This is a genomic window from Herbaspirillum sp. Sphag64, assembly GCF_014192645.1.
In the GTDB taxonomy this organism is placed as follows: domain Bacteria; phylum Pseudomonadota; class Gammaproteobacteria; order Burkholderiales; family Burkholderiaceae_D; genus Herbaspirillum.
This window is the reverse complement of sequence record NZ_JACHYE010000006.1, coordinates 172,438-230,108: the sequence shown is the minus strand read 5'-3', so window position 1 is coordinate 230,108 and position 57,671 is coordinate 172,438. Positions and strand designations below refer to the sequence as shown.

Annotated in this window: 48 protein-coding genes and 1 pseudogene (2 of these 49 only partly in view); 40 read left to right on the top strand and 9 right to left on the bottom strand. The window is 54.6% G+C overall.

Annotation, left to right across the window (positions count from 1 at the left end):
* From FHW66_RS12355 to FHW66_RS12330, 6 genes are all read left to right on the top strand, one after another.
* A protein-coding gene (locus FHW66_RS12355; RefSeq protein WP_183380097.1) for an OsmC domain/YcaO domain-containing protein crosses the window boundary here: on the top strand, window positions 1–447 show its final stretch. The gene continues 1,764 nt to the left of window position 1, outside the view; only the last 447 of its 2,211 coding nucleotides appear in the window; its start codon lies beyond the left edge, outside the window; the stop codon is at window positions 445–447.
* A 276-nt stretch (window positions 448–723) separates the two neighbouring features.
* Entirely contained in the window at window positions 724–1,542 is an 819-nt protein-coding gene (locus FHW66_RS12350; RefSeq protein WP_183380096.1) for a putative hydro-lyase, read from the top strand.
* Window positions 1,543–1,675: 133 nt separating this feature from the next.
* Complete coding sequence (locus tag FHW66_RS12345; protein WP_183380095.1) at window positions 1,676–2,923, top strand: MFS transporter; 1,248 nt, start codon at window positions 1,676–1,678, stop codon at window positions 2,921–2,923.
* Between the two features lie 27 nt (window positions 2,924–2,950).
* Window positions 2,951–6,682, top strand: a complete 3,732-nt coding sequence (locus tag FHW66_RS12340) for a hydantoinase B/oxoprolinase family protein (RefSeq protein ID WP_183380094.1) — start codon at window positions 2,951–2,953, stop codon at window positions 6,680–6,682.
* An 88-nt stretch (window positions 6,683–6,770) separates the two neighbouring features.
* Window positions 6,771–7,709: a LysR family transcriptional regulator gene (locus FHW66_RS12335; RefSeq protein WP_183380093.1), complete on the top strand. Its 939-nt coding sequence runs from the start codon at window positions 6,771–6,773 to the stop codon at window positions 7,707–7,709.
* 50 nt (window positions 7,710–7,759) lie between these two features.
* On the top strand, window positions 7,760–9,316 hold the full coding sequence (locus tag FHW66_RS12330) for a methyl-accepting chemotaxis protein (protein WP_370543456.1): 1,557 nt from the start codon (window positions 7,760–7,762) through the stop codon (window positions 9,314–9,316).
* A gap of 126 nt (window positions 9,317–9,442) precedes the next feature.
* On the opposite strand, the gene FHW66_RS12325 is transcribed toward FHW66_RS12330, so the two are convergent.
* The 3 genes from FHW66_RS12325 to FHW66_RS12315 form a co-directional block, all read right to left on the bottom strand.
* The gene (locus tag FHW66_RS12325) at window positions 9,443–10,564 is read right to left on the bottom strand and encodes an alpha/beta hydrolase (protein WP_183380092.1); all 1,122 of its coding nucleotides are present in this window, start codon (window positions 10,562–10,564) and stop codon (window positions 9,443–9,445) included.
* Between the two features lie 181 nt (window positions 10,565–10,745).
* Entirely contained in the window at window positions 10,746–11,948 is a 1,203-nt protein-coding gene (argE, locus tag FHW66_RS12320; RefSeq protein ID WP_183380091.1) for an acetylornithine deacetylase, read from the bottom strand.
* 100 nt (window positions 11,949–12,048) lie between these two features.
* The gene (locus FHW66_RS12315; protein WP_255458943.1) at window positions 12,049–13,401 is read right to left on the bottom strand and encodes an MFS transporter; all 1,353 of its coding nucleotides are present in this window, start codon (window positions 13,399–13,401) and stop codon (window positions 12,049–12,051) included.
* 157 nt (window positions 13,402–13,558) lie between these two features.
* On the opposite strand from FHW66_RS12315, the gene FHW66_RS12310 reads away from it, so the two are divergent.
* The 4 genes and pseudogenes from FHW66_RS12310 (at window position 13,559) to FHW66_RS12300 (ending at window position 18,150) form a co-directional block, all read left to right on the top strand.
* Complete coding sequence (locus FHW66_RS12310; RefSeq protein WP_183380090.1) at window positions 13,559–14,461, top strand: LysR family transcriptional regulator; 903 nt, start codon at window positions 13,559–13,561, stop codon at window positions 14,459–14,461.
* Between the two features lie 273 nt (window positions 14,462–14,734).
* Window positions 14,735–16,288, top strand: a complete 1,554-nt coding sequence (locus tag FHW66_RS12305) for a methyl-accepting chemotaxis protein (RefSeq protein ID WP_183380089.1) — start codon at window positions 14,735–14,737, stop codon at window positions 16,286–16,288.
* Between the two features lie 98 nt (window positions 16,289–16,386).
* A pseudogene (locus FHW66_RS20945) lies at window positions 16,387–16,548 on the top strand (IS3 family transposase); the annotation flags it as partial.
* A gap of 804 nt (window positions 16,549–17,352) precedes the next feature.
* Window positions 17,353–18,150, top strand: a complete 798-nt coding sequence (locus FHW66_RS12300) for a reverse transcriptase domain-containing protein (RefSeq protein WP_183380088.1) — start codon at window positions 17,353–17,355, stop codon at window positions 18,148–18,150.
* A 240-nt stretch (window positions 18,151–18,390) separates the two neighbouring features.
* Here FHW66_RS12300 and FHW66_RS12295 read toward each other — a convergent pair whose 3' ends face one another.
* Window positions 18,391–19,716: an MFS transporter gene (locus FHW66_RS12295; protein WP_221196990.1), complete on the bottom strand. Its 1,326-nt coding sequence runs from the start codon at window positions 19,714–19,716 to the stop codon at window positions 18,391–18,393.
* Between the two features lie 281 nt (window positions 19,717–19,997).
* Here FHW66_RS12295 and FHW66_RS12290 point away from each other — a divergent pair, with 281 nt between their 5' ends.
* The 4 genes from FHW66_RS12290 to FHW66_RS12275 all read left to right on the top strand — a co-directional run bounded on the left by FHW66_RS12290 (window position 19,998) and on the right by FHW66_RS12275 (window position 22,642).
* On the top strand, window positions 19,998–20,441 hold the full coding sequence (locus tag FHW66_RS12290; RefSeq protein ID WP_183380086.1) for a MarR family winged helix-turn-helix transcriptional regulator: 444 nt from the start codon (window positions 19,998–20,000) through the stop codon (window positions 20,439–20,441).
* A gap of 84 nt (window positions 20,442–20,525) precedes the next feature.
* A complete protein-coding gene (locus FHW66_RS12285; RefSeq protein WP_183380085.1) occupies window positions 20,526–21,086 on the top strand; it encodes a cysteine hydrolase family protein in 561 nt (186 codons plus the stop codon).
* Window positions 21,087–21,088: 2 nt separating this feature from the next.
* Window positions 21,089–21,415, top strand: a complete 327-nt coding sequence (locus FHW66_RS12280; RefSeq protein WP_183380084.1) for a hypothetical protein — start codon at window positions 21,089–21,091, stop codon at window positions 21,413–21,415.
* A gap of 3 nt (window positions 21,416–21,418) precedes the next feature.
* The gene (locus tag FHW66_RS12275; RefSeq protein ID WP_183380083.1) at window positions 21,419–22,642 is read left to right on the top strand and encodes an MFS transporter; all 1,224 of its coding nucleotides are present in this window, start codon (window positions 21,419–21,421) and stop codon (window positions 22,640–22,642) included.
* 50 nt (window positions 22,643–22,692) lie between these two features.
* Here FHW66_RS12275 and FHW66_RS12270 read toward each other — a convergent pair whose 3' ends face one another.
* Window positions 22,693–23,589: a LysR family transcriptional regulator gene (locus FHW66_RS12270; RefSeq protein WP_183380082.1), complete on the bottom strand. Its 897-nt coding sequence runs from the start codon at window positions 23,587–23,589 to the stop codon at window positions 22,693–22,695.
* 101 nt (window positions 23,590–23,690) lie between these two features.
* Here FHW66_RS12270 and FHW66_RS12265 point away from each other — a divergent pair, with 101 nt between their 5' ends.
* The 6 genes from FHW66_RS12265 to FHW66_RS12240 all read left to right on the top strand — a co-directional run bounded on the left by FHW66_RS12265 (window position 23,691) and on the right by FHW66_RS12240 (window position 31,850).
* The gene (locus FHW66_RS12265) at window positions 23,691–24,557 is read left to right on the top strand and encodes an aldo/keto reductase family oxidoreductase (RefSeq protein WP_183380081.1); all 867 of its coding nucleotides are present in this window, start codon (window positions 23,691–23,693) and stop codon (window positions 24,555–24,557) included.
* Between the two features lie 221 nt (window positions 24,558–24,778).
* On the top strand, window positions 24,779–25,519 hold the full coding sequence (locus tag FHW66_RS12260; RefSeq protein WP_183380080.1) for an SDR family oxidoreductase: 741 nt from the start codon (window positions 24,779–24,781) through the stop codon (window positions 25,517–25,519).
* Window positions 25,520–25,764: 245 nt separating this feature from the next.
* Window positions 25,765–26,595 carry an SDR family oxidoreductase gene (locus tag FHW66_RS12255; RefSeq protein WP_183380079.1) on the top strand — a complete coding sequence of 277 codons (831 nt, stop codon included), beginning with the start codon at window positions 25,765–25,767 and terminating at the stop codon, window positions 26,593–26,595.
* Window positions 26,596–26,714: 119 nt separating this feature from the next.
* Window positions 26,715–27,965 carry a multidrug effflux MFS transporter gene (locus FHW66_RS12250; RefSeq protein ID WP_183380078.1) on the top strand — a complete coding sequence of 417 codons (1,251 nt, stop codon included), beginning with the start codon at window positions 26,715–26,717 and terminating at the stop codon, window positions 27,963–27,965.
* Between the two features lie 171 nt (window positions 27,966–28,136).
* Window positions 28,137–30,743, top strand: a complete 2,607-nt coding sequence (locus tag FHW66_RS12245; RefSeq protein ID WP_183380077.1) for an EAL domain-containing protein — start codon at window positions 28,137–28,139, stop codon at window positions 30,741–30,743.
* Window positions 30,744–31,070: 327 nt separating this feature from the next.
* On the top strand, window positions 31,071–31,850 hold the full coding sequence (locus FHW66_RS12240) for an N-acetylmuramoyl-L-alanine amidase (protein ID WP_255458942.1): 780 nt from the start codon (window positions 31,071–31,073) through the stop codon (window positions 31,848–31,850).
* Window positions 31,851–32,022: 172 nt separating this feature from the next.
* Here the strand turns inward: FHW66_RS12240 and FHW66_RS12235 are convergent, their stop codons facing one another.
* Window positions 32,023–33,111, bottom strand: a complete 1,089-nt coding sequence (locus FHW66_RS12235; RefSeq protein WP_183380075.1) for a flagellin — start codon at window positions 33,109–33,111, stop codon at window positions 32,023–32,025.
* A 453-nt stretch (window positions 33,112–33,564) separates the two neighbouring features.
* Here FHW66_RS12235 and FHW66_RS12230 point away from each other — a divergent pair, with 453 nt between their 5' ends.
* The gene (locus tag FHW66_RS12230; RefSeq protein ID WP_183380074.1) at window positions 33,565–35,274 is read left to right on the top strand and encodes a sensor domain-containing diguanylate cyclase; all 1,710 of its coding nucleotides are present in this window, start codon (window positions 33,565–33,567) and stop codon (window positions 35,272–35,274) included.
* A 70-nt stretch (window positions 35,275–35,344) separates the two neighbouring features.
* On the opposite strand, the gene FHW66_RS12225 is transcribed toward FHW66_RS12230, so the two are convergent.
* A complete protein-coding gene (locus FHW66_RS12225) occupies window positions 35,345–35,503 on the bottom strand; it encodes a hypothetical protein (protein WP_183380073.1) in 159 nt (52 codons plus the stop codon).
* A gap of 51 nt (window positions 35,504–35,554) precedes the next feature.
* Window positions 35,555–37,036, bottom strand: coding sequence for a putative sulfate exporter family transporter (locus tag FHW66_RS12220; RefSeq protein WP_183380072.1), 1,482 nt, complete (start codon window positions 37,034–37,036; stop codon window positions 35,555–35,557).
* Window positions 37,037–37,386: 350 nt separating this feature from the next.
* Here FHW66_RS12220 and FHW66_RS12215 point away from each other — a divergent pair, with 350 nt between their 5' ends.
* The 11 genes from FHW66_RS12215 (at window position 37,387) to FHW66_RS12165 (ending at window position 49,778) form a co-directional block, all read left to right on the top strand.
* Window positions 37,387–37,884 (top strand): rhodanese-like domain-containing protein, encoded by a 498-nt coding sequence (locus FHW66_RS12215; protein WP_183380071.1) that lies wholly within the window; start codon window positions 37,387–37,389, stop codon window positions 37,882–37,884.
* 63 nt (window positions 37,885–37,947) lie between these two features.
* Entirely contained in the window at window positions 37,948–38,886 is a 939-nt protein-coding gene (gene epsC, locus FHW66_RS12210) for a serine O-acetyltransferase EpsC (RefSeq protein WP_183380070.1), read from the top strand.
* 97 nt (window positions 38,887–38,983) lie between these two features.
* Window positions 38,984–39,256 carry a helix-turn-helix domain-containing protein gene (locus tag FHW66_RS12205; protein WP_183380126.1) on the top strand — a complete coding sequence of 91 codons (273 nt, stop codon included), beginning with the start codon at window positions 38,984–38,986 and terminating at the stop codon, window positions 39,254–39,256.
* 81 nt (window positions 39,257–39,337) lie between these two features.
* Window positions 39,338–40,270, top strand: coding sequence for a family 2A encapsulin nanocompartment shell protein (locus FHW66_RS12200; protein WP_183380069.1), 933 nt, complete (start codon window positions 39,338–39,340; stop codon window positions 40,268–40,270).
* 6 nt (window positions 40,271–40,276) lie between these two features.
* A complete protein-coding gene (locus tag FHW66_RS12195) occupies window positions 40,277–42,238 on the top strand; it encodes a family 2A encapsulin nanocompartment cargo protein cysteine desulfurase (protein ID WP_370543457.1) in 1,962 nt (653 codons plus the stop codon).
* Between the two features lie 248 nt (window positions 42,239–42,486).
* Window positions 42,487–44,823 carry a type VI secretion system Vgr family protein gene (locus tag FHW66_RS12190; protein ID WP_370543455.1) on the top strand — a complete coding sequence of 779 codons (2,337 nt, stop codon included), beginning with the start codon at window positions 42,487–42,489 and terminating at the stop codon, window positions 44,821–44,823.
* Between the two features lie 26 nt (window positions 44,824–44,849).
* Entirely contained in the window at window positions 44,850–45,764 is a 915-nt protein-coding gene (locus FHW66_RS12185) for a DUF4123 domain-containing protein (protein ID WP_183380067.1), read from the top strand.
* Window positions 45,765–45,803: 39 nt separating this feature from the next.
* Entirely contained in the window at window positions 45,804–46,292 is a 489-nt protein-coding gene (locus tag FHW66_RS12180; protein ID WP_183380066.1) for a DUF3304 domain-containing protein, read from the top strand.
* The gene (locus tag FHW66_RS12175) at window positions 46,292–46,786 is read left to right on the top strand and encodes a DUF3304 domain-containing protein (RefSeq protein WP_183380065.1); all 495 of its coding nucleotides are present in this window, start codon (window positions 46,292–46,294) and stop codon (window positions 46,784–46,786) included. The genes FHW66_RS12180 and FHW66_RS12175 overlap by 1 nt, the downstream gene beginning before the upstream one ends.
* The gene (locus tag FHW66_RS12170) at window positions 46,786–48,846 is read left to right on the top strand and encodes a DUF2235 domain-containing protein (RefSeq protein ID WP_255458941.1); all 2,061 of its coding nucleotides are present in this window, start codon (window positions 46,786–46,788) and stop codon (window positions 48,844–48,846) included. Before FHW66_RS12175 ends, FHW66_RS12170 begins: the two co-directional genes overlap by 1 nt.
* Window positions 48,847–49,442: 596 nt before the next feature.
* Window positions 49,443–49,778 (top strand): hypothetical protein, encoded by a 336-nt coding sequence (locus FHW66_RS12165; protein ID WP_183380064.1) that lies wholly within the window; start codon window positions 49,443–49,445, stop codon window positions 49,776–49,778.
* Between the two features lie 6 nt (window positions 49,779–49,784).
* Here the strand turns inward: FHW66_RS12165 and FHW66_RS12160 are convergent, their stop codons facing one another.
* On the bottom strand, window positions 49,785–50,381 hold the full coding sequence (locus FHW66_RS12160; RefSeq protein ID WP_183380063.1) for an OsmC family protein: 597 nt from the start codon (window positions 50,379–50,381) through the stop codon (window positions 49,785–49,787).
* A gap of 286 nt (window positions 50,382–50,667) precedes the next feature.
* On the opposite strand from FHW66_RS12160, the gene FHW66_RS12155 reads away from it, so the two are divergent.
* The 8 genes from FHW66_RS12155 to FHW66_RS12120 all read left to right on the top strand — a co-directional run.
* Window positions 50,668–51,720 carry an ABC transporter substrate-binding protein gene (locus FHW66_RS12155; RefSeq protein WP_183380062.1) on the top strand — a complete coding sequence of 351 codons (1,053 nt, stop codon included), beginning with the start codon at window positions 50,668–50,670 and terminating at the stop codon, window positions 51,718–51,720.
* 37 nt (window positions 51,721–51,757) lie between these two features.
* Entirely contained in the window at window positions 51,758–52,798 is a 1,041-nt protein-coding gene (locus FHW66_RS12150) for an ABC transporter permease (protein ID WP_183380061.1), read from the top strand.
* Window positions 52,792–53,601 carry an ABC transporter ATP-binding protein gene (locus FHW66_RS12145; RefSeq protein WP_183380060.1) on the top strand — a complete coding sequence of 270 codons (810 nt, stop codon included), beginning with the start codon at window positions 52,792–52,794 and terminating at the stop codon, window positions 53,599–53,601. The genes FHW66_RS12150 and FHW66_RS12145 overlap by 7 nt, the downstream gene beginning before the upstream one ends.
* The gene (locus FHW66_RS12140) at window positions 53,598–54,800 is read left to right on the top strand and encodes a cytochrome c (protein ID WP_370543454.1); all 1,203 of its coding nucleotides are present in this window, start codon (window positions 53,598–53,600) and stop codon (window positions 54,798–54,800) included. Before FHW66_RS12145 ends, FHW66_RS12140 begins: the two co-directional genes overlap by 4 nt.
* A gap of 170 nt (window positions 54,801–54,970) precedes the next feature.
* Complete coding sequence (locus tag FHW66_RS12135) at window positions 54,971–55,795, top strand: ABC transporter substrate-binding protein (protein ID WP_183380059.1); 825 nt, start codon at window positions 54,971–54,973, stop codon at window positions 55,793–55,795.
* A 66-nt stretch (window positions 55,796–55,861) separates the two neighbouring features.
* Window positions 55,862–56,617 carry an amino acid ABC transporter permease gene (locus FHW66_RS12130; RefSeq protein WP_183380058.1) on the top strand — a complete coding sequence of 252 codons (756 nt, stop codon included), beginning with the start codon at window positions 55,862–55,864 and terminating at the stop codon, window positions 56,615–56,617.
* Window positions 56,617–57,414: an amino acid ABC transporter permease gene (locus tag FHW66_RS12125; RefSeq protein ID WP_183380057.1), complete on the top strand. Its 798-nt coding sequence runs from the start codon at window positions 56,617–56,619 to the stop codon at window positions 57,412–57,414. Before FHW66_RS12130 ends, FHW66_RS12125 begins: the two co-directional genes overlap by 1 nt.
* Window positions 57,415–57,546: 132 nt before the next feature.
* A protein-coding gene (locus FHW66_RS12120; RefSeq protein ID WP_183380056.1) for a transporter substrate-binding domain-containing protein crosses the window boundary here: on the top strand, window positions 57,547–57,671 show its beginning. The gene runs 733 nt beyond the window's last position; the window shows 125 of its 858 coding nt (coding positions 1–125); the start codon lies at window positions 57,547–57,549; the stop codon falls past the right edge of the window.

The window sequence follows — 57,671 nt, the reverse complement described above, 5'->3', positions numbered from 1 at the left end:
GAATACTCCGACATTGCCACCTTGATCGGCATCGAATTTGACGAAAATACGGTCTGGGGCCAGTTGACCGTGCTTGAATTGAAGCTGATGATCCGGCTCGCCTTGCAGCAGTTCGACGAAGCCCATGAACTGGTGGGTGCCTTCCTGCAGTACAACGACAACACGGTTGATCGCGGGCTGTTTTATCAAGCCTTGAATGCGGTGCTGGAAGTGCAGCTCGATGACGAACTGGAACTGGATGATTACGTCGTCAATTTCCGCCGGATGTTCGGTCATCAGCGCATGGATGCGGTGCTGGGTTCCGTCGACGGCAGCATGCGCTTCTACGGCCTGACGCCAACCAGCATGAAACTGGAAGGGCTGGATCGACATCAACGTCTGATTGATAGCTACAACAAGTTGCATGCGGCACGCGGCAAGGCAGCAGCCAGCCTGCAGCAGGTGTAGCTCCCGCACCAGGCACACCAGTGTGGTGCAGCACAGGCACTGTTCTCAACGTGAAAACAAGACCTTACTGCACCATGCTGGTGCCAAGCGCTACCAAAAGCAGGCCATTTCGTTGATATCACTGGCACGAAAATCGCTATATAAGCAGGTTCACTGGTCTCATCGATTTAATCGATGATGAAAGAGTTAAATTTCCTGTTGGACGACGACGAATACGACTTTTACCATCTGTCCTATTCCAATTGACCAAGCCGCAAAGTCCGGTAGGAGACCAAGATGAACGACGCCAATATTGCTGAAGTACCATTCACACTGAGTGCCAGCTCCAGTGCCCTTGAGGTCCGACTGGCAGCGCGCCAGGGCGGTTTTACAGGTCACACCAGTGGTGTGGCAAGTGCCCACGTTCAGGTTAATCTGGCAATCTTGCCGGCAGCACTGGCCGAAGATTTCAAGCGTTTTTGCGCACTCAACCCAACTCCCTGTCCCTTGCTGGCGGTTTCTGAGCCAGGTTCATCTGCATTGCCCACTCTCGGGCTGGATCTCGATATTCGCACCGACGTGCCGCGCTATCACGTCTGGCAGAACGGTCAATGCGTGGCCGAAGTCACCGATCTGCACGACTGGTGGCAGGATGATCTGGTGACCTTCGCGCTCGGTTGCTCCTTCTCGTTCGAACATGCTTTGCTGGAGGCCGGCATTCCCTTGCGCCATGTGACTGAGGGGCGCAATGTGGCAATGTACCGTACCAATATCCCGACACGCCCGGTTGGCGTATTCAAAGGCCCGACCGTGGTATCGATGCGTCCGTTGAAGGCTGCCGACGCAATCCGCGCTGTACAGATTACCTCCAGGACGCCGCAGGTACACGGTGCGCCGATTCATATTGGCAACCCCAAACTCATTGGTATCCACGATATCAACCAGCCCGATTACGGCGATGCAGTTGCGGTGAACGATGATGAATTACCCGTCTTCTGGGCCTGCGGTGTTACCCCACAGGCGGCCATTGCCGCCGCCCGTCCCGCGTTCTGTATCACCCACGCACCGGGTCACATGCTAGTGACAGACCAACTCAACAGCGCACTGCTGAGCTAGTACCCGAGGGCGTAAGCCCGATTTGCACAAGGCGCTGAGGCCGCCATCATTTCTCGGTGACGACGTCACCGGGCGGGGTGAACGCATGCCGGCGATCTATCAACCACCGTTTCAATTTCCTCCTGAGGCAACTATGTGGCTGAACCAAACAACGACATCCGAGCGGCGTACGCTCGCAGCAACCTTCACTGGCTACGCGGTGGATGGTTTTGATTACATGATTTACACCTTCCTGATCCCGACGTTGCTGGCGGCGTGGAGCATGAGCAAGGCGCAGGCCGGTTACATTGCAACCGGCGCTTTGCTGACTTCCGCCGTGGGTGGCTGGCTGGCCGGCATTCTGGCAGACCGCTTCGGCCGGGTACGGGTGTTGCAATGGACGGTATTGTGGTTTGCCTTCTTTACCTTCCTGAGCGGCTTTACCGGGTCCTTCGTCGAGCTGTTTTTTACCCGTGCCATGCAGGGCTTTGGCATGGGTGGCGAATGGGCGGTTGGCTCGGTATTGATCGCCGAGACTATTTCGGCACGTCATCGGGGCAAGGCAGCCGGGTTGGTGCAAAGTAGCTGGGCCATCGGTTGGGCGGCTTCGGCGTTGGCATTCTGGGGCGTGTATGCGGTGCTGCCGCCCGAGATGGCCTGGAAGGTCTTGTTCTGGATCGGTATCCTGCCGGCGCTGTTGACGCTCTATATCCGCCGCAGCCTGCGTGAACCCGAGGTCTTTCTGGCTGAACAGGCGCGTTTGCGAGCACTTGGTGCGAGCGGCAATTTCCTGCGTATTTTTGATCGCAGCCTGTTGCGTACCACCGTGCTAGCCAGTTTGCTAGCCACCGGGATGCAAGGTGCCTACTACTCGGTGACAACCTGGCTGCCAACCTTCCTCAAGACGGAGCGTCACCTCTCGGTACTCGGTACTAGCGCCTATCTGCTGGTACTGATTGCGGGCTCTTTTGCCGGCTATCTCACCAGTGCCTGGTTATCGGACACAATCGGCCGACGTCGCTGCTTCATGCTATTTGCCTTCATGGGCATCGTTCTGGTGCTGAGCTATACGCAGATTCCGATCAATGATGGTTTGATGCTGGTTCTTGGTTTTCCGCTGGGCTTTTTCCTCTCGGGCATTTTTTCGGGCATGGGAGCTTATCTGTCGGAGTTATATCCGAGCGATGTGCGTGGCTCCGGTCAGGGTTTTTGCTACAACTTCGGCCGCGCTGTCGGTGCTGTCTGTCCGGCCCTGATCGGCTACCTGAGCAACAGTATTCCATTGGGCCAGACCATCGGCTGGATTGCCGCCATCTGTTACGGCATCGTCATTCTCGCTTGCCTGATCCTGCCAGAAACCTGCGGCAAGGAGCTGAGCCCAGCAGTAGCGACCACGGTGTAAAGAACTCTTACTTTTTCTATTCTGATCATGCAAACGACAAACATTCAAAGTACGACAAACAACGCGGCCACCGCGCTTCCCAATGATCGCAGCCGCTGGCAGTTCTGGATTGATCGCGGCGGTACCTTTACCGATCTGGTAGGGCGCGCACCGGACGGTCAATTTCATACCCTCAAGATGCTGTCGGAGAATCCCGAGCAATACAAGGATGCCGCTGTCGAAGGTATCCGTCGTCTGCTAGGTCTGCAAGCCGGAGAAGAGATCACTCCGGCGCTGGTGGAATGCGTCAAGATGGGCACCACTGTCGCCACCAATGCACTGCTCGAACGCAAGGGTGATCGCACACTGCTGGTGACCACGCACGGCTTTCGTGATGCTCTGCGCATTGCGACGCAGGCACGTCCACATCTGTTTGATCGCCACATCGTCTTGCCAGAGCTGCTTTACGAGCAAGTGATTGAAGCGCAAGAGCGCACTGGTGCCCAGGGCGATGAAGTACAAGCACTCGATATCGCTGCGCTGCGCCCGCAACTGCAGGACGCCTTCGATAAAGGTTTGCGTGCCTGTGCGATCGTGTTCCTGCATGGCTACCGATTTCCGGCACATGAACTGCAAGCTGAGTCCATCGCCAAAGAGATCGGCTTCACGCAGATATCGGTGTCGCACAAGGTCAGTCCACTGATCAAGTTCGTACCGCGTGGCGATACCACCGTTGTTGATGCCTATCTATCGCCGATCCTGCGCCGCTACGTCGATCAGGTGTCGCGTCAGATGCCCGGAGTGCGGCTGTTCTTCATGCAAAGCTCGGGTGGATTGACACAAGCCCAGCGTTTCCAGGGCAAGGATGCAATCCTCTCCGGCCCGGCCGGTGGCATTGTTGGCATGGTGCGCACCGCCGTTGCAGCAGGTCATACCAAGGTCATCGGCTTTGATATGGGCGGCACATCCACCGATGTAAGCCATTTTGCAGGGGAGTTCGAGCGCACCTTTGATACCGAGGTCGCTGGCGTACGCATGCGCGCACCCATGATGAGCATTCACACCGTCGCTGCGGGCGGCGGTTCCATCATCCAGTTTGATGGTGCCCGCTTGCGCGTTGGCCCCGAGTCTGCCGGTGCCAATCCAGGGCCGGCCAGCTATCGGCGAGGTGGTCCATTGGCGACGACCGACGCCAATGTGATGCTGGGACGTATCCAGCCGGACTGGTTCCCGCGTGTCTTTGGCCCGCAAGCTGACCAAGCGCTGGATCGTAACGCCGTCGTGCAACGCTTCCACGACATCGCGCAAGCCATGAGCGCTGCAGGCGGACATGCCGTCACCGCCGAAGAAGCCGCAGCAGGCGCCTTGCAGATTGCCGTCAACAGCATGGCCAATGCAGTCAAGCGCATTTCCGTGGCACGCGGCTATGACGTGACTGATTACACCCTCCAATGCTTCGGTGGTGCCGGTGGCCAGCATGCTTGTCTGGTGGCGGATGCGCTGGGCATGACGCGGGTCTTGGCGCATCCATTTGCTGGCGTGCTGTCAGCTTACGGCATGGGTCTGGCAGACCAGATCGCACTACGTGAAGCCTCGGTCGAACGCCTGATGGATGCCGACGGTCTGGCCGCCGCCAGCAATCAGGCACGTCAACTGCAACGCGAAGCCGAGCAAGAGCTGCAACAGCAGGGCGTAGCAGCAACCGATCTGCAGAGTTACTTCCAGCTGCAGGTGCGCTATCAAGGGACCGATACGGCACTACCTTGCCCGTTTGATCCTGTCGCGCCAGTGGCGCAGACCATGGAGGCGGTGCGCCGTCATTTCGAAAGCGCCTATCGTCAACGCTTTGCTTTCCTGATGCCAGACCGTCCACTAGTGCTCGAAGCCATCAATGTCGAGTCCGTACTACCCGGTGAAGGCGTACCGGAAACCACACATAACCATTCTGAAACACCGCGCCATCAGGCGCCAGCGCGTTCGCAGGTACAGATGTACTGTCAGCTCGACGGCCAGCCAGCGGCATGGCACAGCGTCGGCTTGTATATCCGGGAAGAGCTGAGTGCAGGCGCGACCATCGACGGCCCCGCCGTGATCGCCGAGCGCAATGCAACAACCGTTGTGGAGCCGGGCTGGCAAGCCGTGATGAGCGCCTCTGCTTGTCTGGAGATGAATCGCATCGAAGCACGGGTCAATGCGCATGCAATCGGCACCAGGGTTGACCCGGTGATGCTGGAGGTGTTCAACAATTTGTTCATGAACATCGCCGAACAAATGGGTTTACGACTACAAAATACGGCTTATTCGGTCAACATCAAGGAACGACTCGACTTCAGCTGCGCATTGTTTGACGCCGCAGGCAATCTGATCGCCAATGCGCCACACATTCCAGTCCACCTCGGTTCCATGAGCGAATCGATCAAAACCGTGATGCAACGCAATCCTGACATGCAGCCCGGTAATGTCTATGTACTCAACGACCCGTATCACGGCGGCACGCATTTGCCGGATATCACTGTCGTCACACCGGTCTACCTTGATGATCGTGATGCACGTCCCGGCTTTTACGTCGCCTCGCGCGGTCATCACGCCGACATTGGTGGCATTACGCCGGGCTCGGTGCCGCCATTCTCGACGCGAATCGACGAAGAGGGCGTGTTGATCGATAACTTCCTGCTGGTCGAGCGTGGTCACCTGCGCGAAAAGGAAATGGTTGCACTCCTGCAGAGCGGCCCTTATCCCTCCCGCAACCCAAGCCAGAATCTGGCCGACTTGCGGGCGCAGATTGCTGCCAACGAAAAGGGGGGGCAAGAGCTCAAGGCGATGGTCACACGCTACGGTCGTGAAACCGTCAGCGCGTATATGCAACACGTGCAGGACAATGCTGAAGAGTCGGTACGACGCGTCATTACTGCGCTCAAGGATGGCGAATTTACTCTGCCACTGGACAACGGTGCGCAGATCAAGGTCGCAGTCCGTCTCAACATCGCCGAGCGCACTGCAGTGCTGGACTTTACCGGTACCAGCACCCAGTTGCCCAATAACTTCAACGCTCCCAAATCCATCACCATGGCAGCGGTGCTGTACGTCTTCCGAACCTTGGTGGACGACGCCATTCCACTCAACGCAGGGTGTCTCAAGCCGATCACGGTGATTGTCCCGGAGGGATGCATGCTGAACCCGCGCTATCCTGCGGCAGTGGTGGCCGGCAATGTGGAAACCTCCAGTTGTGTTACCAATGCGCTGTACGGTGCACTCGGTGTCATGGCTGCAGCGCAATGCACGATGAACAACTTTACCTTCGGCGACGCCAGTCACCAGTATTACGAGACTATCTCGGGTGGCTCCGGCGCCGGTCCAGGGTTTCACGGGACCAGCGTCGTCCAGACGCATATGACCAATTCACGTCTGACCGATCCTGAAATCCTTGAGCTGCGCTACCCGGTAAGACTGGATGCTTATGAAATCCGTCGCGGTTCAGGTGGGACAGGTCAATGGCAGGGAGGTGATGGCAGCACACGCCGTCTGCGCTTCCTGCAACCAATGACCGCATCAATTCTCAGCAACGGTCGCCAACATGGTGCATTCGGCGCCGCTGGCGGGAATCCCGGCGAGGTCGGCAAGAACGAGGTAACGCGAGCCAATGGTCGTCATGAAGTACTGGAGCACATCGGCCAGGTCGACATGGAAGCCGGAGATGTATTCATTATTCATACCCCTGGCGGTGGCGGTTACGGGCAGCAGGAAGCAGGGGAGGGAGCAACCGGCAAGACGTTAATCTGATGAACGCTGTTGAGGGATAAGCTACACTACGCCGGAGAGCATCAATGACGCACACCGCAGATCACGAAAAACTGACCTTCTCCCAAGCATGAACCTGCGCTTCGTAGAGGCCTTCCATTGGGCCTCATCCCTCAAAAGCATCACGCGTGCGGCGGAGAAACTGCACATTACCCAATCGGCAATGTCGAGCCGTATTGCGTCGCTCGAAGAAGAACTTGGGGTCGTGTTGCTGGACCGTCGTGAGAAGCAATTCAGACTAACGGTTGCGGGGCAGCGTTTTCAGCTGCTGGCCGTCAAATTGCTCGACGTCCAGCGCCAGATCAAACAGGAGTTAGGCGTCACTACCGCTGGTCCGATGGCGCTGCGTATCGGCGCCATCGAATCGGTGGTGCACAGCTGGCTGCCGGGCTGGTTGCAGGAAATGCGTTCCCAGTATCCTGATTTTGAGCTCGAGTTGACGGTAGAAACCTCTCCGGTACTGATGGAGCAAATTCGCCGAGGCGCCCAGGACCTGGTATTCACCGCAACGACAGGAAGCGATACGGCAGTGCGATCACGCCTGATGTCGCCGATGGAAATGGTTTTTGTCGGTCATCGCAGCAAGCATGACCAACGCACCTACAGTCTTCAAGAATTGGCCAGTTTTGACCTGATCACGTTCCAGCGCGGCTCCCAACCGCATCAGGTATTGTTGCAGTTGTTCCAGGAATCGGGTCTGCCAATACCTCGGGTGCATGCGATTTCCTCGATCTCTGCGATGGTGCAACTCGTGGAAGGTGGATTTGGTGTTGCCACCTTGCCCAAGGCGGCGGCAACGAATCTTTCACGGCGACTTCCCATACGGATCCTGCGTTGCGAAGCGACATTGTTACCGCTACAAATTCATGCAAGCTATCGCGAAGACCCCGGCTCCAGTCTGGCACAGCTTGTGCTTGACTCGGCGCAGGCCTACGTCGGGCGAACCAGATCAACCCAGCGCACCAACAGCAAACGTCGTACCGTCAAAGAGAGCCATGAGCCGTCATAGCACGACATCCCGGCATGGCGGAAATGTCATAAAAACAAAAGGACTATTCTGTGAAAAATTTATCTCTGAAACAGAAATTATGGATGCCTCTGGTGTTTTCGTGGATCGTTCTGCTCGCCTTATCCTTATGGAACATCATTGAAACGCGCAATCTCCAGATCAGGGATCGTCAGCACACGCTTATCGACGTTACCGAGATGTCCTATTCGCTCATCGCAGCGCTGGAGCATCAGGCCTCGGAAGGGAAAATTACGGTCGAGGAAGCCCAAAAAATGGCCATTGCCCGTGTTGCCGATCAACGCTACACCGGTAGTGGCTACGTGACACTGATCCATACAAATTCAGTCATCATCATGCATCCGATGAGCCCCAAGCTCAACGACAAGAACATGATTGATTTCAAGGATGCCAAAGGTAATTATCTCTACCGCATGATTGCCGCGGCAGGATCCTCACCATCCGGAGAAGGCTTTCTGGAATACTGGTGGCCACGTCCAAACGAAGACAAACCGAGCCCCAAGATGGGATTCGTGAAACGATTCAAGCCTTGGAACTGGGACATGATCGCCAGCGTGTACGAGGATGATATTCAGGCTGAATTCTACAGCTCACTGATCAAGGGGGCCTGTGTGTTGCTAGTGCTGGGTGCAATCATGTCAGCACTGGCCGTCATGATCGCCCGCAATATCTTCCGTTCTATCGGCGGCGAACCGCTTGAAGCATCGCACATTGCGCGCAAAATTGCCGAGGGCGATCTCAGCGGTGTCATCAGCGTCAATAAAGGTGACCAGTCCAGTCTGGTCGCATCGATTGCTTATACCCGTGACCGCATGGTAGATACGGTTAACACCATCCGAACCGCCACTGCTTCGATTAAACAATCGGTTGATGAAATCGCCAGTGGCAATATGGATCTGTCGGACCGCACCGAGCAACAGGCAAGCTCATTGGAAGAAACCGCATCCGCCATGGAAGAGCTGACCGCGACCGTTAAACAAAACGCTGCCAATGCCAAAAGCGCCAGTGAACTCGCGGTAACAGCTGCCACGGTAGCGGAAGATGGTGGCGAAGTCGTCAGGCAAGTAGTCCAGACCATGAATTCGATCACCACGTCTTCGAGCAAAATCTCTGAAATTATCAGTGTCATTGATGGCATTGCATTCCAGACGAATATTCTGGCCTTGAATGCCGCAGTAGAGGCCGCACGCGCCGGTGAGCAAGGTCGTGGCTTCGCCGTCGTTGCCTCCGAGGTACGCAGCCTGGCGCAACGCTCAGCGACCGCCGCCAAAGATATCAAATCACTGATCGATGGCTCAGTGCAGGAAGTGCAAACCGGTTCTAATCTGGTCAGCCAGGCCGGCAAAACCATGGGTGAAGTCGTGTCGAGCATACAAAAGGTCAGCACCATGTTAAAAGAGATCGCCGTTGCCAGTCATGAGCAAAGCGATGGCATTGAACAGGTCAATTTAGCAATTACGCAAATGGACGAAGTTACCCAGCAAAATGCTGCGCTGGTTGAAGAGGCTGCCGCCGCTTCTAAATCAATGCAATTGCAGGGAAAGAATCTGGTTGATGCGGTTGGGGTATTCAAGTTGCCTGAAGGTTGAAGGTTGTTCCTGATCAACCTGGTCTCCTATCGCTATTACTCAAGCAGGTCAGAACCTGGGTTCATTCAAAAAACCAAGCCGCTTGCCTGTTTGTTGCGCGACAGTCTTTCGAATTCTCTTCCGCTTTTAATGCCGCGCGTCCTCGCAACCGGATTTGTCGAACACTGCCGCCAATCCACATGCTGAGTGATACATGGAAAATGTACGATGCGCCACCCCAGGCACTTCATACAAACGGTGTAGTTGTGGTAGGTGAGCGGCTTCGGCGGCGACAGCCACGTAGCGGAAGTATACGTGCCCGCGTTCTAGCCGTGTTGCGCCTTGAGTTTTATACGTGCAGGATTGACCGATAGCGTCTGCGTTGGGATCATTGTCAGCGGTGCCAAGCAAGTAGACGACGTCACGCTGCAAATATTCTTTTTCAAGCATGGCAGGCTCCACTGGTTGCTTTACGTAAGCAGGCAATTTGGCGGAGAGGCCATTGTTCCATGTTCCCGCAGTGGGGCAATGCGCGCTAACGTCAGCAAAGCTGCCGTCCGCTTGCGGTCGCTTGTTGTCGAAGTATAAATAGGCCGCTGGATTGGCTACAACGTAACGGACATGTATAGGAGAAGCGACGATCTCCTGCGCGGCATGCCCTACGGCAGCATAGCGCTGCACGAACTGCCCCCCCGCAGAATGGCCCGCCAACACAATATCTCTGAGGTGAGGAAAGCGTCTTCGGTCGGCAAGCCGGGTAAAAATCTGGTCTATCACTGAAAATGCACTGATTGGGGCAGGCGATCTGGCGTCATAGCCCTGCAGCCAGTCGCGTTCTCCCCAGCGCAATGTCATCGGAGACAGATGATGTGCCTCGACATCGATCTCCGTAAGGAATTGGGGGGTGACGAAGAGCGTGCCTGAGGCCAAGGAGCCGGCCCGCTGTTGCAGATCTTCGTCTGCGTCAATGTCGCGACGTGGCCAGCCATGAATGATGATAACGGCTCTCGTAATATCGGGTTGCTCAAAATTCCAATTACGCGAAACGCGTATTGGTACGTCACCTACGCCGCTTGCCGTTTTAACGGTCAGGCGGTCTTGCAGCACCACCGGCACTGGGCTGTTAACAATGTCGATTTCGGCCGCACCAGCAGGGTGGGGTAAAGATACGAAGAAGAAAAATCCAAGCATAGTGGTGTGAACGAATCGCATGCCTTTTCCTCTTTTTGATAAAGTAGGCCTACCAATTTTCACATTGAGAATCCTCATTGATGAACGCTCCTCGCCGAGTCTCTGTTAAAACGCCTTCCGCCAATCGAAGTAAGCGATCCGAAGCGAATCCTGTCTCTGTGGCAGCTCAAGCAAATAGTCGGGACAAACTTGAATCGACATTCAAACGCAGTGCTTGGTGGATTGTCTGCGGCATGGTCCGTCCCTCGAAGGGTTAATGTCAGTCTTGGTTAGCAGCCTTGCGCGACCACATCTCCCATATCAGGCCATCGATGAAATCTTCGCACAGGATCAGTTGCTGGGCACTGACAAATTCGTCAGGACGGTGCGCTTGATTGATATCACCAGGTCCGCATACTACCGAGGGAATGCCGAAATTGGTAAAAATGCCGGCCTCGGTGCCGAAACCGACCTTGCTCTGCTCGCCGGGAATGGCCCAGTTTTCGACGATTTGCTGAATCTCTGCTCCGGACGGCGTCTCCAGCGCCGGATAATCGATGCAGGTGGATAGTTCGATGGCGGCTTCTTGTGCCTTCTCCTGCATCTGAGGCAGCAACACCTCGGCGATGAAATGCTGGATCCTGTGATCGATCTGGGTCGGATCCTGCGCCGGCAGATAGCGATATTCGAAGACGAATTCGCAACTCGCTGGAATCGTGTTAGTGGCAATGCCACCGTTGAACATGGTAGTGGTCAAGGTCGTGTAGGGCACATCGAACAGATGGTCGCGCAAGCTATTTTCCAGTTCCTTTGATTGGGTGCGTAAAAAAGAAATCAGTTCGGTACTGTATTCGATGGCATTGACGGCAGCGTCCGGTGTCGAGGAATGCGAACTGCGACCGGTTACCACGCAGCGAAAGGCGCGTTTGCCTTTGTGGCCGGTTTTCATCTGCATATTGGTTGGTTCGCCGACGATACAACCCAAGGCTGGGACGTTTTGTTCACGCAGGTCGTCGAGCATCTTGTGCACTCCGATACAACCGACTTCTTCATCGTAGGAAAATGCCAGATGAAACGGCGCATCTAGATCCGCCTCTAGCATGGCATCAACCTTGGCTAGCGCAATGGCGATGAAGCCTTTCATGTCGCAGGCGCCACGGCCATAGTAGCGACCGTCCTGATCCCGCAACACAAACGGATCGGATGCCCACTCCTGGCCATCGATGGGTACCACGTCGGTATGTCCTGACAGCACAATACCTGGCTTCTTGCCACTGCCTATGGTGGCAAACAAATTGGCTTTGCGCCGCTCGCGATCATAGGTGATGCGCGAATTGATTTGTCGCTTGGCGAGATAGTCCTGGATAAATTCGATCATGGGTAGATTCGAATTGCGGCTGACCGTATCGAAGGAAACCAGTTGGCGAAGCAGGTTGATGGAATGTTGGTCGGGTAGGCTCCGACGGCTTTGGTTGAGCAGCATTTTAGTTCGTAATATGGTTTGCAACAGAGTGGTGGTAGGCGGACCGTAAGTTCGTTCGAACACGGACTGCAGGAAATTGCCGAAGCGCGAGCCCATGATTTCAGCCGCGCTGATCGCGTTCGCGGACCAGCAATACTGGAATACAGCTGATGACGGCTGCACCGATCAGGTAGTAAGCGATGGCCAGCTTGTCGCCGGTGAGGGCGATGAGCCAAGTGACGATGGCCGGCGTGAAGCCTCCAAACACCATGACGCCGATCGAGTAAGAAATTGCCACACCGGTGACACGGATACTGGTTGGAAACAGTTCGCCTAATACACCTGATGCACAGCTGGCATAACAGGCCAATAGCGCACCAATAGTGACCTGAACCACGATCAGTGAGGCCAGCGTCGGTACCTGAGTGAGCAGATCGAACAGGGGGTAGGCCAGTACCGCCGTGAGCAACGTACCGAACAGCATCGGCACCTTTTTGCCGATACGGTCGCTGAGCAGACCGACCATCGGACAGCAAGCCAGCATGGTGACACCATAGGCAATTTGACCAAGATAGCTTTCGCGCAGCGACAGATGCAGTTCGCGCACCGCGTAGGTGGAAAAGTAATTGGAGATGTAGGTGGCAATGGTCCAGAACAGCATCACCAGCACGCCCATCCCGATGGTCTTGTAGTGTCGCAACAGAGTGTAGCGCAGCACCGATTTTTGTGTCGACGGCTGTGCAGCATTGGCGAGGAACTCAGGAGTCTCATCGACTGTTCGTCGGATGTAGATGCCCACAGGCGCGATCAGCAAGCCGAATACAAAGGCCAGGCGCCAGGCGCCGCCAAAGATTTCTTCCTGGGTAAAGATGCTCGACAGCAGCAGGCCGATGAAGCCCGCAATTAATACCCCGCAGCCTTGCGACATTTGCTGGAATGCCGCGTAGAGCCCGCGTTTGCCAGGTGGTGCATTCTCATGCAGCATGGCCACCGCGCCACCGACTTCACCTCCGGCCGAGAATCCCTGTATCAACCGCCCGGCGACGACGATCAGCGGCGCTGTTAGACCAATACTGGCATAACCCGGACAGAAGGCGATCACGGCGGTCCCAAGTGCCATCAGCAGGATGGTCAGGCTCATGCCTTTCTTTCTGCCGACACGATCAGCATAGGTGCCGATCACCAGTGCGCCGATCGGACGCGCGATGAAACCAACCCCGAAGGTGGCGAAGGTCAGCATCAGTGCGATCGTGTCGGACGTGACGGCGAAAAAGGTCTTGGAAATTGGCACGGCAAAAATGCCATAGGCGATAAAGTCGTAAATTTCCAGTAGATTTCCCATGGTGGCACCAATGGCGGCGCGCCGGGCTTGGGACCGGCTGTCGGTAGCAGTGACTGTTTTACCTATCGTGTCGGTATTGGCGTTGATTGCTGCCTGATCCATGTCGGTGCTGCTGGAACTGGTGTTGATCATCTTTTTCTCCCTCCGTGAATTGCAGTTGAGTCGTAGTTGATTGGCAGCCACCGGAACGCATGGCAGACGATTGGGTGAGGGGAGTATATGAAATTCACATATACTTAACAAATATCTTATTAATATTTTTCTATACCCATAAAATATAGGTGATCACATGGAGATTCGGCATTTGCGTTACTTTTTTTCCGTCGCTACACACGGTAGCGTGGCTGAAGCATCGCGCCGGCTGAACATCGCGCAACCGGCGCTGAGCCGGCAGATTCAGGATCTGGAAGAGGAGTTGCGTGCCGCCCTGTTTATCCGTGGAGCCCGCGGTGTGACGCTGACGGCGGCGGGGCAGCAATTTTATAAAGACACCGAACGGTTATTGCAGGATCTTGACGCCGCCAAAGAGCGGGTATCGCGCGTAGTTACCGGTCAACTCGGTTCCTTACGTATCGGCATGACGCCTAACTACACCTGGCATCCGGCGTTACTCAAGCCGTTGCAAAAATATCGCCAGTCCCACCCCAGCGTGGCGTTGTTGCTGGAACCGGTGATGTCGGCCAGACAGTTGGACGACATTCGTGCAGGCACCCTCGACGGGGGTTTTCTTGCCTGGCGCAATCATGACTATGAACAGCTGCATGGCGTCCCCATGTTTAGCAACCGATTGTTATTAGCGGTACCGGCCAGCAGCAAAATGGCGCGCAAGCCACCAACACGACTCAAGGATCTACGCGACGAGCCCTGCATCTGGTTCCCACGTACACGTTCTCCCAGCTACTACGACTTCCTGATTCACCAATGTTTGGCGGCGGGTTTTTCACCAAAGCTAGTACAGATCGGCACCGATGTGTCGACGATCCTCGGTCTGGTGGCTGCGGGCATGGGCTATTCAATCGTTTCTGAAGCATCACGCTTCAACTGCCCGCGTGATGTTGTACTGCTCGAGCATGCCGATTTGTCGTCTGCGTACGACGTCGAATTTGTCTGGAGCGAGCAGTTTTTATCGCCTACGTTAGAACATTTCATCGCATTTATGCGTCAGCAAGTCAGTATATCCACCCCCGCGTAGTCAGGGTCGGCGCAGCATGCGGAGCAGCAGGGGACTCAGTATAGCTATGCCTTGCGAGTATTGATGTCACGCACAATAGTATTTTTCAGATTGGGGGTGGCATTGCTATATTCGATCTGCAAGAGACCTTCATCCAAGGACTCTTGGTACCGGGGCGGTCGTACAACGCAGCTGGTGCTGGCGGGATAGCCAGCAGCGCTGATGATCCATTGTGTGATGCAGACTCCGGTAATTGATGGTTCACCCGCTGGAATCACTATTGACGAGTCCCCTATGTTCACCCTGCGCAATATCCGTCTCAAGACCAAACTTCAATTCGCTCTGCTGGCTACGTGGTGCGGCATCATGATGATCGGCGCCGCGAGTGCCTATATCACCAAAGATTCATTGCTGGCTGAACGCAAGGCTGGTCTTGCGAATCTGGTAGACGCCGCCTCGACCGTGCTGAAACAGTTTCATGCACGCGCCGTGGCGGGCGAGTTAAGCGATGCGCAGGCGCGCAGTCAGGCCTTGCAGGCGATGTCCACGATGAAATACGGTGCTAACGGTTATATCACCGTCATCGACGACAAGCCCGTTGTACTGACTCATCCAGTGTTGCCAAAGTTGATCGGCCAGAACATGCATGACTACCATGATTCGGCCGGTCGCACGCTGTATCTGGACATGCTTGCTGCGGGAAATCCGGGCGGTGGTGGCTTTGTTGAATACATGGTGCGCGTGCCGAATGAGGATCAGCCACAGCCGAAAATCACCTATGTTGAAAGTTTTGCACCGTGGCATTGGTACGTGTCGTCCGGCACCTTGCTAAGCGACATTAACGAGGTGGTGTGGTCGCGTCTGCGTTTGTTATTGCTTGCACTGTTGATCATCGGTGGAGTATTGACGCTGTTATTTAACAAAATATTTGGTCGCGTGTTGCGCAGTATGGGTGGCGAGCCAGATTATGCGGCGTTGATTTCACGTGAGATTTCCACCGGCAATCTGACGGTAGAAGTGCGCGCCGACCATCAAGGCAGTATGCTGGCTGCGATGGAGCAGATGCGCCATTCCATCGTCAAGATGATTGCCGCATCACAGGAATGTGCGCGCAAAGTCACGATGCTCTCGGGTGAGATCGCCTGTGGCAACATGGATTTGTCAGTTCGTACGGAAAGGCAGGCTGCTTCTCTGCAGCAGACTTCTGCTGCGATGCAGGCGCTTACGCAGACCGTGCGCGAGACCTCCGAAAATGCCGCACACGCATCTCGTTACTCGGCCGAAGTCTCCAGCGTTGCACAGGACGGTGGGGCCATTGTGGAGGCGGTTGTCACCAATATGGACGGCATCGCCGAGAGCGCCGAAAAGATCAATGCTTTCGTTGACCTGATTCAGGACATTGCCGTGCAGACCAATATCCTTGCCATCAATGCCGCAATTGAAGCAGCTCGTGCTGGCACGCAAGGACGAGGCTTCGCTGTCGTGGCCCAAGAAGTACGTGCGCTCGCAGATCGCTCGGCGGATGCCGCCAAACAGATTCGGCAGTTGATTGATTCTTCCAAGGAAAAGGTTGCCTCAGGTGTGGAACTCGTAGACAACGCAGGCAAGATCATGAGTTCCGTCGTGGAGTCTGTGGGCCGAGTATCGGAGTTAATTTCTTCGATTGAAATGACCTCGGAAGGCCAATCGCGAAGTATTGAAGAGATCACCTTGGCGGTGGCCGAAATCAACGACATGGCGCAACACAACGCCGCACTGGTCGAGGAAGCAGCAGCCAGCTCGGCGTCGCTGGACAGCGAGTCCAAAATGCTAATCTCAACTATTGCCCATTTCAGGATTGCCGCCTGAGGTGGTGGGAGCATGACTTAAAACTGAATCTACCAAATTTTCGTACGATCGACTTGCTGCCATCATCAAGGCACGGCACAAGTGCCGTCGCACCGGCCCAACTCGGTGTGGCATGCCGCATGAGTCGCTGTGAGATCTACTGGGACAACGCCGCAATGGAAAGTTTCTTCTCTACGCTCAAGACTGTGCGTTTGAGCAAAAAGCATTACCGTACAAGAGATGACTTACGTGCCGACGTGTTCGACTACATGAAAAGGTTTTGCAAGCATGATCCATTTTCGAACTTCCAAAGCTCGCCGAAATGGCTGAGCCGCAGAGAGGGAGGCGGCTCAAGAAAGCAGTGGCGACAGGAAAACGCGTTTGGAGGACCGAGCAATGGCGACATGAAGAATTGCTGGGGCAATTACATGCGCTAGCTCCAATTCCAAGAAAATTAGAGAATTTCGTTCGGCCGGCATCTCGAAAATGGACAGTTGACCTAATTTTTTTTATCAGACGAAGTCAAACGCGCATATGACCGGCTGATACCCCATTTTCAACTGCAAGACGTCCTTGATGCTTTCATCTATATCGTAGTTTTTGATGATAATCCTCCTCCTTTTGTACGCCGACTTAATGACGCTGTAGAGAAGATTCGTAGGAGACATGTCCGGTGCCATTGCGAATGGGGGTTAGGGAGGGTTCAAATGGCATCTGTAAGCAATTGACTATTATGAAAAATATCTAATACCAAGTCAATTTTGGTTCATGGTGATTGTTCATGGACATAGTGCTAAAATCTTTCATCCCGGCGATAGGCACTTTCGTATCTTGGCGTCTATCCCTCATCGTGTCACCTTGTGACTTTGTGGATACCTAGAAGTATCAATATGTTTCCTCATGGTATCTGTTGGTTGGGTAATCATGCGCTCTGCGCTAGGCAAGCCGGGATTTGATGAGGAGGATGGTTATGAACAATAAACATCGCCTGGTCCTGGCAAGCATCGTGCTCGCAACCGAGATTTTTCGGTTTGCGACTAAGCTCGTTGTTCTGCTGGGCATGATTTACAACTATTGTTGGCCACATGCTTCCAACTTGGGAATCAAAATTCGAGCTTAAACCTGGTGTTTGGGTTTTTGTCCCGACAAGGGAATCCGTAGAGGAAGGAAATATAGTCAAGGGAGCGCTAAGCGATCGCTGGAAGCCACCCAAGAATTATTTTCACCTGCGTTCTGGAGGGCACGTCAAGGCATTGGAGCTGCATAGAAACAACACTGTCTTTGTCCATTTAGATATCCAAGATTTTTTCGGAAGCATAGGCAAGTCGCGCGTTACTAGGAACCTTAAGGGTTTTTTTAGCTACGAAGAGGCGCGAGCTATTGCCACGAAATCTACTGTCACGCACCCCGACAGCGGGTCTTTAATTCTTCCCTTTGGATTTGTCCAGTCGCCCATTCTGGCGTCTCTTTGCCTGGCAAAAAGCGCGCTGGGCCTCCATCTTCAAGCACTACCGCAAAAATATGCCGGCTTAGCTGTCAGTGTCTATGTGGATGACATTATTTTGTCCAGTCATTATGAAGCCGACCTGGTATCGGCCACGGCCGAATTGAAAGAAATTTCAGCGCGCTCTAGATTCATTTTGAATCCGAACAAAGAGCAAGGGCCAGCACACCGAATCACTGCATTTAATGTAGTTCTCTCCAATCTCCAGCTGGAGATTGAGCAGAATCGTTACGATAGATTTGTCGCGGCATTCAACAATTCAGAAAATGGCTCCCAGCGCGAAGGCATTTTCAGCTACGTGGCATCAATCAACATGGCTCAAGCAGTTCAGCTCGAACAAGCATACAAGGGAGAAAAGACGAAAGGGCCGACGATATGAACAAGAGACACTTAGAATGTTATCTATCAATCTTTTTTGGAGGCGGGATCTAAAGCTGTCAGCGCGACAAATATGAACAGTGATAACTTAGGTCGCCGTTTTACATAATGTAAATTATGCGAACTTACAGTGTAGGAGCAAGCTTGTAATGTCCGGCTCAAGCTATTGCATCTAATAAAGACTCAGCAAGACCGACGTGTCTCCATCGATCTTGCTTCGTTACCGATTACCAATGATTGATCAACTTTTATTGCTGCGTGAACCACGTACGGTAGCCAGCAGTAAGAATCCCGACACCAGATACAAGACCATCACGACATACAGGCCGTTGGCCTGCGAACCGGTGCGGCTCGTGATCCATGCCATCAGAATGGGAATCACCGAAGGTCCGAGAGCACCGACGCTGCTGACCATCGCAATCCCTCCGGCGGCGGTCTTTTTGGGTAGATATTCGCTGACGGCAGTAAAGAACAATGGCGTCTGCGACAATTTTCCGATCGACATCACGCAAAGGCCAGCCAATGACCACGCCAGATTTCCTAAAGAAAAAATGGTCATCAGGATGCCTGCCGCACCAAGGCCAGACGAGATAAAAAAGTGCCAGCGCCGCTCCACTCTTCGGTCCGAGCTGCGGCCAAGCAAGATCATGCCGACGATGCCGAAGGCCGAGGGAATCGTGGTCAGCAGGCCAATGGTGAGTACATCCGGGACGCCCCAGCTCTTGATGAGCATCGGCGTCCAGAAATTCATGCCATAGGTCGCACCAAGGAACATAAAATAAATGAGGGCCAGCAGATATATCTTGGGATCGCGCAACAGTGACTTGTATGACTTATCGTGGCGGGCTGCGGCGATGCCGTGCTGATCGTTGTCGAGGTGCTGCCGCAAGGTGCTTTTTTCAGCGGCAGAGAGCCAGGGAGCATCTTCAGGCTTGTCTTTCAACACCACGTAGACGATCACACCCAGCACAGTGGCCGGCAATCCCTGACTGACAAACAACCATTGCCAGCCTTGATGCTGCAAGAAGCCGTCCATGTACTTGAGCGTTGCGCCCGAGAGCGGGCCTGCCACCAGTTGCGCAATCGCTGTACCGGTCATGAAGATCGAGATCATCCGTGCACGCTTGGCAGCCGGAAACCAGTAGGTCAGATAGAGGATGATACCAGGGAAGAAACCCGCCTCGAAAACGCCTAGCAAGAAACGCAGCGTGTAAAACTGCCAGGGACTTTTTACATAGATCATGGCCGAAGCCAGTAGGCCCCAGCAAAACATGATGCGTAACAGAGTCTTCCGCGCACCGATTTTTTCCAGCAACAAATTGCTCGGCACTTCAAACATGAAATAGCCGACGAAAAACACACCGGCACCGAAAGCAAAGGCTTCATTGCTGAACGCCAGTGCTTTCTGCATCTGCAGTTGTGCGAAACCGATATTAATACGGTCCAGAAAAGCAACCACGTAACACAGGGTCAGCAAAGGCAGAATCCGCCAGGCAACTTTGGAAAAAATCGCTTCATCGGTACTGCTGAAGGTGGATGGGTGCTCCGTCAATTGGGCAATACTCAAGGTCTGTCTCCTCTTTATGATTTTTATTCGTTCTTTGCAAGGTGGAGCGCTTCCCTCCCCTATACACAATTCAACATCTGGAACTACACCCATACTGTAACGCTTTTAAAACGCCTAGCAGATGTATGAATTGGACTGCCAATTCAACAAAGGTCGGTTTTGATGCATCGACTTGACTGAGAAAGACACTTATTCCCTATCTGACGCAGCGACAAAAGTTCTTGTTTTTAAACTTGGAAGTTTAACTTGCAAGTTAAACTTCCAAGCTGTACTATAAATTCATGACTAAACATATCGATGCCCCTATTAATCTGGAAGGTACCGTCAGCGATCTGACCTTGGCTATTGGTCAATTGTTACGACGGCTACGCCAGGAGGTAGACCACGCCGGCCTGACCTGGTCACAGTCTTCAGCGCTTGCAAGACTAGATCGTGAAGGGGCAATGACTACCGCTGAGCTTGCGCGTCTGGAGTCGGTGAAACCGCAGTCCATGGGTGCCACACTTGCGGATCTTGAGCAAGACGGTCTGATAGAACGTCAACCGCACCCGAGCGATGGTCGTCAGATACTGCTTCTTTTGACTGACAAAGGCCGAGAGGTACGACGTCAACGCAACATCGCCAAGCAGCAATGGTTGCTGGCGGGAATAAGCAGGCTGGCTCCTGATGAACAACAGACCTTAATTGCGGCTACCGCGCTGCTCAAACGCCTGGGCGACGTCTAGCCGTTTCCATTTGCTTTAGCAGTCTGCCACTGCAGCCTGATGGCTGCGGCTTCCTCTCGCCTGAACTTTTGAAAGACGAATGCAATGCCAATTACGACACTAGACACGCGAACTGCACTGGTCGTCATTGACCTGCAACAAGGCATGACCTCGCTGACGCTGCTGCATCCATTGGGCGAGATCGTAGCGCGCTCATGCGCGCTGATCGAGGCCTTTCGTCGGCATACCTTGCCGGTGGTGCTGGTCAATGTGGAAGGCAAGCCTCCGGGACGCTCAGAACGAGGTTTCCGTATGCAGGTGCTGCCGGCGGATTTTGCCGAACTGTTGCCGGCATTGAACCAGCAACCGCAAGACCACATCGTCACCAAGCGCACTCCGGGGGCATTTACCAATACTGATCTGGAGTCTTATCTGAAGCGTCAGGGTATTACGCAGATCGTGTTGGTCGGCATCGCCACCAGCAACGGCGTGGAAGCGACTGCACGCCACGCCTACGAGTTGGGATTCAACGTCAGTTTCGCCATTGATGCAATTACCGATGGCGACGCGGAGGCACACGCCAATAGTGTGTCCCGCATTTTTCCAAAGCTGGGAGAGACAGGCCTTTCGGCGGCATTTATTACATTGTTGGATAACAAGGAGTAAGCATGGCATGGTCACATAATCTGGCGTATTTCTTTGGTGCAGCGTTTCTCGCCAACGCCATCCCCCATTTTGTCAGCGGCACGATGGGACGAGCCTTTCAGAGCCCCTTTGCAAAGCCGTCCGGTATAGGGCTTTCTTCAGCCAAAGTGAATGTACTGTGGGGTGGTGCCAATCTGGTTATTGCTTACCTGTTGCTGGTCAGGGTTGGCAATTTCGATCTGCATGCGGTCGATCAGGTGCTGTCAGCAGGATTGGGATTTTTGCTCATGGGCTGGATAGCGGCGCATCTGTTCGGACGTTTACATGGCGGAGATTTGTCCGGATCCTGAGTGATGGCGTTCACGATTTTCCGTTCGCTGCGGCTGTTCAATTTTCGCCTCTGGTCGGCGGGTGCGCTGGTGTCCAACATTGGCACGTGGATGCAACGCACGGCACAGGATTGGCTGGTGCTGACGCAACTCACGGAGCACAGCGCTACTGCTGTCGGCGTCACTATGGGCCTGCAGTTCGGGCCGCAGTTGCTGCTGCTGCCATGGAGCGGTTACGTGGCAGATCGTTTTGACCGGCGCAAACTACTGATCGCAACGCAACTCTCTATGTGCGTACTGTCTCTGGCATTGGGGTTATTGAGCGTCACAAGAGCAATCCGTTTATGGCAGGTCTATTTACTGACCTTCCTGTCCGGCTGTGTTTCAGCGATGGATGCACCTGCACGTCAGACCTTCGTCTCCGATCTGGTGGGCGAAATGGATCTCACCAATGCAGTGGCGCTCAATTCGATGTCTTTCAATATCGCTCGTATGCTGGGTCCGGCAATAGCGGGGTTGGTGATCGCTGCAGTCGGCTGCGGCTGGGCATTCTTGTCCAACGCGGCTTCATTTGCGGCAGTACTCGCCTCGTTACGGTTTCTGCGTCGGCAGGAGTTGCACCCAAGTATGCGTGCTGGACCTGGCCGCGGCAATCTGGCGGAAGGGTTTCGCTATGTGTGGTCACGTCCCGACTTGAAAGCGATCATGTGGATGCTGGCCCTGATCGGTACCTTCGGCTTGAATTTCCCGATTTTCATCTCAACCATGTCGGTCAAGGTATTTCATGGCGATGCCAGCCAGTACGGCGCACTGACTGGTACCATGGCCGTTGGCACAGTGCTTGGCGCGCTACTGGCCGCTGGTCGTGAGCGCCCGCATTTCGGACTGTTGTGGCTCGGCGCGAGCCTGTTTGGAAGCGGCTTTGTCTTGGCAATGCTCACGCCTGTCGCCTGGATGTTCGGTGTCACGCTAGTCATCATCGGTGTATCGGCGCTGACGTTTACCAACGCAACCAGCAGTCTGTTGCAACTATCGACCTCCCCGACAATGCGGGGGCGAGTGATGGCGCTGCGACTGGCAGTCGGCGTCGGTGCGACGCCGATCGGTGCGCCGTTGGTCGGCTGGGTGGCCGACACGCTGGGGCCACGTTGGGCCTTGAGTTTGGGCGCGGTATCCGGCTTTGCCGCTGCTGCGGTTGCGTTGAACTGTATTTTCAAATTCCCACACCTACGGCAACCGAACGCTTAGCGGGAGTAAGCAAGATGGATACCTTGAACCAAACCAATACTGTAGCGCGTTTAAACCGCCTTGATGAAATCAACAAAAGCACGCAGTGGTGGGGGCAGCAGACTGCGGCCCGGGTAGTAGAGAAAAGGTCCGGGGAAGGATGGCCACCAGGCTTCCAGAACAGGTTCGAGCATGCCTTTGTCGATCAGTGGACGTAACCAATCCTCAAACAGGTACACCATACCGCTGCCAGCGATGGCGGCGTCTACGGCCAAGTCTGCTGCCCCACCTAGTTGCACAATGAGCGGGCCTGAAGGTTCAATCTTGACGGCTTCGCCATCGCGCTCGAACTCCCAGGCCGGCATGGCGCCACTACTGAATCTGCCGCGCAGGCAAGCATGTTGAAGCAGTTCGCTGGGATGCGCAGGACGACCGTGGCGGTCCAGATACGCTGGCGAGGCGACTAAGGCAAACCGCTGCACGCGCGGCCCGATCGGTAAGGCGATCATGTCCAGCTCCAACCTTTCGCCGTAGCGGATTCCCGCGTCGCATCCGACGGCGAGGACGTCGATGAAGCTGTCATCGGCGAAAATTTCCATCTTGATATCGGGATATTCCGCCAGGAACGCCGGGACGACCTTGGGTAGGACCAACCGCACGGCGCTCACCGGGACATTCAGTCTGAGCGTGCCTGCCGGGCGATCGCGAAATCCATTGATCCCTTCAAGGGCGGCCTTGACCTCATTCAAGGCCGGTTCGAGCCGTTCAAGCAAGCGTTGCCCGGCCTCGGTCGCTACCACGCTGCGCGTGGTGCGATTGAGTAAGCGCACGCCAAGTTGGGTTTCCAGCCGGCGTATCGCTTCACTGAGTCCGGAAGCGCTACCCCCGCTGGCGCGTGCCGCATCACGAAAGCCCTTGGCGCGTGTGACGGCAAGGAAGGCCTTCAGGTCGTTCAGATCAGGTACCATTGTTCGCTTATTCGTACAAGGTGTGCAGATTGTGCTGGATTGTATCGCAAATGATCGACGCCTAGAATGAGCTCACCTTCATTTCTCAGGAGAATTTCAATATGTCCAGCAACAATGACACCCACACCTACGCGCTTGGTGACCGCATTGTGAACCGGCTTGGCTTTGGCGCCATGCAACTCGCAGGACCTGGCGTCTTTGGGCCACCAAAAGATCATCAGGCTGCTTTGACGGTGTTGCGTGAGGCCATCGCTGGCGGCGTGAACCATATCGACACCTCAGACTTTTATGGCCCGCACGTTACCAACCAGATCATCCGGGAAGCGCTACATCCCTACCCTGACAATTTGGTCATCACGACAAAGATTGGGGCAAGACGCGGTGCAGATGGATCCTGGATACCGGCGTTTTCGCGGGAAGAACTCAGTCAGGCAGTACACGATAACTTGCGCAACCTAGGTGTGGAGGCGCTTGACGTTGTCAATCTACGGTGCATGTTTGACCTCCATCACCCCGCAGAAGGCTCCATCGAGGCGCCGCTTAGTGTGCTGGCTGAGTTGCAGCGCAGCGGGCTGGTACGACATATCGGTTTGAGCAATGTGACGCCCACTCAGATTGAGGAAGGACGGCGTATCTGTGAAATCGTGTGCGTGCAAAACCTGTACAACCTGGCACATCGTGACGACGACAACTTGATTGATGATCTTGCCAGGCAAGGCATTGCGTATGTGCCCTTCTTTCCGCTCGGGGGATTCACGCCATTGCAATCATCGGCGCTGACCAGTGTTGCCCGCGAGCTTGGAGCGACTCCCATGCAAATCGCGCTGGCCTGGCTCCTTCAGCGTGCTCCCAATATCTTGCTCATTCCGGGTACCGCATCGGTAACACACCTCCACGAAAATCTGGCGGCAGCACAAATAAATCTGACTCCACAAGCGTTAGCTGAGTTGGACCAGATCTCGGGATAAAGAAGAACATGGCGATGCGCGTGACGATTCGCTTCGACAGGTATTTTCGATATACGCCAGCTTTATTATTGATGATTTTTGAATAGTCTAAACATTTTTACCTCGTTTATCTATTTTCGATTAACGAGCATCATGCTGACACCGCCAGGCAAAACGCTCACCGACGTGAACGGGCCTGGTGGTCTTCAACCAACCTCAAAGCGCTAATGAAGGAACGTCAAATGAGCAATATCAACCAGAAAGTAGCGATCGTCACTGGGTCTTCCCGTGGCATCGGCGCCGCCGTGGCACGGCGTCTTGCTGAGGAAGGGTTCGCTGTTGTCGTGAACTATGCCGGCAGTACCGCTGCTGCCCAAGAGGTTGTCCAGCAGATCACGCAAAACGGTGGCAAAGCACTGGCGGTACAAGGTGACGTGAGCAACCCGGATGCCGTGCGGGCACTATTCGATACGACTGAAAACACCTTCGGTGGTGTTGACGTGCTGGTCAATAATGCAGGCATCATGGTGACGACACCGCTCAGCGAAACCGATGATGCGGCCTTCGATCAGCAGATTGCGATTAATCTCAAGGGCAGTTTCAATACCATGCGCGAGGCAGCCAAACGCTTGCGTAACGGTGGCAGGATCATTAATTTTTCTTCAAGCGTGGTCGGCATGTTGCAACCCACCTATGGGGTTTATGCCGCAACCAAAGCCGGCGTCGAAGCATTAACGAGCATTTTGGCCAAGGAACTTCGCGGCCGCAACATTACGGTAAACGCAGTCGCACCCGGTCCAACGGCGACAGATCTCTTCTTCAACGGCAAGCCTCAGGAAGTCATTGACCGTCTGTCGAAGATGGCGCCGCTTGAGCGACTAGGACAGCCTGAAGATATTGCTGCCGTGGTCGCCTTCCTGACACAAGAGGATGGAAGCTGGATCAACGGTCAAGTGCTGCGGGCTAACGGCGGCATCATCTGATTTCCCAGGGGGCATCTAAAAATAATCAAGAATCCAGGTGCAATGTGCTCAGTTCCGAGCTCAAGCACACTTGATAAGCCGACAGCCCGAGAGGCGGGGGCAGCCTGACTTGCATGCAATGAAGGTTTGCCCTTACGTCACTTTCATGATTTTAATTCATTAGCGCATGCGCTTTTATGAGACTAATCAACTAATGCTCATTGGCGTACGATCTCACTTGCTCAATAGTGAAGCAGGAGATCAACATGCATGACGTCATCGTCGTCATTGGACCGGGATCCATTGGACAGGCAATTGCCCGTCGTGTCAGTACCGGCAAAAAAGTATTGCTGGCCGATATTCGCCAGGAAAATGCAGAGGCAGCAGCAGAAACTCTCGCTAACGCCGGTTTTGAGACCGCCGTGACAAGCGTCGATATCTCCTCCAGGGAATCCGTTGAGGCACTGGTACAGAAAGCAACATCCATGGGCCAGGTCTTCGGTGTCATTCATGCCGCCGGTGTTTCGCCATCGCAGGCTTCCCCACAAACCATCCTCAAGGTCGATCTCTATGGCACGGCCCTGATCCTCGAGGAATTCGGCAATGTCATCGCCAGGGGCGGGTCCTGTGTCGTGATCGCGTCACAATCAGGTCACCGGCTTGGTCCGTTGTCTATCGAGCAAAGCAAGGCGCTGGCGATGACACCAGCTGACGACCTTCTGGCGCTGCCTTTTCTGGCGCAGGATGCAGTCAACGACTCTCTGCATGCCTATCAGCTCTCCAAGCGGGGCAATGCGCTGCGGGTGATGGCCGAAGCAGTCCGTTGGGGCAAACGCGGTGCACGGGTCAACACCATTAGCCCGGGAATCATCATCACACCACTGGCCAACGACGAGTTGCGCGGCCCACGTGGCGATGGTTATCGCCGCATGATCGGGTTGAGTCCAGCCGGCCGCGCTGGTACGCCTGATGAGGTGGGCTCGGTAGCAGCCCTTCTCATGGGAACGGACGGCGCGTTCATCACCGGCAGTGATTTTCTGATGGATGGCGGCGTGACTTCTTCTTACTGGTTTGGCGAGCTTGCGCCGGAGCAATAATCGAATGTCATTTCACGACAACACATTGCTCAGGCTCTGGTCGCCCTCCTGTTATTGATCCCTCCCCGTATGCACAACAATGCGCCAATCGATGATTGGATGCCGCAGTAGCAACTTTCATGTCAACCTCCCCTGAATCAACCGTAACTGTCCTTGCCACAGACACCATCAACCAAAGCCGACGTCAAAGTTGGCTGACCTTGCTGATCCTGAGTGGATTAATGGCATTCGCCTCTATTTCCACCGACCTGTACTTGCCTGCGATGCCGACCATGCGCATCGCCTTGGGCGCAGCTCAGGGGACGATGGAGTGGACCATCTCTGGCTATCTGATCGGTTTCAGTCTGGGCCAGCTCGTCTGGGGGCCGGTCGGAGATCGCTATGGCAGACGCCTTCCGGTTGCCGCCGGTCTGGTACTTTTTATCATTGGTTCGGCGGGATGCGCTATTTCCTCTGATGTTGGTACCATGATCGGCTGGCGTGCGCTCCAGGCTGCCGGTGCCTGTGCCAGTGTGGTACTGGCACGCGCCATGGTGCGCGACCTGTATGCCGGCACGCAAGCTGCAAAGATGATGTCGACCTTGATGACAGTCATGGCAATTGCACCGCTGGTGGGGCCCAGTGTCGGTAGCCTGATTCTCCACGTCAGCTCATGGCGTAGCATCTTCTGGACCTTGGTGGCAGTGGGTTTTATCGCCCTGCTCGCGCTAACGCATTTACCGGAAACCCTTCCTGTTGAGCGCCGCAATCGGACCGCAGTACAAAAAGCGTTTTCTACCTATAGTCAATTGTTAAGTCACCGGCGACTGCTCGGGTACATCGGGTGTGGCGGCTTTTTTTATGGCGGATTGTATGCCTATGTGTCAGGTACACCTTTTGCCTATATCGCGTATTACCACGTGTCACCACAGGCCTATGGCCTTCTCTTTGCGTTTGGAACGATTGGCATTATGGTCACCAATCAGCTGAATTCGAGGCTGGTGAGCCATCTTGGCAGTGACCGTCTGATGTGCTACGGCAGTCATGCAGCCGCGGCCGCTGGGCTGCTGCTAGCCGTTACGGCGTATTTCAATATAGGTGGACTTGCCGGCCTGGTCGTGCCGCTATTCCTGTACGTTTCTGTTACCGGATTTATCGTTGCCAATGCTATCGCTGGCGCACTCAATCTCTCCCCGGCACATACTGGCGCCCTCTCGGCCCTCATTGGTGCGACTCAATACGGTACCGGCATTGCAGGGTCCGCGCTCGTGGGCGCTCTCACCAACGGTACACCTGTTCCGATGGCATGCATTATCGGTGTGTTCAGCATTGGTTGTGCTGGTTCTACTTACCTCACATCACCGCTTGCCAGAGCGACTATTCATTCCTGAATCTATCTGCCATTGTTGCCATGAGGAATCAATAACAACAATAGACGAGGCGAGATTAAGACGCTGAGCGGTGAATTAGCAATATTATTCAAAGCCTCTCATTGATTACCAATTGCTGTCGCATAATGTCAAAGATAAGATTTCGACCAGTAAATCAATCAATGTGCGCACATGCTTAATCAAAACATCAGCCGCGCTTATTCTCACAGAGTCACCACTATGCAAAGGCGAGTGGCATACCACAACGTCATGTTTAGATCGATATTGGGAGTGGTATTTTTTCTGTTGGGCGTTACCACTGCGTCTTGTTGGGGAAAAGAGGTTTCAGTTGCCATTTATAACAATCCACCCAAAATCTTTTTCGACAAAAATGGCGTAGCGACCGGCATTCATGTTGATCTGCTCCGCAAGATCGCCGAACTTGAGCACTGGAATCTTCGTTTTGTTACTTGCCAATGGCAGGCTTGCCTACACGCTGTAGAAACCGGTGAAATTGATCTTCTTCCTGATGTGGCATTTACGGATGAGCGCAGCTGGAAGTTTGATTTTCATAAAGTGCCGGCCCTGATTAGCTGGTCTATTCTCTATCGTAACAAACATGTTTCGATTAACTCCATTTTTGACCTCAAGGGAAAACGCATTGCCCTGCTCTCTGGCTCCGTTCAGTCTGACTACGTCAAGGAATTGCTAGAAAATTCAGATATCAGGGTGGAGTTTGTTCCTGTCAAAGACTTGGACGTCGGCTTTCAAATGGCGGCAGAGGCAAAGGTCGACGCCGTTATTGCCAGCCAGCAAGCTGGCGATATGCTTGCCGAGCGTCACGGCATATCAGACACACCGATTATTTTTCAGCCGGTGAAATTATTTTTTGTTACTAAAAAAGGACGGAACGCGGACCTGCTAGCAGCGATAGATAGCCACCTCTCCACCTGGCAAGAAGATCCTCAATCGATCTACTTCGAGATTTTACAAAAATGGGGGCGCGGCTCCCAATCCACACTATCCAAGATGGTTTTAGCGGGGCTGGTTGCCGCCATTGCCTTATTTTTGAGTGCGCTTACGATTGCCGCTTATCTGCGACGTCAGGTCGATATCCGCACTCGTGAACTTCGCAACAACGCAAAATCCTTACGTGTTGCCGCCACGGTATTTCAGTCCCACGAGGCGATGTGGGTGATGGGAGCAGATCAACGCATCCTCGATATCAATCGAGCGTTCACCCTGCTCACAGGCTATCAGTTGGCAGAGTTGATAGATAAACCGATGTTGCCATTTTGCCTGGGACATGACGAGAACGACTTTATTGGTCGCATGTGGCATATCGTGACAGAAACAGGCCAATGGGACGGCGAAGTACAAATCAAGAAAAAAAACGGCGAAATGTATACCGCGCGCTTAACCATGACGGCGGCTTACGATGACCTTGGCAACATTACTCACTATGTGGGCACCCAGACCGACATCACTGTTCAAAAGCAATTGCAGGCAGAGGCAATTCGTCTGGCCAACTATGACTCTTTAACAGGACTGCCTAATCGGCGCCTTTTGCTCGAGCACATTCAATCCTCAATCGTGACAAATACCGACAACGAAACGACATTCGCGTTACTCGTTGTTGATATCGACAATTTCAAAGACTTGAATGATTCGTTAGGGCATGACATCGGCGATCAGCTCCTGAAACAAGTCGCAAGCCGGTTAATCAGTCTCGCTGAATCGCTTGATAATGTTGCCCGCCTCGGCTCCGACGAATTCATCATTTTGTTGCAGGGCATTGAACGATCGAACGCTGATGCCGTCATCAAAAACTTTTCGCAGCGTGTTCTCGATACAGTGAATACCCGCTTTGATCTCACAGGAATCAGTTATCACGCAACTTGCTGTATCGGCATATCGCTGATGGACGAAGGTGGGTCGCCTCCGCAAGATATGCTGAGACGCGGTGATTTAGCGATGTATCAGGCGAAAAAAAATGGCAGAAACACCTATTGCTTATTCTCTGCTGAGATAGAGAATGCAATGAATTTCAGAACCGCTCTGGAGTTTGATTTACGCAAGGCGCTACAGCTACAAGAATTTTCCCTTCACTACCAACCGCAGGTCGATGTCAAGGGAAAGCTTCTTGGTGTTGAAGCCCTGTTGCGCTGGCAAAGCCCTGAGCGAGGAGTCGTTTATCCAGGTATATTCATTCCGGTCGCAGAAACATCGGGACTCATGTTTTCGCTAGGACAGTGGGTCTTGCGTCAAGCCTGCAAACAATCAGTTCAATGGCAAAACGAAAGACCCGGCAGGCCGATCAATATTGCGATCAACGTCAGCGCAATCCAGTTCCGACATCCCGAGTTCACCGAAAACGTTTCAATGATTATCAGGGAGACTGGCGCAAATCCCGAGCTTCTCAAACTTGAGCTTACCGAAACCATGATGGTGGACGATGTACAAGGCACCGTGCAAAAGATGCAAGCGCTCAAGCGCCTTGGCTTCTCTTTGTCGCTTGATGACTTTGGTACGGGATATTCATCGCTCTCCTTGCTTAAACGTCTGCCTATTGATCAGCTGAAAATTGATAAGTCATTTATCAAAGATCTGCTGGTTGACGCCAGTGACGTTGCCATCACCAAAAGTATCATAGCGCTAGGCTCCGCTTTGAACGTTGAGGTGATTGCGGAAGGCGTAGAAACGTTTGAAGTGAGAGACTTTCTTTCGACTGTCGGCTGCACGCAATATCAAGGTTATGCATTTGGGCGTCCTGCCCCTGCCGACCAACTACAGTATTAAAGGCTAACTGCTTATCGCGCTTCAGACGGGTTGAACTAATTGATAAGTTTATGGATCGTAGAACGACGCTAACAATCCCGCCCCCTGTCAGCATAAGCTAGCAATAGTGAATCTGGAATCACTGGTTCAGACCAACGATCGGTCTGGTATCGCCAGTGAACGGCAGCTCATGGATTTTCAGCCGCCTGAACCATATCGGACGATATGGTTTTTCCTTCACTAACGACATCGCCTATGAAACTAATACTCATTCTCACGGTTGTACTCCTCAGTGCTTGCAGCTCAACTTCATCACCCTCAACTCCCCCCCCTTTGGCTGTATCGCACTTGGCCGACAGAGGCTTTTATCAGGTAGACACTTCACATTACTCGGTCGCACAGAACGAAAGGGTCAGATTTCTGGTCCTGCATTACACCGCGCTTGATGATGCAGAATCACTCGATGTTCTGGCTCATGGAGCGGCCGCCAGCGTTCATTACCTGGTCAATACAACACCGCCCATCGAGGGCAGCAAGCCTGTGGTGCTAGGGCTGGTGCCGGAAGACAAACGTGCCTGGCATGCCGGTGTAAGTGATTGGAGTGGACGTACCAATATCAACGACACTTCTATCGGCATTGAAATAGTCAACCCCGGCTATACCGACGCAGCCGATGGCAGCCGTCGCTTTTATCCATTTCCGGATGCGCAAATTGATCTGGTTACGCGGCTGGCCAAGGATATTGTGGCACGGTACCAAATCGAACCATTCAATGTACTCGCTCATAGTGACATCTCGCCCTTGCGTAAAAGCGACCCAGGTCCGTTGTTCCCCTGGCACGATCTTTACAAGGAAGGCATAGGTGCATGGCCTGACGAAGCCACTGTGACAAAATATCTGGATGGTAGGGCTCCGACTGCACTCGCATCAGTCCGCGTCATCCAGACCGCACTCAATACCTACGGATATCAGATTCCGCAAACGGGCATACTCGATAAGGAAACGAAGGCCGTCATCAGTAAATTTCAAATGCATTTCCGTGCGGCTGACATCCGTGGTGAACCTGATGTTGAGACCGAGGCTATCGCACGCGCACTGGTCGAAAAATACCGGACGCCATCGTCTTAACCCCTTATCCTGAAATGAGCAAGTATCGGCGTCGATTACAGCGCTTTTCACCACATCGGCTCCCACACCTCTTGCAATCCGCCTGGCACTGAGGTCCAGCAAAACTGGACCTGCTCCAGGACGCATTGCAAAAGGTCAAACGGGCAATCGACGCTTACGCGGTTTGAATCAATTACTTCAATAGCGTCAGAACACTTTGTGGCGCGGTATTGGCTTGCGACAGCATGGCTGTACCTGCCTGTTGCAGAATCTGCGAACGTGTGAGATTTGCCGTTTCGGACGCGTAGTCGGTATCCATGATACGGCTGCGTGACGCAGTGATATTTTCACCTGCAATTTGCAGATTGCTGATCACGGCGCTGAAACGGTTTTGTACCGCACCAAACTCTGCTCGCTTGGAGGAAATCACATTAATGGCAGCATCCAGATTCTTGATCGCCTTTTGTGCCTCGCTTTGGGAATCCGGATCCGCAATGGCGCTATCGAGCAATAACTGAGCGCTAACGACCGATTGCTGTAACAGTGCAGCCGACGCTGCCAGCGCATTCGAAGTCAGACTGGAACCAGTAGCAAACAACTGATCGAGTGCTGCCTTGGCGGAGGTGTAGGTAATCTGTGCAGCATCCACCTTGGTGGTGTCGCCCAGGCCAATCAGGCCATGCGCACTGGTCCCGATGACCTTGGCAAGGGTTCCGTCGTTCGACAGATCCGCCAGAGAAACGCTAATCTGGTCGTTCAGTTTATTGTCTTCCACATTGGCGCCGACCTGGAACGTCAGCGTCAGCGATGCTGAAACGTTCTCCGAATCCGAACCAATTCCTGCGCTGGCACCAGAACTGATGCCGGTGAACAGGTTTTGCCCATTGAAAGATGTGCCATTGAGTACGCGGAAGACTTCCGCTGACAATTGCTTATATTCGTCATTGAGCGTCTTGCGATCTGCCGGGCCATTAGAGCCGTTGGATGCCTGTACCGCGAGCTCACGCATACGCTGCAGATTATCGGTCACGGTGCTCAGTGCACCTTCCGCTGTTTGGGCCAGGGAAATACCGTCGTTGGCATTACGTTGCGCGACCGTCAACCCTTTCACCTGCGCAGTCATACGATCAGAAATCGCCAGACCCGCTGCATCGTCCTTCGAGCTATTGACCCGCAAGCCCGATGACAACCGCTGAATCGACGTATTCAGCGACGATTCCGATGTATTGAGGTTACGTTGCGTGTTGACCGACGCGATATTGGTGTTAATTACTGACGCCATGTTCATTTCCCCCGGAGGTAAGACCGTTAAGTCTCAATTCAGCACCATATTTAGTAATTGCTGGCGTAGTGTAACGCTCCTTTTATATCGGCCTAATCGAGAATAAGAGGGTTTTCATACCGCATTAAGTGATAATGTAAGGAATTCTAGACAACAGCTTAGGCCGTATTGACGTGCCGTAGTACACACTTTTCATCCCTTTTTGCCTGGTTTAAGACTCATTCCGAATACTTGTATTTGAAATGCCTGTTTATCAATTTCAGCTCTTGTTCCAGACCGGCAGCGCTTTCCCTGCTAATTCAGGTCCAAAGTATCGCCACTGAATCAGCAGGCTAATAGAGACCGAAACAGGCTTTCCAGATAGAAATAGTGTCAAAAAGAAATTAATATCAAACAAAACATACCCGTTCGGATGTACACTTCCCGAACGTGATTGATTCTTTTTCACTATTTATGCCGCAACTCAATCAACTCTCGACACGCAACTTCAAATCCCAGCTGATGCTGGTGTTTGGTGGTCTGGTGACGATCTGGCTCGTGGTCGTGGGTGGCTATTTTGTCCAGAAAAACACCGATGCCGTTGCCACGAATGGTGGCGACGCCGTGCATGCAACGGCAATCGCTACTGCCCAGTTACTCTCGACAGAAGTACGTGAACGGTCGCAGGAAATCGATCTACTCGCAAAGTCATTCCTGTTCACCGAAACTGACCTGAGCAATTACAAAATCAGAGAAGCACTGGAATCCCGACAAAAAGTGCACGGTGAATATCTTTGGATTGGCGTTGCCAGTCTCTCGGGCAAGGTGCTACAGGCAACCAACGGCGTTCTGGTCGGCGAAGCAATTGAATCACGGCCCTGGTTCAGGGCTGGTCAGCAAGGCTCTTACGCTGGCGATATCCATGAAGCCGTTGCGCTCGCCAAGCACCTGCAACAAATCAAGCCGAACCAGCCGCTACGCTTCATCGACTTTGCCGCCCCATTATTCGATAGCCACGGTAATTTGCAAGGTGTGCTCGCGGCTCACACATCCTGGGATTGGGTCACCGATATGGTGGTCAACAAAGTACAAGAGCCGCTAGCCAATCGTGCCTCAGAAATCCTGATCCTTAACCGCCATGGCGAGGTGCTGTACCCTTTCGACAAGATTGGCACGACGCATCTTCCTGCGGGCATCGTGCCATCACGCCCCTACCAGGTGCTGTCATGGCCGGACGAAGGCCGTTTTTTGACGAGTGTGGTGCCAGTCAACAATATTGCCCAGCTCAATCTCAACTGGCAGGTGGTGGTCCGTGAACCGGTTGATACAGCGCTCCTTCCGGTGCGCCAGCTCCGCGAGAAGTTGCTGGCAATCGGTGTACTATCGATCTTGTTGTTCGTCGCTGTCGCCTACTATTTTGCAGCTAGAACCAGCCAGCCGATTGAAGCGCTGGCAGCTGCTGCCACCCGAGTACTGAGCAGGGAACGCAATATTGAGTTCCCCAAGGTGACGTCGGGCACCTCTTCCGAGGTTGCACAATTGTGTACCTCCTTTCATCGGATGACCGAATCCCTGCTAGCACGGGAGCAGGAACTGAACGAACTCAATGCCTCGCTCGAACAGCAGGTTGCCGAACGCACAGCCGAGCTGACCCGCGCCAACGAGCGGCTATCCATATTGGCGACCCATGATGGACTGACCGGTATCGCCAACCGCCGTCATTTTGAGGATCGTTTATCGCTTGCCTTTCAGTTGAGCCGCCGGACGATGGATGAATACACGGTGATGATGGTCGACGCTGACCATTTCAAGCGCATCAATGACACCCATGGACACGACATCGGTGATGCTGTCCTGCGACAGCTGGCCCATATCCTCAAGTCTCAGGTGCGTGTGACCGATCTCGTCGCACGCTATGGCGGTGAAGAGTTCATCGTGCTGCTCAACGACAGCGGCAACAACGATGCCGATGCTGACGCTGACGCTGACGCGCTACAGGTGGCTAGCAAGATCCGGGCGGCCATCGAAGTAGCGAACTTCCCGCAGGTCGGACAGGTCACCGTCAGTATCGGACTGGCCCGCTCGACTGCCACCGACTCTTCCAAGGAACAGGCGCTTAAACGAGCGGACGAAGCGCTATACAAGGCCAAAAATAAGGGACGAAATCGGGTCGTCTATCAGTAAAAAGGCCATCCCTGAACACGTCACAGATGGCCTTGCCGGCACTGCATTCTCAAGAGCCGATTGAGTTAGTTCAGACTGTCAGTGGAAACAAATGATTAGCGATCACCAGTATCGCCAGCAGCACGATGCCAGTCACCAGGCTGCCGACGATCAATTTTTTCTCGATCGGCAGCAGCGGTTCAACCGCACCACCACTCACCAGTTCTTGTTTCAGGTCTTGTTCGGACATTGCACACTCCTTAAATAAATGTTGACGATGGACTTCTCACCGTTGAGTTGATTAACCAGCCAGCGGTGGTTTCACACCGCTAAAGAAGATCCATGACACCAGCAGACCGACCCAGATGACGAAGCCGAACAGGCTCACCACATAGACCGCTACCAGCTTGCCCAGCCCCTCTTCCCATAGCTTGCGGAAATTCGACAGCACCCCGATCGAGAAGAAAGTCAGGATGAAGAAGATCACCCGGAAGGTATTGGCCACGCCGACCGACGGCGTCAGCTTGGCCAGTGTCTCCGGCGAGCTGGTCGTGGCGAGGTAAAAACCAATCAGGAACGTCACCAGGAAGCCGATGATGAACTTGGGAAAGCGCTCCCAGATCTCCGAAGCCTTGGCTTTTCCGCCTGCCTTGACGTTAATGTGGTTGGTCCAGATATACGCCAGGACAAAGCTCCACACGCCGATGAAGACGTCGATGAACACCTTCACTGTGGCAGTCGTACCAAGAATCCAGCCAGCCTGATAGTGAATGCCTTCTGCTGCATTCTTTGCCTGAATGAGTGCCTCGGTGATACCACCGGCAGCCACAGCGGCACCGTCAGTCTTGACCGCCAGCCCCAGCCATGCAGCCGCAACCAAAGGCTCATGCGAGAGGAAGGTTTGCGCCACAAAGGGCAGGATCAACACTTCCACTACCGCAAAAATCACCACCAGTGACGATACCAGTACCGGTACCGCAGGACGGGAGCGAATTGCACCACCGGTCGAGATAGCTGCAGCAACACCGCAAATCGAGATACCGGATGCCAATGGCACCGCCCATTCACGATTGAAGCCAAACCACTTGCGCGCCACAAAATACACTACCGCCCAGTAGATCAGATAAGCCTCAACAATCGCTGCCAGACCCCGCAGCAGCACCGAAGTTGCCAGCGACAGCTTGCCCGCGATGGTGACGGCAATAAAGCCACCCAGAATCACAATCGCGATTTTGATGTAGAGCTCTGGACGAATCGCTTCCTTGAGCCAGTCGGCAAAGCGCGGAAAAAAATTGCTAATGATCAGACCAATCAGCAAGGCCACCACAAAGCCCCCCTCATTGGTCAGCCGTAACGACCAGTCAATACCGAACTTGGTCAGATCGGCCGGTGTTACTGCTGCCAGCCGCGCATAGTTACCGATAAACCAGCTCAGATAGGCGAGTGCAAACACCACCGTGAAGGAGGCTGCAAAACGCCGCACATTGAGCTTGAGCAGCGAGGCACTTACCGACAGTACCAGCAGAAGTGCCACATAAGTCGCCAGCAACGCACCAGCACCGCCCAATGCGGCATAGGACTTGGCAGTGGGTGCCAGTGCACCGACCGGGTCATGCCAGACCGAGGTCGTGACGACCCAGCCCAACAGGTTGTTGCTGCCCAATCCAGTCAGGGCCAGCACGAAGATCAGCAGCCCGATGATCAGCGCCAGCCAGTCTTCATTGAAGCTGGCATGCTCACCGACCTGTGAGTTGACTGCATTGGCAATCGTTGCATTCGACATAGGACAAACACCTCCGGGTTATCCGGTGCGGTCGGTCAGCTCACGCTGACTCGCCCCACCGTTGTTTGACATGAAACCAACAGGAAACACAGCCTGAAAAATACAACGCCCGCTAGTGGTCGAAAACGAATCGATTTGCATATCGATATATCAGCTTTTACTGCTCGAATAAGTTGGCTTGTCTTATGCGTTTTTCTTCTAAGGTCACTAGCTTTTATTCGTTCGTTTTCGATAAACACGGTTTTATAGTCAGCACATGGATTGCCGTCTATAGCCACCAAAATCCGTGAATTACCCAATCGCCAATAGCCAATACCCAGTGCCATCTGATCGTCAAAGGAGAGTTTTTCATGTCGTCCGCATCCCTCGCCTCGGTGGCGAGCACTCAGCCAACTATCAATGTTTTACCGGTCGAACTGCACGCTGCCCGCGAGCAGGCACAGACCTCCAATCTCCCGTTTGCAGGCAGTGTCTCGCCCCAAACCGCCTGGGATCTGTTTTCTACCGGGCAAGTATTGCTGGTTGATGTACGTACCGCCGAGGAGCGCAAGTTTGTCGGCCATATCCCCAATAGCCTGCATGTAGCCTGGGCAACCGGCACCTCGCTGTCGCGCAACCCGCGTTTCGTACGCGAACTGGAAAGCAAAATTGGCGGCAAAGAAGTGCCCGCGCTATTGCTGTGCCGCAGTGGCAAACGCTCGGCCGCTGCTGCCGAAGCCGCCGCCAAGGCCGGACTGACCTGTATCTTCAACATCAGTGAAGGTTTCGAGGGTGAGATTGATGCTCATGGGCAACGTGGCAAGTCCGATGGGTGGCGTTTCCATGGGCTGCCATGGGTGCAGGACTGATCACGTTTCCCAATTCACGTTTCATGATTGCGCGCAGACTTCACACCAAATAAGAGGGTTTTAGTGGCTAGTTTTGACATTTATCACATTGTCCAGTCGCTGCAGGAAGTCCGTCAGGGCTGGCGGCAGGCGCAAGGACGCAACAGCGATGCAGGCGGACGTGAGTTTCCGTCCCGCGAAGCACTGTCAGGCATTCTGGAAAATCTCAAGGCAGTGCTGTTCCCGATGCGTTTAGGTCCGCCGGATCTGCGTCAGGAAAGCGAAAACTTTCACGTTGCCTATGCACTCGATGCCGCGCTACAGTCGCTACTCAAGCAGGTACAGCTGGAGTTGCGCTACAGCGCCGGGCTGCAGGGTCAATTTCTGTCGGAAAGTCAGGCCGAAGAGCAAGCGCTGGAGGTGACGCGCACGTTTGCTGCAGCCCTGCCGGAAATCCGCAGCCTGCTCGATACCGATGTACTGGCGGCCTATCAGGGCGACCCGGCCGCGCGCAGCGTGGATGAAGTCTTGCTGTGCTATCCCGGTGTACTGGCAATGATTCATTACCGCATCGCCCACCGTTTGTATGCCGCGGGCTTGCCGTTGTTGGCACGCATCATCTCCGAACTGGCCCACAGCACCACCGGTATCGATATCCATCCGGGAGCACGGATCGGTTCAGGATTTTTCATCGACCATGGCACCGGCGTGGTGATTGGCGAAACCGCCGTCATCGGCGAGCGGGTCCGGGTTTATCAGACCGTCACGCTGGGTGCCAAGCGCTTCCCGACCGATGCGGAAGGCAATCTGCAAAAGGGCCTGCCTCGCCATCCGGTGGTGGAAGACGATGTGGTGATCTACGCCGGCGCGACCATTCTTGGTCGTATCACAGTGGGTAAAGGTGCAGTAATCGGCGGCAATGTATGGCTCACCGATGACGTACCACCGGGCGCCAGAATCTCGCAGGCGGCATCGCGTGAAGAAGGCTTGAGTAATGCCATCAGAACCGCAGCAGCGGCCTGAATGGCTTGCCCGGATAAGGAGCCACAGCATGTCTGATCATCCGCAGCCGCCCCTGCTGAAGCGCCAGGACAGCGCTTCAGCGAGTGATCCGGAAGCCTTGTCCAGTGCGCTGGTCCAAAGTTTCGGGATCGGTGTACGGCAATTACGCCGCGCCCGTGGCTGGTCGCAAGAACGGCTAGCCGAAAATTCCAATCTCAACCGTTCCTACATCGGCGAAATCGAGCGCGGTACCGCCATCGCTTCGCTGGTCACGGTAGAAAAGCTCGCCCACGCGCTCACGCTCACACCATCCGCGCTGGTCACACGAGGCGAGAGCATCACGCAGCAAAATCTGGTCCGTGGTCTCGAGTTGATGGCTATAGCATGTTGAGCCGCCAAGCACGAGCCGCGACACTCTGAGCCGTCGTAATTAACGCTTTTCCCTGTCAACCCCACGTATATTGGAGTCAAGATGTCGGCAACAGTCGGCGGTACAACCGCACTAGGCGATAACGCAGCAAGGCAACTAGCCAACGCCACCAAAACCGTTCCCCAGCTGGAGACGATCAGCCCACGCTGGTTGACCCATCTGCTGCAATGGGTGCCGGTGGAGGCAGGTATCTATCGCCTCAACAAGGTCAAGAATCCAGAGTCGATCAAGGTGACCTGCACCGCCCGCCTGGAAGAAAACCAGCTGCCACGCACCTTCGTTGATTACGAAGAACAGCCACGTGAATACTTCCTCAACGCGGTCTCGACCATTCTGGATGTGCACACCCGCGTCTCCGATCTGTACAGCAGCCCGCATGACCAGATCAAGGAACAACTGCGCCTGACCATTGAAACCATCAAGGAAAATCAGGAAAGCGAACTGATTAACAACCCTGACTACGGCCTGCTGTCACAAGTGAGCGACGATCAGCGTATCTTCCCGCTGACCGGCGCACCGACACCGGACGACCTCGACGAACTGCTGACCAAGGTCTGGAAAGAACCTGCCTTCTTCCTGACCCATCCTTCCGCCATTGCGGCCTTTGGCCGTGAAGCAACCCGCCGCGGTACACCACCGCCAACAGTCAGCCTGTTTGGCTCGCAATTCATCACCTGGCGCGGTATTCCGCTGATTCCATCCGACAAGGTCCCGGTTGCCGATGGCAAGACCAAGATCCTGCTGGTGCGTGTCGGTGACAAACGTCAAGGCGTGGTCGGTCTGTATCAGCCAGGTCTGCCGGGCGAACAAAGCCCAGGTCTGTCGGTGCGCTTCATGGGCATCAACAACCATGCGATTTCGTCTTACCTGATTTCGCTGTATTGCTCGCTGGCCGTGTTGACCAGGGATGCCGTCGCAGTCCTTGATGATGTCGAAATCAACAAGTATCACGACTATCCCGACACCTACAAATAAGCCCCTATCGTGAGCACACCTACTTCCCTCCCTCAGGATCCAGGTGGCGTGGGGCAACCCGCACCACCGATTGATCCGGCCTTGCTGGCACGGCTGGCGACGGAGCTGTTTGCAGCGCCGCCGTTTGCGCCACATGGCGTGCAGCCGCCTGCCAATGTGGCACCACCGGCATCGCCGCTGGCCAGCCCGGCAGGTCTCGGCCAGGGGGTACCGGGTACTGCCATTCCATTAGGGCAAGTACCCGGCACCAACCTGATCCCTTCCTCACCCCATCAGGTGCTGGCGCTGGGGAATCGCGCGCCGGCACTGGCACCTGCCGCGCAGGCGGGCAATGGCGCACCGGACAAGGCATTTGCTGCTATTCCGGCCTATGAGCCGCGTTTTGGCAGCACCATTGAAGGCGTCCCGCAATCGGTGGTGCCGTCGGCACCATCAGTCCCTGCTCTCCCTGCTGGTGCTGATGCGGGATATTACTTCCTCGACCGCAGCCATGGCCATCCGCTGGCGGGCAACACACCGTCAGCTGGAGCGGTACCAGCAACACTATCGCTATCACCAGTGCAGCCGTCTGTGCCTGCCAAACCTGCTGTGCCTGCATCACCGGCACAGGCAGCCGCCGCTTCGCCATCGTCCGCGCCACAATATTATTTTGTGCACGCGGTTGAATTACCCAATGGCTTTGTGACACCTGCCAAGGGTGACCCGCACGAAACGCCCAAGCTGGCAGGCAAAAGCCATGCTGCGCCGTTTGATGTGAATGCCGTGCGCCGTGACTTCCCGATCCTCAAAGAACGTGTCAATGGGCGGCAGCTGATCTGGTTCGACAACGCGGCGACAACCCAAAAGCCGCAGTCGGTGATTGACCGTATCAGCGAGTTCTATCAGCGTGAGAATTCCAATATCCACCGCGCCGCACATGAACTGGCAGCGCGGGCAACCGACGCCTATGAAGGCGCACGGGAGCGGGTACGTGGATTCCTCAATGCGCCCGATGTGAACGAAGTGATCTTCGTACGCGGCACCACCGAAGCGATCAATCTGGTGGCCAAGAGCTGGGGTAGCAAGCACGTCGGTGCCGGCGATGAAATTATCGTCTCGCATCTGGAGCACCACGCCAACATCGTGCCATGGCAACAACTCGCGGCAGAAAAAGGCGCCAAGCTACGCGTGATACCGGTGGATGATTCAGGGCAGGTATTGCTTGATGAATACACCAAGCTGCTCAACGACCGCACCAAGATCGTCGCTGTCACTCAGGTCTCCAATGCCCTGGGTACGGTCACCCCGGTCAAGGAAATCGTCGAGCTGGCACATCGCGCAGGAGCCAAGACACTGGTCGATGGTGCGCAATCCGTGTCGCATATGCGCACCGATGTACAGGCGCTGGGCGCGGACTTCTTCGTGTTCTCCGGTCACAAGGTGTTTGGTCCCACCGGTATCGGTGTGTTGTGGGGCAAACGCGAAGTCCTGGAAGACATGCCCCCCTGGCAAGGTGGCGGCAATATGATTGCTGACGTCACCTTCGAGAAGACCATCTTCCAGCCCTTGCCCAATACCTTCGAAGCAGGCACCGGCAACATCGCCGACGCCGTCGGTCTGGGTGCGGCGATTGACTACGTCAACCGTATCGGCATCGAGAATATCGCCAGCTATGAACATGCCCTGCTCGAATACGGCATGGAAAAACTTGGCGACATTCCCGGTGTCCGCCTGATCGGTACCGCAGCCCACAAGGCTAGCGTGATGTCGTTTGTGCTCGATGGCTACACCACCGAAGAAGTCGGCAAGGCGCTCAATCAGGAAGGCATTGCGGTACGCACAGGACACCACTGCGCGCAACCGATCCTGCGGCGCTTTGGCGTGGAAACGACGGTACGTCCATCCCTGGCGTTCTATAACACCTTCGATGAGATTGACTGCCTGATCACGGTGGTACGGCGACTTGCCGGGGAGCGTAACCGGCGCTGAAGTCAACCTCCGTAGTAGCAAGAAATATGGCCATGGATTCGTCCATGGCCATTTTCTTTGGACGTCTGTTCAATAGGGAAAGTACAAAAACTGTAACCGCAATAAAAATACATACAGCAATACACGCTTTATTAAAAATAAAGATAAAAATCAAATCTAGAATTCCTTCTATATATATTTTTACCCTCGTCTCTTAACATCAGCCTCCGATCACGTCTATCCGACGACACCGCGAAGGAATGCCAGAGATGAAGCAACCACTCCAACAAGCCGCTGCGCTTGCCCACGCCGTCACCACCCATCAGAAATATCACGTCAACGTAGGCGCTAATGTCAGCGCTAGTTTGTTGTCTGTCGTCTCCTTCGAAGCCGTCGAAGCCTTGGGCGAGCCTTATCGCATCACCATCACGCTAACCCATCCTCAAGAACTGGATCGTAACGAATACCTCGGCAAGGAAGCCAGTTTCAGCATGGGCACTGCTCTACCCGAACCACGTGAATTTGCTGGATGTATCACGCATTTCAACAAGCTCAAACAAACGCACGACTTTCACAGCTACGAATTCGTCATCGAACCACTGGTGGCAAGATTGCGACTGACTCATGCCAGCCGGGTATTCCAGCATCAAACCGCACCAAAGATCATCGAAACCATCCTGCGTCGGCATGGGTTCACGGGAGACAATTTCAAGTTCAGAACGCGACGAAGCTTTCCCCAACATGCGTTTCGGCTGCAGTATCAGCAAAGTGATTGGGATTTCATTCATCTGTTGATGCAGCAGGAAGGTTTGTATAGCTACTTCATCCCCGGCATGCTGGGCGACATCATCGTCTTTGCGGATGACATTGATCACTACATTTATCAGCCTGAGCTCAAGGTGCCGTATCGGGAAGCCGCCGGACTGGATGCAGATAATGAAGTCGTTTTTAATTTACAAACGCAATCGCAGACCGTTCCCGCTTCCTACCTTGTAGCTGATTATCACCCTGATGTCGCATGGGAGCGTTTCAAGGATGAAGCCAATATTGCCCGTAAAGACATTACGACCTACGGCCAACCCTACGTCTATGGTAGTCATCATCTGGACCAACTCAGCGCCAAATGGGAAGCGCAATTACGGCATGAAGCAGCAATCGCAAGCCAGATCGTCTACGCCGGTGAAAGCAATATCCTAGAACTACGTCCAGCACGCATCCTGCGGATGGACCATGCATTACCAGATGCACCCAACGGCCAAGTCATCATCAGCGTCACCCACAGCGGTGCACGTGATACTGCCTACAAAAACAGCTATACCGCGATTCCCTCTGACCGGCGTTATCGACTTCCTTTAAACGAAGCCAACTGGCCGAAGATTGCAGGCACTTTATCAGCAAGAGTGACTTCACCGGGCCAATACCCCCATGCCTACATCACCAAGAATGGCCACTACACCGTCCGCTTCGATCTTGATTTCGATGAATGGAACCCCGGCAATGAAAGTGTTCCGTTACGGCTAGCCAAACCATTTGCCGGGGCCAATCAAACCGGCTTCCACTTCCCCATCATTGACGGTACTGAGGCTGCAATTGGCTTCACAAACGGCAACCCTAATAAACCCTACATCGCCCACCTGCACCACAACAGTCGTCACCCTGACCTGATCATCAGCGAGCACCGCTGGCTCTCCCGCAACGTCATTCGCACGCAAAGCAACAACAAGCTGCGGATGGAAGATTGGAAAGGTGAAGAACACATCAAGCTCGCCACCGAACACGGCAAGAGTCAGTTAAACCTCGGTCATCTAGTCGATAGCCAACGTCAGCAACGTGGTGAAGGAGTTGAACTCCGAACAGACAATCATGCGGCAATCCGAGGCGGAAAAGGTGTCTTCATCACTGCCGACAGGCAAGACAAGGCCAGCGGCAAGCAACTCGATATGCAGGCAGCACTATCCTTGCTGGACAAGTTGCAAGCAGAGTCAAAGCAACTAGCGCAAGCGACAGCAACTGCCAAAGCCGAGATCGCAGATTTACAAGCGCAAAGCGACTGGCTGGCCAACAGCGTCAAGGATCTCCAGCAAGCGGCACTCGTCCTCTCCGCACCTGCCGGTATTGCCGTCGCGACACCAAGTCACATCAATCTCTCCGCTGGCCGGGATAGTACACAACGCAGCGGTAATGACCACAGCATCCATGCTGGCAAACGCTTCCTGCTCGCGGCAAAGCAAGGGTTATCAATGTTTGCCCAACAATGCGGCATCAAACTGTTCGCCAGCAAAGGGAAGATCGAGATACAGGCACATAGCGACGCGATACACGCCATCGCCGACAAAGACATGATGATCACCAGCGTCAACGGCAAGGTGGAAATCAACGCCAAGGACGACATCCTGCTCAAGTCCGGCGGCTCCTACATCCGCATCAACGCTTTGGGAATCGAGAGTGGCACGCTTGGCGACATCCATTTAAGAGCCGACAAGCATGGATTCAAGGGTCCTGCATCTTTGCCCTCCCTACTGCCGCAGTTACCCAACAGCGTCTGCAAACAATGTATGGAAAAAGCCATGCAAGCCAGCATTGGCTTCGCTTCTCCGAACGTTTAAACCCTGATTTCTCCCTGAAAGACGATATGATTTTTGGTATTGACCCCCATGAAGACAAGTTGGCCGAGTCGCTCGATGCAGCGCTCCTCACCTGCGAACAAACTGCCCGACTAAACCAAGCAAGTCCCTCCTTGCACACCTACGCGCTGATTGATGGTGCCTTTGACAGAGACTGGGGACAGCGACTGTTGCTGCAACAGCTTCGTACGCAACCGTCCTACGAACAATACCTGCGCTCAATCTATACCGACTCCCGACTGGAGGTACTGGAAGAATGTGCACCATTTCTATTACGGGTCAGCCCCGAATTACGCCTGACCAAGCTTGAACGTCTGCTGGCCAAGACCAACGGCAAGCCAATGCTGAGCTTCATTCAAAGCCCTCTGGATTTGATCACCCTACAGCGCCATCTGCTAGGTTTTAGTCAGGTAGAGACCCCAGATACGCTGGTCTTCCCACTCCGGTTCGCAGATACGATTTGTTTTCCCGTCATTGTTGAGGCACTCAGTGAACCACAACGCAATGCCTTGATGGCCGGTATCGCCGCCTGGCACATCGTCAATCGTAGCGGTGGCATTAGCACTTTCGTGGGTACCTGTTTCGATGTCGAGAACGATGTTGCGCCAGTTGGCGAGCAAACCAACTACATCCACTTTACTGATGCGCAATTTGCCCAAGTTGTTGCGGGTGCTGAGGCTGACACGCTCTATAAGGAAATGGCAGCGAGCGACGATGCTATACCTCACCAACCCAAAGCGTCTGTCTTGATCGGTCAATTACAGGCTGCTCTTTATGAAATGGATAAACGTCACATCAGCGGCGAAAAAATCCGCAAGGAATTAGCCTTTGCCAGCCTGACGCTACCAGACGCTCAGGCAATGCATTCCTTACTCGATGTCGCACAAAGCAAAGGCCTGCAAGCAGCATTGGCGAGCTTGTGATTGAAAAGGACTTCCATTCAATAAGGAAACAACATCAAGATGAAAAAACGATTGCTGCTATTGAGCATTGTTGCGCTAACTGCCTGCAATACAACTAGGCCAATAACGACCGAGAGCAATGTAGAAAAGCCGTATGTACACATACCTCGAACATACGTATCAATCTCCTGTGTATCGCACGATGGTGCACCTTATATTTCCGACTTCTCTATCGAAGAGCCAATCGTCAGCGGACCACTGGGAGGAAAATTCGCTTATGGCGCAAGCTGCGGAGGAATTATCGCAGCTGGTTATGCGCTGCCAGAAAAATGGACTCCCGGCATGAAGGTAAGAGTGCGCTGGAAGCCGGATAGCAGAGAATGGATAGAGAAAACGACGAACATTCTTCGGTATGAAAAAGCAAACCGAATTACTGTGCACTTTTTCGCGGACGATCAAGTAAGAGTCGTATCGTCTCTTTACTATCCAGAAAGTAAATACTATCCAATTTTAGAAAATACTACCGTTCCGCCTCCTGAGGAAGAGTAATGATGATCCAAAAAACATTATTGATCTTGAGCTTTACCATCTTAACCGCCTGCAATACAACTACAGCAATATCAGACGCGAACACTGAAGAAAAGCCGTATGTACACATACCTCGAACATACGTATCGATTTCCTGTGTAGCGCACGAAGGTGCACCTTATATTTCCGGATACTCCATCGAAGAGCCAATTCCAAGCGGAATATTGGGCGGAAAATTCGCTCATGGCCCGGGTTGTGGGGGACAAATTGCGGCAGGCTATGCGGTACCAGAAAAATGGCATCCGGGGATGAAAGTAAGAGTCCGTTGGAAACCGAATGGCAGGCAATGGATAGAGAAGACCACCAATATTCTTCGTTATGAGCAAGCAGACAAAATTTTTGTACACATTTTCGCGGACGATCAAGTAAGAGTCGTGTCATCTATTTACTATCCAGAAAGTAAATATCATCCAATTCTAAAGAGCAGTACTGTTCCACCTTCGGAGGAAGAGTAATGATGAGCACAAAAATTCATTTTCCGCCGCTGACGATTGCAGATAACACTGCACAAGAAATGTCGACAACGGTGCAACAAGAGCGCGCATTGGCAGACTTCCTGAGAGAACCGCCCGTCTATAAAGCTAACGGCCAACGAATGCCTTCGTGTCAATCGATGGTCAGGATTGGTTTGTTCTTTGACGGCACCAATAACAATCGTGATCGCGACGAACCCCTCAAGGGACATACCAACGTAGTCAAACTGTTTAATGCACACAAAGATATCAAAGGTAAAAATTATCTGAAAGATTCAGATTGTTTCAGTTTTTATATCCCGGGTGTTGGTACACGCTTTCCAGAAAATCAGGAATGGAGTGAAACGCAGGATGGCAAAGCCTTGGGAAAAGGTGGCCAAGCACGTATTTTGTATGGAATATTATGTGTTTATGATGCCGTCTATCGTGCGTTTAATGATGATCATAATCTTTATGACGATAAGCAAATCACCGCCAAACTAAAAAGCTACACCCGCGACGTCGAACACAACTACGACAAGGACTACCCCGAACAAGTCCGCCGCCAACAGTGGTTCACACAACTGCGCGATGAACTCAACGACAGACTGCAAACAGCCCGTGATCTGATCCGGCAACCGCACATCCCGCTGATTCGTGTCGCCGTCTTCGGCTTTTCTCGCGGTGCAATTCAGGCACGCAGTTTCTGCTATTGGCTGGATGCCGCATTAGGTGGCAAGAACACATTGGCTGGCATGCCGATTGAAATCAATTTTCTTGGTTTGTTTGACTCCGTCGCTTCAGTCGGTCTCGCCCACTCGGCAGCGAGAACCACCCCATTGACGTTCGTCGATGGTCACTTCAGTTGGGCAGCCGAAACGCTCAAACCATTGCCATCATTGGTCAAGCAAACCGTGCATTACATTGCCGCGCATGAGCAACGCATGAACTTCCCGATCACACGGGTAAAAGGTCAGAATGTGGTGGAAGTACCCTACCCTGGCGTCCATTCTGATGTCGGCGGTGGTTATTGCCCCGGCACGCAGGGGCGTGGCATGCGTATGGACCAAATGATCTGTCAGGTGCCGCTATTGCATATGCATAAGGCGGCACGTCTGGCGGGAGTGCCGTTGGTGACTTATCGCCAGATGTCTTCCGATTTGCAAGCCGATTACGCGCTCAGCCCCGAATTGGCGACCAACTGGAATGCCTATATGGCGGCAGGTGATTTTACCGGCACCTATGAAGATCAGAGACGTGAACATATGCGCCTGTACTACCGCTTCCGTTACCGCTGGATCGGTCGCATGGCGCAACTGCCTGCTTGCCAGCGCGCCACCCGTCAGGAACAGCAGGACATGATCAGTTACGACTGGTTGTTCAAAGGCGATATGCAGCTATTGACAGAACGTGCCAACGGCGGTCGCCCGTGGCAGCGGGATGATGGTAATCAGATCATCGCCCTGCATGCGGTCGGCAATGAACATCTCGCCAATCAATTGCAGTTGCTGCGCTCCGATCTGCGCGCTACGCCGGATGATTGGGAAATGATGGTGCTGCATGAATTTGAACATCAAAACGGACGACTAAGACTGGAAGAAATCGCCTTGCTGGAGGAGCAGGTCCACGATTCGCTGGCCGGCTTTTATCTGGCTGGTTACCAGACTGCCCAAGAGAAAGCCGAGCAGCTGCGGGAATGGCAAAGCGCACCACCATCGCCCAATGAGTACTACCGATATCAGGCGTGGCAAAACTTCCAGAGCGCCAAGGCTGCCAATCCAGCGCTGCAAGCCATCTTGGACAGCAAAGCGCAATTATTACGACAGGCGCAGAAATCACGCTTGCAGGGCCGTATCGGTGAGATGGAAGAAATACAGCGCGATATGACCTTCTCCGACGAAGAAGCCAACCTGCTGACGCAGGATGCCCATGGTCAGCCGATCTTCCCACTACTCAAAGACAGTGATGCCAGGGAATTGCGCAGTAGCCTGATCACCACGCAAACCATGACGCTACGCGAAGGTGGTGGTTATCTGGTGCCACGGCATGCGTTTTCGCCGTAAACCCCAAGCCTGCATCCCACCCCCATAAAGAAACCCCACGCGATGCGAAGCGAGCCGGTTAAAGGACTTCCGCTTGTGGAATCGCCGCTGAGGTGCTTCGGCAATCGGAAAAAGAGTGACGCTTGTCTGAGCGCAGCGAGTTTGCGTCACTCCCGATTGACGGAGTGCCTCAGCGGGCACCCCGCAGGGGCGATGGAAGTTGCGGTCGCCTTCTTTTGCTTACTTATCTTGGCGAAGCAAGAAAAGTGAGCGGCTGCCGGGCCGCCCCCGGCTTGGTCGTCCGTAGAGACGACATCTTCAGCGAAGAAAAAAGCAGACACTAAAGATTGTTGACGAAAAGCAAAGGGTAAAGGTATCCTCGGCACGTTCCTAAGAAAAACGGGACCGAGTGTGGAAGCTCGAAATTAACTAGGCGGACAACCGCCAGCTTGGCGGTTTTTTGCGTCCGGGCCATCCTACGTTCTCAATGGGCGGCGGTGGCAGGGAGGCTTAGGCCTGCCGGGTTCCCTAGTTAACCGGTCTTCCAACCTTGTCATCTGCCGCCCTCCCCGTTTGGAAGCGGGGTCTGCGGTCATCCACTTAACTAGGAGGCCAACATGCCTAGCTTCAACACGTCTGACCAAAGCAATACCAATCCCACCCACCAAGACTTTCAATGGATTCACGGCCCCGGCCGCGAAGAGAAATTCGCCGACTTCATTGAACTCACCCGCGACATCACCGCAGGCATCGACAGCAGCCTGCAAATCATCTATGCCAGTGAACTCGCCAGAGAGATGAATCTGGACGCCGAAGCCGACGACCAGAGCGCACCTGCCATCGGCAAAACCGACGCCGCCAATCTGATGCGCCTCTCCATGGCCGCCATCAAGTTACTGCACCACAACGCCCAAGAACACATTGATGCACTCAACACGTTCTGGGAGGATTGAACCGGCTTACTTCTTCTGCACCACGCCGTCGGCTGCCGTAATAGCGCTCTCACCCTCAATCGGACTGGCTGCCTCATTGGTTTTGTGATGACGGATTTCTGCCCGGATGGTCTGCGGATTTTTGAGCAGATTCAGAATCGGGCAGTTTTTTTCCACCGCCTCAAACAAGGCCTGCACGTCCTCCGCCGACGCTGGCGAATCAATATGCACGGTATAGCCAATATCGTGCGGCCAGATGGGAATGCTCTCGTAGCCAGGCTTGCCGCCGCGAGGATCGATCTTGCCGCTGACTTCGACTTCAAGGCGATCAATTGGCACCTGCCGCGATGCGGCCTGAATCAGAAAGATATGCGTCACGCAGGAACCCAGCACACCCAGCTGCAACTCCGGCGAGCTGGGGCCAAGGTTGTAGCCAGCAAAATCTGGCGGGCTGTCGCTGATAACCTGATGATCACGAATACGAATGCGCCGCACGCCGCTGCGCCCTTCCGCGCTAACCTTGGCCGACAAACTATTCGGGCTGGCATTGCCAGCCTCGACCAGAGCCTCACGTGCCAGCACGGCACTGCGTTTTTCACTGAGATAGTGGTTAAGTGATGTCATGATTTCCTCCTTGAGAGTGCAGCCAAACGTGGCGTTGACGCCGTAGTCTGCAGGCGACCAGCCGGGCCGCACAAGGAAGCAATCCGCATATCTTTATACCTGCACGATGCCTTGCCAGATAGACGCTAACCGCATATTCATATGCGTCATCAGCAACATAACTTTGCGCGTTTTTATTCTTTGTTTTGAGGGAGGCGTTGCGCGATAGTGCTGTTTTTATCATGGTGCGTCCCTGTATTCGCCTGACCGCACCGACCGTCCTGACAACCTTGCGGAGCCCTCTATCATGAACCATCTTCCCTCTCCATTTGAACTGACGGATCAAGCAGAACAAAGCGCTGGCTGGTCGCGTCGCAGTATCTTGCGTGCTGGCGGTGCCGCTGCACTGGCCGGCCTCGGTGGTGCACTGGCAGCAGGCAATGCCTGGTCCGGCGGTACACCGCACAAGGTGACCTTTGCCTGGAGCGCAGTCGCATTTTGCTTGTCGCCCGTGGTTGTCGCGCAAGAAAAAGGCTTCTTTGAAAAGAATGGTCTGCAGGTGGAACTGCTGAACTGGGGTGGTTCAACCGACCAATTGCTGGAGTCGCTGGCAACCGGCAAGGCCGATGTGGGTGTGGGGCTGATTCACCGCTGGTTGAAGCCGCTGGAATCCGGCTTTGATGTGAAGGTGATCGGCGCGGCGCACGGTGGCTGCCTGCGTATGGTGGGTGTCAAACAGGCTGGCGTGACCGACTGGAAGCAACTCAAGGGCAAGATTATCGGCGTGTCTGACATGAACAGCCCAGCCAAGAACTTCTTTGGCATTCACCTTGCCAAGCGTGGTGTGGATATCGAGAAGGATGTTGAATGGCGCGCCTATCCGGCGGATCTGCTGGACATCGCGGCCAAGAAGGGCGAAATCCATGCGATTGCCGATGGCGACCCGAATATCTACCTGATCGAAAAGCGCAATAAGGGCGTGTTTACCGAAATCGGCAACAGTGGCACCGGCGAATACAAGGACAAACTCTGCTGCATCACCGGTGCGCGTGGCGAGTTTGTGCGTAACAACAAGCCAGCGGCGGCGGCCGTGGTGCGTTCGATCATTCAGGCGGCGGAATACGTGGCAGAAAACCCCAATGAAGCCGCCAAGATTTATTCCAAGTACTCGCCCAAGGTGGCCGTGGAAGACTTGCGTGCGCTGCTCAGTACCTTGACGTACCACAACCATCCGACGGGCTCGGTGTTGCGTGATGAGGTGGAATATTTTGCACGCGACTTCCATACCGCTGGCGTACTCAAGAAATCGACTGACCCAACGCGTTTTGCCAGCTTCGTGACCGCTGACGTACTGGCCTGAGGCATCTCTGCATCTGATCGCGCAAACAGGAGTTTATATGAGCACATCAAGTACAGGCATCGCGCCAGAACCACTGGCGCTCGATGGCAGCCTGATCCCAGCCGCTGCACGCGCTGCTAGAACACCGATCTGGCGTACCGGCTTACTGGCCGCCACGACATGGCTGGCGCTGGGTCTGCTGACCTTGCAATGGCCCAATAAGGTAGTGGGGTTTAGCGACTGGGCTTATACCGATACGTTTGGCTATGCCGCGAGTGTGATCGCGGTGCTGCTGGCCGTATTGGCGATCGGCGGCAAGCCATTGGCGCGGTTCGTGACCTGGCTGCAACCTGCTGGTCAGTGGCTGGTTGCCGCGCCTTTGCTGCTGGCGGCATGGGAAATTCTGACCGCCAAGCTGGGCCTGTTGCCGACGCCCTTCTTTGCGCCGCCACAAAGTCTGATCGAAGTCTATAGCGAAGACTGGCCGCGCCTTGGTCTGAGTACCGCTTATTCGCTGCGGCTGCTGGCGCATGGCTTTGCGACCGGTGCCACCGTGGGCTTTCTGGTGGGGGTGTGGATTGGCTGGTCACGCGTGGCGGGTTACTGGGTGCATCCGGTATTGCGTTTCGTGGGGCCGATTCCGGCGTCTGCATTGCTGCCACTGGCGTTCTTCTTTGCACCATCGAGCTATGCGGCGGCGGTATTTCTGATTGCGCTGGCAACTGGCTTCCCGGTGGCGGTACTGACCTGGTCGGGTGTGGCGTCAGTCAACAAGAGTTATTACGACGTGGCGCGCACCTTGGGGGCAACACCGACGTTTCTGGTGTTGCGGGTGGCGATTCCGGCGGCATTGCCGCAGGTTTTTGTGGGCTTGTTCATGGGACTTGGTTCGGCTTTCTCGGTGCTGGTGGTGGCCGAGATGATGGGGGTCAAGGCCGGGCTGGGCTGGTATCTGCAATGGGCGCAAGGCTGGGCGGCCTACAGCAATATGTATGCAGCGCTGATCGTGATGGCCGGCTTGAGCTCGGGCCTGATTACGCTGCTGTTCCGGGTGCGTGACCGTGCCTTGTCGTGGCAGAAGGGAACCGTCAAATGGTAAGCGCGATCGAGATCATTGAATCCAAACCGTCGGTGGCGCCAGCATCCAGCGGCGCTCATATCGAGGTAAAGCAGGTCAGTCACTGGTTCCAGCAGGCGCGTGGTGTGTTGCAGGTACTGGATGATATTTCGCTGCAGGTTGCGCCGGGTGAATTTGTCGCCTTGCTCGGCCCGAGTGGTTGCGGCAAGTCGACTTTGCTGCGGCTGGTAGCGGGGTTGGAGCCGGCCAGTGTCGGCAGCCTGTTGCAGGATGGCAAGCCGATCACGCATCCTGACCCGTCACGGATCGTGGTGTTTCAGGACCCGACCTTGTTCCCGTGGCGCAAGGTCTGGGATAACGTGGCACTAGGTCTGCAGGCGCGCGGCATCCTCAAGGCGCAGCGCCAGCGGGTTGACGATGCCTTGGCACTGGTTGGTTTGGAGGAGTTTGCCGATGCCTTCCCGCATCAGCTCTCGGGCGGGATGGCGCAACGTGTCGCGTTGGCACGTGCGCTGGTCAATGATCCGCAGTTACTGATTCTGGATGAGCCTTTGGGCAAGCTGGATTCTTTAACCCGCTTGTCGATGCAGAGTGAACTGGTGTCGTTGTGGCACCGCCGGCAGTTCTCGGCCTTGCTGGTGACGCATGATATTGAAGAAGCGCTGTTCATGGCGCAACGGGTGCTGGTGTTTGGCCCACGCCCGGCGCAGATCGTCAGCGAAATCAAGGTCGACCTGCCCTACCCGCGCCATCGTGGCGACCCAAAGCTGGCCGAACTGCGTCACGAAGCGATGCGCCAACTTGGTGTGGACCAGAGCTGGTGAGTCTGTCCTTGTCAGCGGCGTCACTCAGCATTGACTGGAACGCCATCATCACGTCGCTGCTGCAGGGGATGCAGTGGCTGCAACTGGGTATATTGAAACTGTTGACGCTGGTTGGTGCTGCACCGGATGTCGATGGTCAGCCTGCCTGGCCCTTTGCAAGCCGCCTGAGCGGCGAGGCGCTGCTGATTGATCGCAATGTGGTACGAGCGCTGTTACTGGCGTTAGCGCTCACGGCTGTGGGGCTGACTTTGGCGGTGCTGGCGTTGGTGCGTCGCAGCTTGCGCTGGCGCGTGACGCTATTGTCGACCGCCATTGTCTTGTTTTTTGCGACGCCCTGGCCAGAGCGTCATCTCTTGACCACGGCGGCGACGCCGACCAGTTTTCATCTCTCGCCGACCGGCTTCTCGGCGGCTTCCATTGTGCATGGTCAGCAGCTGTATGCGCAGCAGTGTATTGCCTGCCACGGTGCCGATGGCAAGAGCGATACGCCGCTGGCGCTCTCACTGAAGGTGGCACCGCCTAATCTGTCGAGTGGCTTGTTGTGGCGTCTCAGTGATGGCGATGCTTTCTGGAGTATTCGTCACGGCAAGGCCGGCATGCCTGCTTTCGCCAGCCAGTTGAGCCCCGGCGATACCTGGGCTGTACTTGATTATCTGAAGGCCAACGCAGCCGGACAAAGTATTACAGAGACAGGCGCATGGCAACGTCCGATTGCTGCGCCACGGATCGCGGTCGATTGTGCCAGCGACGGCCCTGCGGTGCGCAGTCTTGACCAATGGCGCGGCCAGCGGATTCGTCTGCTGGTGGCTGCGGCGCGAGGTCAGCCGCAAGCCAGTGAAGATCCACGCTTCCAGAGTGTCTTGCTCGATCCGACGAAACTAGCCTCTACCGCGCCGACAGGATCGATGGGATCAATCGGCTGCCGCAATACCGACAGGGTGAGCTTACAGGCGCTGTCCATCATCACCGGACTGGCAGCAAACGACCTCGCCGGTGCCGAACTGCTGGTGGACAAGGATGGCTGGCTGCGGGCACGCAAGCGTCGTGGTGAAGCAGCCTGGTCGGATGCGGATATGTTGTGTCAGTCAGCTCAAGCGGCAAGCAGCAAACAGGCACAACAACTTGCGGGCATCGACGCGCTGATTGCGACCATGGATGCCGATCGGGTGCATTACGTGCAAGGGACCTTTGTGCATTGAACGCTGTTTTTCGCATATTCAAAACTGGAAATAGTCGTTCTACATCGCACCACAAATTTCTATACTTGCCCCTTCCTGGTGCACGCCCCATCACAGGGCCGAGGTGGAAAGACCGAAAAAACCTCCGCTTGCCAGAACGACCTTCACAACATCATAAAGGGAACAACTCCATGCGCTTTCGTACCAGCTTTTCTCCACTCTTTCTGGCGCTCGCCTTGTGCAGCGCCGCGGCCCATGCTGACAAGCTCGACGATATCAAGAAAGCCGGTGTCCTGCGGGTTGCTGCCTTTGACGGTAACCCACCATTTGGCTACGTCGATGCGACCACCAAGAAAATCGTGGGGCTTGACGTGGACTATGCCAATGCGCTGGGCAAAAAGCTGGGCGTCAAGGTGGAGCTGGTGCCGACCAATCCGGCCAATCGTATCCCGCTGCTGACCTCGAACAAGGTGGACCTGGTGTTTGCCAATTTCACCATTACCGAAGACCGCGCCAAGGTCATCGATTTCAGCATTCCTTACATCGCTTCGGGCCAACAGTTTCTAGCGAAAAAAGGTGTCCTGAGCAGCGCTGACGATATCAAGAAAGTCCGTGTCGGTACCGACAAGGGCACCACGATGGAAGCGACCCTGCGCGAGAAATATCCGGACACCAAAGTGATCCTGTATGACGACACCCCATTAGGTCTGGCCGCGCTGCGTAACGGCAACATCCAGGCATTGAGCCAGGATGGCACCAAGCTGACAGCGATTCTGGCAACGCTGCCGGACAAGGATAAATATGAGATTCCGCCGTTTGCCATCTCCGAGGAATATGAAGGCGTTGGTGTGCCCAAGGGTGAAACCCGTCTGGTGTCTTACCTCAATGACTGGTTGCGCGAGCTGGAGAAAAACGGCACTGCCCAGCAAATCTATGACAAATGGTTTGGCCCGCAAAGCAATCAGCCATTGCCACGCCTGTTCAAGATTGGCGATACCAAGCTGAGTCAAAAATAATCGCTGGTTTGACCGAAAGGCGGCCGGCTCGGTGCTGGCCGCTTTTTCTTTTTAGTCTGATGCTGCATGTTTGCCCAATTTCTTACTGATCACCTGCTGGCGCCTAAATATCTGCTCTGGATGTGGCAGGGCTTTCAGGTCACGTTACTGCTGACCTTACTGGTAGCTGTACTGTCAACGCTGTTTGGCCTGATACTGGCCGCCGCGCGCTCCACCACGCAACGCGTCTTTTGGTTACCGGCAGCAGCCTATACCTCCCTGTTTCGCAATACGCCGTTGCTGGTGCAACTGCTGTTCTGGTATTTCGGTTTGCCCAGTCTGTTCCCTGAGGGGTTGATGGCGTGGCTCAATGCGGATCATGTGTTATCGGTGGCAGGCTTGTTTTCAGTGCGCTGGCCGTCCTTTGAGATGCTGGCGGCCTTATGCGGCATGGTGTGCTATTCGACGGCCTATCTGAGTGAAGAGATCCGTTCCGGCATCCGTGGCGTGCCGCTCAGTCAATCGATCGCCGCTGCTGCGCTGGGCCTGACCCGGGTGCAGGTATTACGCTTCATCGTGTTGCCACAGGCAGTGCGTATTGCCTTGCCTTCGCTGCTGGGCCAGTACATGAACATTCTGAAGAACACCTCGCTGACGATGGGTATCGGTCTGGCCGAGCTGTCGTACACCTCGCGGCAGGTGGAGTCCGAGACCTTTTTGGCATTTCAGGCATTTGCAGTCGCCACCTTCCTGTATATCGCCGCCGTTGCCGTGATCGAGAGCGTCGGCTATTACCAGTTGCATGCCGGACCGGCACGCTATGCCAAGGGAGGTCGCGGCTGATGGATCTTTCTGTCTTGCTCGATAACCTGCCCTATCTGTTGTGGGGCAACTATCCCGATGGGCCGCTTGGTGGTGCGGCGCTGACCGTGATGCTCAGCGCCGGATCGGCGGTCTTGTCGGCGCTGCTGGGCTTGCTGTTTGGCGTGCTGCTTGGTGTGGGCAGCGGCATCTGGCACAAGCTGTTGACATTGGTGCTGGGATTTTTCCGGGCGATTCCGGTGTTGATGCTGATTTTCTGGACGTATTTTCTGCTGCCGATTGCGTTTGGCATCGACGTCCCCGGGGTGCTGTCGGTGATGTTGGCCTTGTCGCTGGTGAGCGCAGCCTATCTGTCGCATGCGGTGGCAGCAGGCATTGCCGGGATTCGCGCCGGACAGTGGGAAGCCGGATTATCACTGGGGCTGCCGCGCTTGCAGGTGCTGCGCTATATCGTGCTGCCGCAAGCGCTACAGATCATGCTGCCGTCGTTTGTGAACCAGTGGGTGACCCTGGTCAAGGATAGCTCACTGGCCTATATCGTCGGGGTTGGTGAACTGTCGTTTGTGGCGTCGCAGGTGAACAGCCGGCTGATGGTCTATCCGGCGGAGATTTTCCTGTTTGTCGGCGTGATTTACTTCCTGTTGTGCTCGGCACTGGAGCAGTTGGCTGGCTGGGCCGGGCGTCATTGGCAGCCAGCGGCAATTGCCGCACGTCGGGTGCGTGTCGCTCACCGCCGTGTAATGACCAGCGGCAAGAACGTCGAGCACACAGAACAATTGGCCGGCACCCTTGACTCCTCCACCTTACCGTCATCGTGATATCCGACTTGCGCATATGAATATGGTTTTTTATTCGTTTTCTGTTGGAGCAGATGCTCGTTACAGTAGCAGGTCGTGCCACTTCACGGCGAACACATTCCATCGTTATTTGAACACCATCTACCCTGCCCCATGATCTCCAAGAAACCTACTTTTCTCCCGCGCTCTAGCCGTTCCTTTTTACGCACTACCGTGGCGCTGCTGTCGCTGAGCGCCGCGTTGTCTGGCACGGCCCACGCCGATGCCACACTGGACAA

Coding starts and splice junctions, on each gene's coding strand:
- FHW66_RS12350 (WP_183380096.1), top strand. CDS start 724: ATGAACGACGCCAATATTGCTGAAGTACCATTCACACTGAGTGCCAGC.
- FHW66_RS12345 (WP_183380095.1), top strand. CDS start 1,676: ATGTGGCTGAACCAAACAACGACATCCGAGCGGCGTACGCTCGCAGCA.
- FHW66_RS12340 (WP_183380094.1), top strand. CDS start 2,951: ATGCAAACGACAAACATTCAAAGTACGACAAACAACGCGGCCACCGCG.
- FHW66_RS12335 (WP_183380093.1), top strand. CDS start 6,771: ATGAACCTGCGCTTCGTAGAGGCCTTCCATTGGGCCTCATCCCTCAAA.
- FHW66_RS12325 (WP_183380092.1), bottom strand. CDS start 10,564: ATGAGGATTCTCAATGTGAAAATTGGTAGGCCTACTTTATCAAAAAGA.
- argE (WP_183380091.1), bottom strand. CDS start 11,948: ATGCTGCTCAACCAAAGCCGTCGGAGCCTACCCGACCAACATTCCATC.
- FHW66_RS12315 (WP_255458943.1), bottom strand. CDS start 13,401: ATGATCAACACCAGTTCCAGCAGCACCGACATGGATCAGGCAGCAATC.
- FHW66_RS12310 (WP_183380090.1), top strand. CDS start 13,559: ATGGAGATTCGGCATTTGCGTTACTTTTTTTCCGTCGCTACACACGGT.
- FHW66_RS12305 (WP_183380089.1), top strand. CDS start 14,735: ATGTTCACCCTGCGCAATATCCGTCTCAAGACCAAACTTCAATTCGCT.
- FHW66_RS12300 (WP_183380088.1), top strand. CDS start 17,353: ATGCTTCCAACTTGGGAATCAAAATTCGAGCTTAAACCTGGTGTTTGG.
- FHW66_RS12290 (WP_183380086.1), top strand. CDS start 19,998: ATGACTAAACATATCGATGCCCCTATTAATCTGGAAGGTACCGTCAGC.
- FHW66_RS12285 (WP_183380085.1), top strand. CDS start 20,526: ATGCCAATTACGACACTAGACACGCGAACTGCACTGGTCGTCATTGAC.
- FHW66_RS12280 (WP_183380084.1), top strand. CDS start 21,089: ATGGCATGGTCACATAATCTGGCGTATTTCTTTGGTGCAGCGTTTCTC.
- FHW66_RS12275 (WP_183380083.1), top strand. CDS start 21,419: ATGGCGTTCACGATTTTCCGTTCGCTGCGGCTGTTCAATTTTCGCCTC.
- FHW66_RS12270 (WP_183380082.1), bottom strand. CDS start 23,589: ATGGTACCTGATCTGAACGACCTGAAGGCCTTCCTTGCCGTCACACGC.
- FHW66_RS12265 (WP_183380081.1), top strand. CDS start 23,691: ATGTCCAGCAACAATGACACCCACACCTACGCGCTTGGTGACCGCATT.
- FHW66_RS12260 (WP_183380080.1), top strand. CDS start 24,779: ATGAGCAATATCAACCAGAAAGTAGCGATCGTCACTGGGTCTTCCCGT.
- FHW66_RS12255 (WP_183380079.1), top strand. CDS start 25,765: ATGCATGACGTCATCGTCGTCATTGGACCGGGATCCATTGGACAGGCA.
- FHW66_RS12250 (WP_183380078.1), top strand. CDS start 26,715: ATGTCAACCTCCCCTGAATCAACCGTAACTGTCCTTGCCACAGACACC.
- FHW66_RS12245 (WP_183380077.1), top strand. CDS start 28,137: ATGCTTAATCAAAACATCAGCCGCGCTTATTCTCACAGAGTCACCACT.
- FHW66_RS12235 (WP_183380075.1), bottom strand. CDS start 33,111: ATGGCGTCAGTAATTAACACCAATATCGCGTCGGTCAACACGCAACGT.
- FHW66_RS12230 (WP_183380074.1), top strand. CDS start 33,565: ATGCCGCAACTCAATCAACTCTCGACACGCAACTTCAAATCCCAGCTG.
- FHW66_RS12225 (WP_183380073.1), bottom strand. CDS start 35,503: ATGTCCGAACAAGACCTGAAACAAGAACTGGTGAGTGGTGGTGCGGTT.
- FHW66_RS12220 (WP_183380072.1), bottom strand. CDS start 37,036: ATGTCGAATGCAACGATTGCCAATGCAGTCAACTCACAGGTCGGTGAG.
- FHW66_RS12215 (WP_183380071.1), top strand. CDS start 37,387: ATGTCGTCCGCATCCCTCGCCTCGGTGGCGAGCACTCAGCCAACTATC.
- FHW66_RS12200 (WP_183380069.1), top strand. CDS start 39,338: ATGTCGGCAACAGTCGGCGGTACAACCGCACTAGGCGATAACGCAGCA.
- FHW66_RS12190 (WP_370543455.1), top strand. CDS start 42,487: ATGAAGCAACCACTCCAACAAGCCGCTGCGCTTGCCCACGCCGTCACC.
- FHW66_RS12185 (WP_183380067.1), top strand. CDS start 44,850: ATGATTTTTGGTATTGACCCCCATGAAGACAAGTTGGCCGAGTCGCTC.
- FHW66_RS12180 (WP_183380066.1), top strand. CDS start 45,804: ATGAAAAAACGATTGCTGCTATTGAGCATTGTTGCGCTAACTGCCTGC.
- FHW66_RS12175 (WP_183380065.1), top strand. CDS start 46,292: ATGATGATCCAAAAAACATTATTGATCTTGAGCTTTACCATCTTAACC.
- FHW66_RS12170 (WP_255458941.1), top strand. CDS start 46,786: ATGATGAGCACAAAAATTCATTTTCCGCCGCTGACGATTGCAGATAAC.
- FHW66_RS12165 (WP_183380064.1), top strand. CDS start 49,443: ATGCCTAGCTTCAACACGTCTGACCAAAGCAATACCAATCCCACCCAC.
- FHW66_RS12160 (WP_183380063.1), bottom strand. CDS start 50,381: ATGACATCACTTAACCACTATCTCAGTGAAAAACGCAGTGCCGTGCTG.
- FHW66_RS12155 (WP_183380062.1), top strand. CDS start 50,668: ATGAACCATCTTCCCTCTCCATTTGAACTGACGGATCAAGCAGAACAA.
- FHW66_RS12150 (WP_183380061.1), top strand. CDS start 51,758: ATGAGCACATCAAGTACAGGCATCGCGCCAGAACCACTGGCGCTCGAT.
- FHW66_RS12145 (WP_183380060.1), top strand. CDS start 52,792: ATGGTAAGCGCGATCGAGATCATTGAATCCAAACCGTCGGTGGCGCCA.
- FHW66_RS12135 (WP_183380059.1), top strand. CDS start 54,971: ATGCGCTTTCGTACCAGCTTTTCTCCACTCTTTCTGGCGCTCGCCTTG.
- FHW66_RS12130 (WP_183380058.1), top strand. CDS start 55,862: ATGTTTGCCCAATTTCTTACTGATCACCTGCTGGCGCCTAAATATCTG.
- FHW66_RS12125 (WP_183380057.1), top strand. CDS start 56,617: ATGGATCTTTCTGTCTTGCTCGATAACCTGCCCTATCTGTTGTGGGGC.